Here is a 56856-nt window from a genome sequence, read left to right on the forward strand (position 1 = left end):
TTTGTTCCGGAGCTTGGCACGTTCCCCATCCCGGTACTGTCGGGGCGTGACGCCGATACGCTGCCTGAAGCAGCGGCTGAAATAGGCCGGATCGGTAAAGCCGAGACCCTCACCCACGTGTCGGACGCTGTAATCTGTAAAGACCAGCTGGCGGCAGGCCTCGTCCATGGAACGCTCCATGATGAGATCGTGCAGGCTGAGGCCCGTGACCTGCCTTGTGCTGCGATTGAGATGGGTGGCGGAGAGACCGAGCATGGCCGCATAGTGATCGACGCTCAGCTGCTCACGATGGTGGCGGGCAATCAGATCCCGCAGCCGATGCACCCGTCTCTCGTGGATGTCGGCTGGCGGCATCGCGGCCTCCGTCTCGCTCAGACGCGCCAGAGTGAGGCGCGCCAGAATGAGGATGGCGGTCACGACATGCGATTCGATCATATCCTCCCGCATCGGCATGTCCGTCTCGTATTCCTCTGCGATACGCAGCAGCGTTGCCGAAAGGAAATCGCCTTCCGCACCAAGCCCCGCAAGCGCGACGACGGCGGGATTGGCAAAGAAGGGCGGGGCAATGGTGAGCATGCGGCCCATCTTGAAGCGTGCTGGCACGAGTGTGATGACGAAGCCGTCGATATCCGGGGAAAACCGGAAGCCATGCACTGGTCCAGGCGGCACGACAATCACGCAAGGCGGCGTCAGCGCCAGCCGGCCCTGCGGCAGCAGCGCGTCGCCCGATCCGTGGCGAATGTACAAGAACTGCAGGAAGCTGTCGTGGCGATGGAGGCCGATCTCCCAACGATATTCGCTGCTGCGGGAGGCGATCGTCTCGCAATGCACCCAAAACTCGCGCTGATCCTCGATAGCCTCGCCATAGAGATGATAGGTCGGAGCCGCCAATGTGAAGTCCCTGTTTCGCCGTCCTTACGCTCAATGTCCGATTTGTCCTATTTCCTGCCGTAAATGTCCATTGTTGCGAGACGCTGCTTCCGCCAATTTTCTGAACAAAGCGCAACTTTCGGGAGGGACGCATGCGCACACAGGTTCTGATCATCGGCTCCGGACCCTCGGGCCTGCTGCTTGGCCAATTGCTGACAAAGGCCGGCATCGACAATATCGTTCTCGACCGGGTCTCCAAAGATTACATCCTCGGCCGCATTCGTGCCGGCGTTCTGGAATGGGGGACTGTCGGCCTCATGGACCAGGCCGGCGCCGGCGCCCGCATGCATGCCGAGGGCTTGCCGCATGACGGCTACTCCCTGGCCTTCGACGGGCGCGACCACCGCATCAATCTGTTTGAACTGACCGGCAAACGCGTCATGGTCTATGGGCAGACGGAACTGACCCAGGATCTCATGAATGTCCGCGCTGCCTCGGGCGCGCTCTCGATCTATGACGCGGCGAATGTTCAGCCACATGATTTTGATGGCGACAAGCCCTATGTGACCTATGACAAGGACGGCGTTACGCACCGGATCGATTGCGATTTCATAGCCGGCTGCGACGGCTTTCACGGCGCCAGCCGGAAATCGGTCCCGGAAGAGGCGATCTGCACCTTCGAGAAGGTCTATCCCTTCGGCTGGCTCGGCGTCCTGGCCGATATTCCGCCGGTGAGCCACGAGCTGATCTATGCCAACCACCCGCGTGGTTTTGCCCTCTGTTCGATGCGGTCGGAAAGCCGGAGCCGCTATTATGTCCAGTGCTCCCTGGAGGACAAAGTGGAGGACTGGTCGGACGATCGCTTCTTTGACGAGCTGCGCCGACGCCTGCCCAGCCATCATGCGGATGCCATGATCGTCGGTCCCTCGTTTGAGAAGTCCATCGCTCCGCTTCGCTCCTTCGTTGCGGAACCCATGCGGTTCGGCAGACTGTTCCTGGTCGGCGATGCGGCACATATCGTCCCCCCGACCGGGGCCAAGGGGCTCAATCTGGCTGCCAGTGATGTCCATTACCTGTTCGAGGGCCTGCGCGAGCATTACTCGGATCGCTCGCAGGCCGGGATCGACGCCTATTCCGACCGCGCTTTGAAGCGGGTCTGGAAATCGGTCCGGTTCTCCTGGTCGATGACGACGCTGATGCACCGCTTTCCCGATACGGGAGAATTCGGCCAGAAGATCCAGGAGGCGGAGCTGGACTATCTCACCCATTCCATCGCGGCCTCCACGGCCATGGCGGAAAACTATGTCGGGCTGCCCTACTGAACCGCCATCCCCTGTCCGGCCGGCCGTAGGATCGTGCAAGAAATGCGGCGGATCGAACAAACCGATCCGGCCTCACATGCGTTAAGTACGATGTTGCTCCCCTTCGCGGAGCGTCACCCTATTTTTCGAACAGAACGGAAGGTCATCAGCATGGCTATTGCACGAGGCTATGCGGCAACGGATGCGTCCAAGCCCCTCGAATTTTTCACCTTCGAGCGGCGCGAGCCGCGCGACGATGATGTCGTCATTGCCATTGAATATTGCGGCGTTTGCCATTCGGATATTCACCAGGCCCGCAACGAATGGGGCAATTCGCGCTTTCCCATGGTACCGGGTCACGAGATCGCTGGAACCGTCACCGCGGTTGGCGCGAAGGTCTCGAAATTCAAGGTCGGCGACCGTGTCGGCGTCGGTTGTTTCGTCGATTCCTGCGTCCATTGCCAGACGCGCGATGTCGACAACGAACAATATATGCCCGGCCTGGTGCAGACCTATAATGATGTCGAGGCCGATGGCGAGACACCCACCTATGGCGGCTATTCGGATTCGATCGTCGTGAAGGAAGGGTATGTCCTGCAGATTCCGGACAACCTGCCGCTCGACAAGGCAGCCCCGCTGCTCTGCGCCGGCATAACGCTCTATTCTCCCTTGGCGCATTGGAAGGCAGGCCCGGGCAAGAAGGTAGCCATTGTCGGCATGGGCGGACTTGGCCATATGGGCGTCAAGATCGGCGCTGCCATGGGAGCCGAGGTGACGGTGCTCAGCCAGACGCTGTCCAAGAAGGATGACGGTCTGAAGCTCGGCGCCAAGGCCTATTACGCCACCTCGGATGCCGAAACCTTCAAGACGCTTGCCGGCAGCTTCGACCTCATCATCTGCACCGTCGGGACCGAGATCGACTGGAATGCCTATCTCAACTTGCTGAAGGTGGACGGCACGATGGTGCTGGTCGGGGTTCCGGAAAATCCGGTGCCGGTGCATGCCTTCTCGCTCATTCCGGGCCGTCGCAGCCTGGCCGGCTCCATGATCGGCTCGATCAAGGAAACCCAGGACATGCTGGATTTTTGCGGCAAACACGGTATCACGGCGGAAATCGAGCTGATCGACATCAAGGATGTCAACGAGGCCTATGGGCGCGTCATCAAGAGCGATGTCCGCTACCGCTTCGTGATCGACATGAAAACCCTGCCGAAGGGCTGACCCGTCATGGATGATCATCGCCCCGCGGCGTCCGCGGCACGCACCGAAGGCCCGTCGACGGCGCTGATCACCACGATCGCTTTGGCGGCGGGTTCGCTCGTCGCCAATATCTACTATGCGCAGCCTCTGGTCGCCGAGATCGCTGCCGATCTCGGCATCGATGCCGATCTTGCCGGCGCTTTGACCAGCACGACCCAGATCGGCTACGGCATCGGCCTGTTTTTCCTGGTCTCGCTGGCAGATCGCGTGGAAAACAAGCGCCTTGTTCTGGTGACCCTGACAATAACGCTGCTTGGCCTCATTGCCATGGGCCTGTCGACCGCTGTCATACCCTTCTTCATCGCCTCCTTCGTCATCGGCGTCTGCTCCACCGGAGCACAGGTCCTCATTCCCTGGGTGGCGCATCTCGTGCCGCTGCACAGGCGCGGTCGTGTGGTGGGCAATGTGATGGGTGCGGTCCTTACCGGGATCATGCTGGCACGACCTGTTTCTCTTTTCGTTGCGGCGAGTTTCGGCTGGCGGGCGATCTTTTTCGTCTCGGCTGGGCTGATGGCGCTCATCGGATTGTCGCTGGCGGCCATGCTGCCGAGGCAGGCGCCACAGAGCACCATCAGCTACCGGCAGATCATCCTCTCGATGGGAGGCCTCATCCGCGAAACGCCGGTGCTACGCTGGCGCTCCGCCTATCAGGCCATTATTTTCTGCGCCTTCAACCTGTTCTGGACGGCCATCCCCTTCGCGCTATCGGATCGGTTCGATCTCAGCCAGAAACAGATCGGCCTCTTCGCATTGGCAGGGGCAGGCGGCGCCTTGGCAGCGCCTCTGGTGGGCAGGCTCGCCGATCGCGGGCTTGGAATGCTTTTATCGGCTATTGCCATGGCCGGCCTTGCGCTTTTCTTCGCCGTGAGCGGCTATGCCGCCGCATCCGGCGCGCTCTTCCTCCTGGCGGTCTGCGCCGTTCTGATCGACGCCGCCGTGCAGGCCAACCAGATCGTCAGCCAGAGGATCATTTTTGCCATTTCGCCGGAAAAGCGCGGCCGGCTGAACGCCATCTACATGACCTGCGCCTTTGTCGGCGGCGCGATCGGCTCCACCCTGGGCACGATCAGCTATCATTGGGCGGGCTTTGCCGGCACCGCCGGTTTCGGCTGCGGCCTCGGCGTTCTGGGACTGATCCTGTTTGCCATCGAACAGCGCGGCTACCGCAGAGCGGCGGCCTGAACGGATCTCGAAAGAAGGGGCCCGAACTGGCGCCGCGACAGAGGGGTCTGGCCGGCCGTCGCGCCGCGTCACCGGTCAACCGGTGGCCACGACTTCCGCGGCGGCCTGTCGAATGGTCTGCATCAGGATGGACAGGGGCAGAGAGGGCGGTGCATCGGTGCGCAGAGTCAGTCCAACCGGACCCTTGGTTTCGCTGGTATCGATCGGCAGGGTTGCCAGCAGGCCATCCCCGACATCGCCGGCCACGACCCCGCTGGAAATGATCCAGACCGCATCACTGGAACGGACAAAGGCCCGGCCGAAGGAATCGGAAACGGTTTCCAGCTGGATCGGCAGCGTGGCGACGCCATTGGCAATCAGAAACTGTTCGACAAAAGGACGGATGATCGACCCGCGGGTAGGCATCAGCACCGGGTAATCGCCCAGCCGTGAAAAGATCGATCCGCCCGCAATCAGCGGATGATGCGGCCGAACGACGAACATCACCTTTTCCGAATAGAGATGCTCGAAGGAAAATCCGGTCATCTTCTCCGGAGCCGCCAATCGTCCGACCACAAGATCCAGATCGCCCATGCGCAATTGTTCGAGCAAAACGGCATTGTCGCCCGTGACGATCTTGATGCGGCTGCGGGTCTCCTCCTCGAGAAAGAGCGACATGGCACGCGGCATGATCCGGGTGGATACGGTGGGCAGGGCGCCGATGCGAACGGGCGGCACATTGTTCAGGAGTTCCTGGGAAACCGAATCAATGCCCTGCCGCAGCGCCGTCAGAGAGGCCGCCGCGTGGCGCAGGAATACGTCACCCGGCCTGGTGATGCGAATGCCGCGGCCATCCCGCTCGAAAAGCGAGACGCCGAGCGCCTCTTCAAGCTCACGGATCGTCTTGGTGACGGCAGGCTGGCTGATATTGAGATGATCCGCAGCCTTCACCACGCTGCCCTGCCGCGCCACTTCCACGAAAGTCTGCAGATGGCGGTATTTTACCCGTGCGCCGATCAAGATCCATAACCCGCAAGTTAACATTAACTGCCACAAATGTCATTTTACCTAACCATTTTCGGGATGCAATAACAGGCTCAAGGAGAGCCCCATGAGATTTGTGCGTATCGGCGACCACGTCCTCAGCCATGACATCTACAATCACGGCACGGCCAAGCCCGCGATCGTCTTCGTCAATTCGCTGGGCACTGACCGCCGCATCTGGGACGAGGTCCTGGCAGGTCTGGGCAGCGACTATACGCTTCTGACCTTCGACAAGCGGGGCCATGGCCTGTCCGATCTCGGCACGCCACCCTATGCGATCGAGGATTTCTCGCGCGATCTCGCCGGCCTTCTGGACCATTACGACATCAAGAATGCCGTCATCTGCGGCCTCTCCGTCGGTGGGCTGATTGCTCTTGGCCTCTATGAGTTGCGGCCGGATCTGGTGCGCGCCGTGATCTTTGCCGATACGGCTGCGAAGATCGGCACGCCGGAGCTCTGGAACGCCCGCATCGAAGCGGTGCTGCAGGGCGGCACCGAGAGCATTCTGGACCCGATCATGCTGCGCTGGTTCACGCCCGCCTACCGGCGCGACGACAATGCCGATTATCGGGGCTATCGCAACATGGTGGCGCGACAGTCCAGCCAGGGCTATGCCGGCACCTGCGCGGCCATTCGCGATGCCGATTTCACCGAGACCGCGCGTCGTCTCGCCGTACCGGCGCTCTGCCTGGTCGGCGACGAGGACGGATCCACGCCGCCCGAGGTGGTCAAGGCCTTTGCGGATCTGCTGCCGCACGGCACATTCCATCTTATCGCAGGCGCCGGGCATATTCCTTGCGTCGAGACACCCGATGCGTTTGTCGCGCATCTTCGCCAATTCATCGATCATCTGCCGGGAGAATGACCATGGCCGACAAAGCCGCGCCGTCGGAGCGCTATCGCCAGGGCATGGCAACGCGCCGCATGGTACTGGGCGACGCCCATGTGAGCCGGGCCGCAGCCAATGAAACTGCTTTCGACCAACCCTTCCAGGAGCTGATCACCGAAGCGGCCTGGGGCAATGTCTGGTCGCGTCCGCATTTTTCCAAACGCGAGCGATCCATCGTCACCATTGCACTTCTGGCGGCACTGGGTCAGCATGAAGAGCTGGCGATGCATCTTCGCGCCACGGCCAATACCGGCGCGACGCGCGAGGACATCTGCGAGGCCCTGCTGCATGTGGCCATTTATGCCGGGGTTCCCGCCAGCAATCACGCATTCAAGATCGCCAAATCGGTCTATGCCGATATGGATCAGGCGATGAGCGTCGAGGAGGAAACGCGATGAAGAATACCCTGCCCGAAACAGGCGGCTTCTTTGCCCGGGACCGGGACATGCATCCCCCCGCCTTCACCCCCGGCTACAAGACCTCGGTCCTGCGCTCCCCGCAGCGGGCGCTGATTTCGCTGGAAGGCACCAAAAGCGAGATCACGGGTCCGGTCTTCGGCCACAACATCATCAACGAATTCGACAATGACCTGATCGTCAACTACGCCAAGCCGGGCGAAATGGCGATCGGCCAGCGCATTCTCGTCCATGGCCGCGTGCTGGACGAGCGGGGCCATCCCGTTGCAGGCGCACTGGTGGAATTCTGGCAGGCCAATGCCGGCGGCCGCTACCGCCACAAGAAGGAAAGCTATCTCGCGGCGCTCGACCCCAATTTCGGCGGCTTTGGCCGCACGATCACCGACGACAACGGCTATTACTGGTTTCGCACCATCAAGCCCGGCCCCTATCCCTGGCCGAACGGCGTCAATGACTGGCGTCCTGCCCATATCCATTTCTCCATCTTCGGTCATGGCTTTGCGCAGCGCCTGATCACGCAGATGTATTTTGAAGGGGACCCGCTCATCTGGATCTGTCCGATCGTCAAGACCATTCCCGATGAAGAGGCGATCAAGCGGCTGATCGCTCCGCTCGACATGAACAACACCATTCCGATGGACATGCGCGCCTACAAATTCGACATCGTCCTGCGCGGCCGCCGCTCGACCTTCTTCGAGAACCGCAAGGAAGGAAACTGATCATGGTGCAATCCCTGCAGTATCTGAAGGAATCGGCCTCGCAGACAGCTGGCCCTTACGTGCATATCGGCTGTACGCCAAACTTCACCGGGATAGAGGGCGTCTATGAGACGGATCTCGGCGCAGGACCCATGGCGACGGAGCAGACGCGCGGCGAGCGCATCACCATTCGCGGCCGGGTGATCGACGGCACCGGCACGCCGCTGAAGGATGCGATGGTCGAAATCTGGCAGGCCGACGCCGACGGCTTGTATAACAGCCCCTCCGAGACCCGCGGCAAAGCCGACCCGCATTTCTTCGGCTGGGGGCGCTGCCCGGCGGACATGACCACTGGCGAGTTCGTTTTCGAAACGATCAAGCCGGGTCGTGTTCCTTTCCGCGATGGCCGACTGATGGCACCGCATGTCACCTTGTGGATCGTCGCGCGCGGCATCAATATCGGCCTGCATACGCGCATGTATTTCTCCGACGAGGAGGAGGCCAATGCCGAAGATCCGGTGCTCGGCAGGATCGAGCATCGCGTGCGGGTCGCAACCTTGATCGGCAAACGCGAGGGCGATACGGTCACCTTCGACATCCACCTTCAGGGCGAAAACGAAACCATTTTCTTCGACATCTGATCGTCCGTCCCTTCCACCCGATGTGACGAGAAGCGCCATGAGCCTGTCCCCTTTCGAGCATCCCTTTCTGTCCGGCCTTCTCGGCGATGAGGAGACGGCCAGTCAGTTCCACGCATCCGCCGACCTGCGTTGTATGCTGCAATTCGAAGGCGCACTGGCCCGCGCGCAGGCGCAAGCAGGCATGATCCCCGCCGACGCGGCAGGGCGCATTGCCGCGGTTGCAGCCCAGTTTTCGCCGGACATGGCTGAACTGCGACAGGGCGTGGCGCAGGACGGAGTCGTCATTCCCGACTTGGTTCGACAATTGCGAAAGGCGGTCCAGCCGGAGGATGCCGCCCTTGTCCATCTCGGCGCCACCAGCCAGGATGTCATTGACAGCAGCCTGATGATGCGTCTGACGGCAGTGCTGCGGCTGCATGCGACCCGGCTCGATCGTCTGGTGACCGCGTTCGAAAGCCTCAGGACCCTTCATGGCCAGCGGCAATTGATGGGCCATACGCGCATGCAGGCCGCCATTCCCATCACGGCGGGCGATCGTATCGAGAGTTGGACCGCACCGCTTCTTCGCCATAGAGGGCGTCTCCGCGCCTGTCTTGAGCAGGGACTGCCGCTGCAATTCGGTGGCGCCGCCGGCACGCTGGACAAGCTCGGCGACAAGGCGGACGAGGTGAGGGCGGCGCTCGCCGGTCACCTCGGATTGGCCAATATGCACCAGTGGCAGAACCAGCGTGATCATCTGGTGGAGGTGGCGAACCTGTTTTGCCTGATCAGCGACAGCCTCGGCAAATTCGGCCAGGATATCGCCCTGATGGCGCAGATGCAGGATGAACTCGTCCTGTCCGGCGGCGGCGGCTCGTCCGCCATGCCGCACAAGCAAAATCCCGTCGGGGCCGAAATCCTCGTGACGCTGGCCCGCTATAATGCGACCCAGATCTCCGGAATGCATCATGCCATGGTGCATGAGCAGGAGAGATCAGGGGCGGCCTGGACGCTGGAATGGATGCTGCTGCCATCAATCGCCGTGACGGCCGGAACCGCGCTCATCACTGCGGAAGCCCTGGTGGGCAAGATCCGCTCCCTCGGGCGCGACTGATCATCCAGTCCCTAAAGGCGCCATCCGGTTTTTATCGCTGCCGCCCGCAATGGGGGGATGGGACACGCTGTGGCCGGGGGAGGGCTGCCGGCGATCCGGCTTACTTTAGATAATTCTGAATATTTGCGCCCGGTCGGGCCGCGGTAAAGTTTGCATTTAGAATTTTCCGGTAATGCTCTGTTAGCAATCCTGCGAGGCTGGCCCCTGTTTGCCTGCCTGCTCCCGCGTACAGAGTTGTGGTGTTCATGCGTATTCAAACTCTCTCCACCATCATCCTGGGATGCCTGGCGCTCGGCAGCTGCCGGTCGAGCGGCCCGGAGGAGGCCTTGGCGCTGGCGCCATCGCAGGAAATCACAAATGCCGTTGCCCCGGTGACACCGCCGGCGGCAATTTCCGGAGTGGCCGCAAGACAGGCCTCCGCCGCCCCATCCGACGCGGCTATGCCCGGTGCTGCCGGCGCTGCCGATCCGTCACCGCACGAACTGGCATGGGCCGGGACGGCACCGCAGACCCAGGCTTTTGAAACCAGCGGCGCGCGGCTTGGCATGCCACTTCCCAGCGCAAGGCCGGTGGCAATGATGATGCCGGACCCGCGCGAAAGCTTTAATCCCAACATCAAGCGCAGCCGCGTCTATGGCCAGCGCTTCCGCGATGCCAAGCCGATCAATTTCGGTCGCATCACTCCGCAGCACCATCCCGTTCATGGGGTGGATGTCTCGCGCTGGCAGGGCAATATCGACTGGGCGACGCTGCGCAGCCAGGGCGCCAATTTCGCCTATATCAAATCGACCGATGGCGGCGACCATATCGACCCGATGTTCGCAACGAACTGGCGCAGGGCGAAGGAGGCCGGGGTCAAGCGCGGCGCCTATCACTTCTTCTATTGGTGCCGCGTCGCGAGCGAGCAGGCATCCTGGTTCATCCGCAATGTGCCGAAGGATCCAGATGCGCTGCCGCCGGTGATCGACGTGGAATATAACCATCTGTCGGATTGCAAGCGCCGCCTCTCGCCCGAAAAGATCCGCGAGAAGATGCAGGTCTTCATGGATCGCCTGGAGCAGCATTACGGTCAGCGCCCGGTGATCTACACCGCGCCGGACTTCTACAAGGACAATTTGCAGGGCCATTTCCGCGACTACCCCTTCTGGCTGCGCTCGGTGGCGGCACATCCGTCCAAGATCTATCCGGATCGCAAATGGCTGTTCTGGCAGTATTCCGGTTCCGGCCTGTCGCAGGGCGTCTCGGAAAAGATCGATCTGAATGTCTTCAACGGGTCGGAGGAGCAGTGGCACCGCTTCACAAGCTCCGCCGCCCGTGTGGCCAGCCGCTAAGCAGATTCCGGAACAGTGTTCCACGGTTTTCCGACCGGAACCTGCGTCAAAACGATAAACTAAGCGGATGAAGCGTTGGCAGGCCAATGCAAGTCCGCTTAGATCCCGAGGATCTGCGGTGCATGGCAGGGGAGTTGCAGGCGCCTGCCGCGGCCCTTTACATCTCAGCCCTCTGCAGCATGCCGTAGAGATCGCGCGGATCATCCGGATCCGCAATGATGTCGAGCCAGTCGAAGAGATCGGTATCGGTGATCCGCCCGTGGATGTAGCGCAGCGCGGAAAAATCCTCGATGGCGAAGCCGACACTGTCGAACAGCGTGATCTGCCGAAGATCGCTGCGGCCCTTAGCGGCGCCGCAGAGGACCTGCCAAAATTCCGTGATCGGATAGTCCTTCGGCATCTGCTGGATTTCGCCCTCGATCCAGGTCTGCGGCGCATATTCGACAAACGTCGCGGCGCGCTTCAGAATGTCCGGATGCAGCTCTGTCTTTCCGGGGCAGTCTCCGCCAATGGCATTGATGTGAATGCCCTCGCCGATCATATTGTCCGTCAGAATGGTCGAGTACTGCTTGTCGGCGGTGCAGGTGGTAATGATCTCCGCCCCTTCGATCGCCGCCTCGGCCGATCGGCAAGCGGTGACAGAGAGGCCTGAACGGGCCAGATTGCGCACCGCCTTTTCCGTCGCCCGCGGATCGATATCATACAGCCGCACCGCCTCGATCCCGATCACGGCCTTCATCGCCAGCGCCTGAAACTCCGATTGCGCACCATTGCCGATAATGGCCATGGTCCTGGCCTGCGCCGGTGCCAGATGGCGCGCAGCCATGGCCGAGGTCGCTGCCGTGCGCAAAGCGGTCAGCAGCGTCATCTCCGTCAGCAGGATTGGATAGCCCGTCGCGACCTCGGCCAAGAGACCAAAGGCCGTGACCGTCTGCAAGCCCTTGCCGAGATTGGCCGGGTGTCCATTGACATATTTGAAACTGTAGATCTCGCCATCCGAAGTCGGCATGAGCTCGATGACGCCATCGCGGGAATGCGATCCCACGCGGGGTGTCTTGTCGAAGCAGTCCCAGCGCCTGAAATCATCCTCGATGACCCCGGCCAGTTCCAGGAGCATCCGCTCCAGGCCGACACGGTGCACGAGGCGCATCATGTTTTCGACGCTGACAAAGGGAACAAGGGCCTTTTGCGAGGGTGGCTGGAGCACGCTTTCCTCCTCTGTGTGCATGACGACCCCAGCCTACCTCTCGATGACCTGTTGATGATATGGCCAGACTGTGTTGTTTCCGTCAGGCAATTGCGCAAAATGCGCAGTCGAAACGGGCGGAACGGACAGATGACACAAGACAAGCCTCTCTATATTCCCGACGAGCTCGACCGCCGGATCATCGCCCAACTGCGCATCGACGGCCGCGCCTCGCTTTCCAAGCTCTCGGAACTGATCGGTGTTGCACGGGGAACAGTGCAGACCCGGCTCGATCGCCTGATGACGACGGGCACGCTACTCGGTTTCACCGTCCGGGTGCGTGAGGCTTTCGACGCCGAGACGGTGCAGGCCATCATGATGATCGAAGTGGTCGGCAAGGCGACCGACAAGGTCATTCGCAAATTGCGGGGCATGCCGGAAATACACACGCTCCATACGACCAATGGCAATTGGGATCTGGTGGCGCATGTGCGCGCCAACAGTCTCGGTGATTTCGATCGCGTGCTGCGCGAGGTGCGGATGATCGAGGGCGTGTCGAACAGCGAGACCAGCCTGCTGCTCTCGAAGGTCTGACCGCGCGAAGAGGGCGGGCCTCTGGTTCTCCTGCGCGTTAGACTATGCCCCAGGCGCGGTACCGCCCTCGGCCGGTGAGTTCCCTGAGGCCAAGATCTTCGAGAATGCGCAAGGCGGCTCGCGGCGTCACATCCAGAACCTCGGCCACCATTTTCGCCGAGACGAGCGGCCGGGTCATGACAAGATCCACGAGCTCGGGCATGCGCGACGTACTGCGCCTCCCGGTCAGCCGCCGCTCCATCGTCTGGCGGGCAAGCAGCAGACGATCATGATCCTTCAGCCCCAATTGCGCGGCCGTCTGCACCGCCTCAAGCATGGCGGTCAAACGCACGGAACGGCTGCGATGTCGGCGTTGATCCAGGCGGATGGCCCGCAGTCCGAGGTTGAGCGCCGTCAGATGCGACAGCGCGGTCACGTGGCGGCGGCGCAGGAGGGCAGCGACCAACAAACGGCCAAGCCAGGCTCCGTGCTGGAAAACGCCGATCTCGCTCCAGGCATCCAGCAGCAGGACGGCCTGCAAAACAGCGGGCAGATGCTGGGTGTCCTGCAGCAGCGACAGCCATTCCGCCATCCGCTCCTCTTCATCCCATTGCGGATCATAAACAAGCGGCTCTCGCTCCAGGCCGCGCCGCAATGGCTCCTCCTTGACCCTGGCGATCATGGCGGTGCTGCGATCGAGAAGAGCATCAAATGCTGCCAGCTCCCTGGCGAAAGCGTCTTCAACCGGGTTCTCCGCCTCAGCGGATGATGCTGGCTGGCGGGCCAGGCTGCCGGCGGATGCCGCATCGCTCCAGCCTTTCGTCTCCAGTTCCGGCTCACCACTCCCTCCTCTTCGCAAAGTCCTTAGGCCTTCGAGGGTGAAAGGCCATTCGACCGGATGAGTGAGGATGCGCTTGCGGCTCCGCAGCACGTCACGGGCAATTGTCAATTCATGGCTTGGCGCTCGAATATCATGACCTGCCTCGTGCAGAACGAGGTCCTCGAGATGGACGAGTTCCCCGTCCAGCCATAGGGACGCGCAAGCATCGGAGAAGTGCTGCCGCTCCAGCACTCCGTGTCCGAGCGGCGATGATGCCAGTCGCTCGTCCAGGCGGACCAGCGCCTCGGTGGCTTGCGCAATGGGCGAAAGCAGCAGGGGGAGAAGACGTTGATCCAGATCGTAAGCCATTGGCAAGATGATAGAACAACGGCCTTGCGGACGCTAGCAGGCGATTACGGTCCGTCACAGGGAATATTGCTGAGGAGCTTTTCGTCAGCGCCTCGAAACTTGCGACGGAGCTACTGATTTGCCTCCTCATTTCATAGCATGTCGAACAACGGTCGTCACCTTCGAACGCATCTTCATGGACTTTACCCGTCACCGTTACAGTTGTAACGGGCACCGATCAGCGGTGGAGAGGTTACAACTGTAACACCGCCTATCCCTCGCTGATGATGCGCCTGCCCGTGTTCCCATGTCTCATTCTTGAGCCTGTGCCTTGATCAGGCCATGCAGGGTTCGATCCAGGCGCAAATGCCCCTCTCGGGCACGGTCGACCATGGCTAGGAAATAAGCCTCCGGCTTCAGGATGTCATCCGGATCGCGTGAGGACTTTTCCACGAGCGTCGCCAGAACAGCGGCGGTGGCGAATGGCCCGATGCGACCCGTGCTGGCATGATAGGCTTTCTCGGAAATCCCAACCAGGCGGCACAGGGATGGTCCCAGCCGACGCAAGTCATGCCAGTTGCTGATGGATTGGCCAAGAAGCAGCGGCGTGTCCCGGCAGGCCTGACGGATCAAATTCATGGGGATATGTGCAAGCACGGCTGTCTCTACGGATTGCGGATCAGGAACAGCGCCTGTCCCGCATGCAGTCTTGGCCTTGTTCTTGCTCAGGGTCTCAGTTTCTAGCTTGCACAGTGGCGCATTGGCTGTCTCAGCAAATTCTGCTTCCGCCTTTGCCTCGGCGGTGACCACACTCTTTCGAAAGCCGAGTTCCTTGCGCAGAAGCGGATCGTTGCCTGTCTCGCTCTGTGCTTCACCTGACGCGCCACTACCTCTTTCAAGATTCATAAAACTTGTATCAGTATTAGGCATGACATCCATGTCACCCTTGGCTGCCATCGGGCCTTCAAAATCCGGACCGACCAGCTTCAGAGCCAGATCGTAAAGATCACGAAGCTGGTCCGCCCGATCCATGATGCTGGCCTGCGCATCGTGATCCGCAAGCGAAAAGCAGCCTGCTTGCGCGGGGAAGGCAAGGGCCAGATCCTCCAGCGCCCGCGATAGCCGCGACACATCCCGACGGGCCTCAAGCTCAAGCGCCAGCCTTTGCTGGTAATCCTGCACTTTCTGTTTCAGCTCATTCAGCCGCACACGGGCCGGGGTAAAATCGATACCGAACCCCGTCGTAATTGCACCAGCCTGATCACGCTGTACGAAGCGGCGCCCGGACGAGCTGTCGCGATAGGCTGCAATGCCAACCTCGACGAGTTTTCGAATGCAGCGAATGATCGTGCGCTCCGAGCGCATCGTATATTCCGCAAGCTTCGCATTGGAGATGGCCACGACGGGACGATTATCACCTTTCCAGTCCTCCGCCCGGGTCAGACCCAGCAGAATATCCATGACGTGATAGGCGGTTCCGTTGATCCCAAGCGTCGGCGCCGCCTTCTTCAGAAGGAGAGCGATTTCCGCTTTTGTCGTTTCAGGAACCACATCGGAGATGGCAAGCCTTGCGCTCGCAACGATAGCCGGCGTGAGACGTCTGAACGACGACACCGCAGTTTGACAGGACATAGGTTCACGTTCGCAGCTGTGTCAGCCGCGTCCCCCAATCAGGTGGTAACGTTGAGCCAGCAGAAGGGCGCATAAAATCGCACTCTGAATCCATCAGAGACTTGATTGTGGGGCCCGACCGTCCTAGAATCAGATTGCTACAAATGACGTTGACGGTTCATCCGCTGACGAATGGATAAGGGTCTGTCGATTGCCGTCGGCGGACCCTTTTTCATGCTGACCTTTATGACATCGTCTCGTCCTCATCTTTTTGGCGACGAAATTCGGCTGCGAGCTCCGGCAGGCGCGCGGCAAGCCAAGCAGAGAGGCCTGGCACCAGCGCTTCCGGTATGGTGAAACGAACGGCGCGGGATGTCGCCTGAACCGTGGCAACTATGCCATCGTCCAGAGCAATGTCCTGAAGGGAAAGGCCCTGCTCGCCCTCTGGCTCCGTGGCCTGAGAGCCTGGGCTCTGTCGCGTCTCCAGCGCCTTCACGACCAGGCCAAATCGCTGGTCGCTGCCGGAGGCCAGCCAATCGGGGCGCGCAAGAAGAGCGTCCAGCTGTTCCTCCTGATGCTCCGTCAGCCGCCTTTGATGGATCAGGCTGCCAAGCCTTTCCCATTTCGGCCGGCCGATGGATGGGGCAGGGCCGATCATCCGCGCCAATTGTTCGGGGATCATGGCTGCAATCCCGGTCAGATGCGAAATATAGGCAATGCCCTTCTTGTCGCGGCGGCCGAGGGCCTGGGAAATCGTGTCGCGCGTATAGCCGCGGTCCTTCAGCGCCAGAGCAAATAGCGCCTGCTCGATGAAGCTGAGGTTCAGGCGTTCGGTATTCTCGATCCCTTGCGAGATGACGAGTTCCTCGTCGCTCAGCTCGCGGATAATGGCGCGCACGGGCCGCTTCAGCAGCTGGCAGGCCCGCAGGCGTCTATGCCCGTAAGCCGCCTGAAAATAGCCGGGCCGCTGGGCCAAGGGCCGGACGAGAATAGGCAGGCGCTGGCCATTTTCCCGAATTCCGTCGACAAAGGAGGCAAACTCGGCATTGTCGTCGAATTGCAGGCGGTCGCGGACAAAGGACGGCTCAATCACGTCGGGATCGAGCTCGACAATGGTCTCGGCCGAAAGCAGCTGTTCGTGAAGGCGCTTGTTCTCTTCCTCGATCGACACAAACGCCCGGTCCATCGAGCGAACGGCAGAGGAACCAACGCGGCGTTTTTCCCAATCAGCAGGTGGGGGCGGCGCCTGATGTGCCAGTTCGTCAGGATTGACGTTGGCAAACAGGCTCTTCATCCGCTGGTTCCGGTCGCGGGCATTCGTCATTTGCGCCCCCAGCATTGCTTGATGAGGTGCAGGATGTCGTGATTGACGGAATCGACCGATTCCAAGGCCCGGTTCAAAGTGTCTCTACCGACACTGCCGCGGCTCATCTCGTAGAGGCTCTTCTTCTCGAGACCAGCACTGGCGATAGCCGTGGTCTCGACGACGGCCGGTGCAAGCACATCGTCGCGGAAGAGGGAGCGCAGGAGGGTCACGACATTGACCTGCGGCCCGTCATTGGGGTTGTGGCGCGTGATGACATAACGGATGAAATCATGCTGCAGCAGCCCGCCGCGTTCCTCGATCACCCCCATCAGGTCGCTCATCATAGCCAGAAACTGGTTCATGCTCGCAACGTCGATCATGGCGGGGTGGATGGTGATCAACAGGCCTGTCGCGGCGCAAAGCGCACCAAGCGTCAGATAGCCAAGTTGCGGCGGAGCATCGATGAGAACGACATCGTAATCGGCTTCGACCTCGTTGATCACCGCATTCAGGCGCCGGAAGAAGATCTCGTCGCCACGGCCATGACCTTCGGCAATGGCCTGCGGCGTTTCATGCTCATATTCCATGAGCTCAAGATTGGCGGGGATGAGATCGATGCCGTCGAAATAGGTCTTGCGGATGACGTCGCGAATAGGCCGGCGGCGCTCGTCGTAGCGGATGGCCGCGTAGATGGTTTCATTCTCGGCCACGTCGAATTCCGGCTGATAGCCGAACATCGCCGACAGCGAGGCCTGGGGATCGAGATCCACCGCCAGAACCCGCAGCCCGGAAATCGCCAGATAATGCGCGAGATGCACGGTGGTTGTCGTCTTGGCGGATCCGCCTTTGAAATTCGCGACGGTGATGACCTGCAGCCTGTCACCCTCGCGCCGACGTGGCAGGAAATCCAGCGCTTCTGCAGGACGTTTCTTGGCCAGATGCTCGCGGATCTGGTTGATCTGGTCGAGCGTATAGATCCTGCGGCCATTGTCTTGCCGCTCGGGAATGGCACCTTCACCATCCAGCGACATCTGGCGCAAGGTGGATTCCGCAATGCCGAGAAGGCCGGCCGTCTCGCGCGAGGTAAAAGTCTTCAGCGTCTTGCGCGCATGCGGCTCGTACAGGCGCTCGCGAAGTGACTGCAGCTGGGCAGACAGCAGCTGCGACTGCCTGGCGATCTTGGCAGCAGAGGATTCGGTCATCTTGGCGGGCCGCATATTCATCGGTTTCTCTTGCGACGGTTTTTTGCGCATGATTGCCGAATTACCGTCGCAGGGAAAATTACCCGATTCCCGTTTTCCGTCAAACGCTTGTTGGTTAACGCGTGGTTAACAAACTCGAGCCGGTATGAAGCGGTTCTTCCAGTTTCCTGAACCATGTCAATCATTTGTCATGATTCGCCGGGAGCGGCTCAGGCGCAAGTCATGTTCAGATTCCCACTTTGTCACGCAAGGCCGAGCGGCAGGATGCCCTCCTTTTGCGACAAAAAGCCCTGCGTAGCGCGAATCGTGAATATTCCGGAGAGATTCGCAAGCCATCATCATCATCAATCGACGAAGGCTCAATCCTATCCGCGGACGAGCCATCTCCGCCAGCGGGACGCCAGCGTCGGCAGGCGTGCCGAACCTATCGGAACTCGGACATCCATTCATCATCGAGCGGTGACGTGGCCGCCACCGTCAGCGTGGTTCGGCTATCGGTAATGTCGTAGCCAGGCCGGCCGGTCCAGGCTGCGCCGCCGGTCTCGCTGATGACCAGAACGCCTGCTGCGTGGTCCCACGGTTTCGGCTCCGGGGCAAGGATCAGATCGGCATGGCCGAAGGCCATGGTGCGATATTCATGACAGGAGCATCGAAGATTGGTCACCCGACCCCATTGCGGAAAGGCGGCGGCGATCCTCCCTCTGTCTTCCGGCGGGTAAAGGAAGAGCGGCACGAAGGCATGCGCTTGCGCCTTGGGCCTGCGGGTCTTCGTGTGAAGGCGCCGTTCGGCGCGGCCTTGACCACCATAAAAGGCGCCGCGACCCCGGTCGGCCAGGATCCAGTCGTCAAACACGGGGTCATACAGAAGGCCGAAGATCGTCTCCCCGTCCTCCACCACCGCCAGCATGACCCCGAACGTGGCAAGCCCCGCCACGAAATTCCAGGTTCCGTCGATCGGATCGATCACCACGGCCCGTCCGGATTGCTTCAGGAGATCAAGACGCGTCGGATCTTCCGCAACCGCCTCCTCGCCGACAATGGCCGCATCGGGCATCAGGCGGCGAACGGCAGCAGAGATCGCCCGTTCCGAGGCCTGATCGGCGACGGTCACCAGGTCACTGGCGGAGGTTTTGGTGGCGACATCCGCGGATGATAGGCGGCGGAAGCGCGGCATGATTTCGGTCTTCGCCGTTTCACGCACGGTGCGGATCAGACCCTGTCGCTCTGTTTCGGTAAGGGGCATTGTCACACCAGAAGCTTGAGGGGTTCGAAATGATGCATGGTGTCGAACTCGCAGAACTCGACGGGCCCGAGCGTGATATCGCCGAGGCGGGCGGCAAGCTCGGCCGTAAGCTCCGCGCTGAAGGCTGCAATATCGCGGGCAAGCGGTTCGGAGACCCAGTCGATGAGATAGGCAAGCGAGATATGGAAGACGTAATCGTCGAAATCCGCTTGCGCGATCCGCGTGGCATCGCGCAGCGTCCGGCGGGCGGCTCGCAAATCCTCTTCGTCTTGCGCGGTCGCGCCGGTAACGGTGAGGCTATGGGCGGCGAACACGTCGACGAGGCGGATCGTGCTTCGGTTCGGCAAGGCGACAGTGTCGATCCGCTGCAGGATCTCCGCCGAGGCGACATCCCGCGCCAGCGGCCAGTCCAGGCCGTCCGGCCAGCCGCGGCCCGGAGCAGAGGCGGGCGATACGCCCTGGAAGACGGTCATATGGAAGCTCGAGGGCGGAAGGAAGGTGAAGAAGCGATTGAATGGGCTGCGCTTGATCTCCTCCTGCAGCGCGCGAATGGCTTCGAAGGCGGATGATCTGCGATCGATGTGGCAGATAAAGGTATTGCCCGGCCAGTGCTGCACACTGCCATCGGAATGAAACTTGCCGCCTGCCCCCGGCAGGGAGATGCCGCCGGGGCGGGGATCGGAGGACAGTCTGCCGGTGAGGTAGTCGATGGCATCGGGACGCATCGGTATCATCATTTTCCTTTCAATTCTCCAGCCGCAGGCCGGTCCTGTGATCGAAGAGATGGATCTGATCGACGGGGAAGTGGAAACGGATCTCCGCCGATCCGGAAAACTGCGTGCCGAAGGGCGACGCGATCTGGAGCGTCTGCCCTTCGGCAAGCTGGACCAGCAGAGACGAGTGCGAACCCAGATCCTCGTGATAGAGCAGCTTGGCCGCCAGCGCGCCTTGACCGGTGACAATGGTTTCAGGCCGGATGCCGAGAATGGCCTCCCCCTGATAATCGTGCTGCAAGAGCAGGGTCCCATCCTTCAGTCGAAGCGCCCGCCCATCCCCCGTCACCGGCATGAGGTTCATCGGCGGCGCGCCGATGAAGCCGGCGACGAATGTGGTGGCTGGACGGTGATAGAGATCATGCGGGCTGGCGAATTGTTCGATCCGGCCGCCATTCAGCAGCATCACCCGGTCTGCCAGCGTCATGGCCTCGATCTGGTCATGGGTGACGAAAACGCTGGTTGCACCGATCCGGCGATGCAATTGGCTCAACTCCATCCGCATTCCGTGGCGCAGCTTGGCATCGAGGTTGGACAATGGCTCGTCGAACAGCAGGACTTTGGGCTCGCGCACGATGGCCCGGGCAATGGCGACACGCTGGCGCTGACCACCGGAGAGTGCCGAGGGACGGCGCTCCAGATAGTCGCCCAATTCCACCACGCGGGCCGCCTCGGCAATGCGCCGTTCACGTTCCGCCTTCGGCACGCCGGCCACTTTCAGCGCATAGCCGATATTGTCTCTCACCGACATATGCGGATAGAGGGCGTAGTTCTGGAAGACCATGGCACAGCCGCGATCCTTCGGCGCCTTGTCCTGCACCTCGACGCCGCCGATCAAGATCTGGCCGGCGCTGACGCGCTCAAGTCCGGCGATCATGTTGAGCATTGTTGATTTCCCGCAGCCGGACGGACCGAGGATTGCGACGAATTCGCCGTCCTCGAATTCGGCCGACAAGTCCGGAATGACGGTCTTGCCGTCGAAGGCCTTGCTGACCTGGTGGAGTTCGATCGTGTTGCCCATGGGGTCATTTCTCCGAGAGGTTGAGGCCCTTGACGATGCGCCCCTGCATGACGGCGATCAGGAGGACGGGCAGAAGGGAGACGAACAAGGCGCCCGCCATCAGCATCGGCACTTCCGGAATGCGATCGGGTTCGCTGGTGGCAAGGCGGGAAAGCCCGACAATGGCCGGCTGCATAGTGCTCGATGTCGCGGCCACGAGCGGCCATAGATAGTTCGTCCAGCCGCCGACGAACCAGAAGATGAACGTGGCGATCAGCGGCGTCTTCGACAGCGGCAGAAGGATATCGATGAGGAAGCGAAGCGGGCCGGCACCGTCCATGGCGGCAGCGCGCGGCAGATCCCGCGGCAGGCTGAGGAAGAACTGCCGGTAGATAAAGACCGAGGTGGAGGAGGTGGCGATCGGCGCGGCAATGCCGGCAAAGCTGTCGAGAAGGTTCCACTCCAGATGCGGAGCGGGGCTTTGCGCTGCACTGGCATACCAGCCGAGATCGATCAGCCAGTTCAGCGGCATGGCCACATTCGCCACCACCTGATAGGTGGTCACCACGATCAGCTCGAGCGGCAGCATGACCGTCGCGATGGTCAGGGCGAAGATCAGCCGGTTCCAGCGCGAGTCGAAAAAGACGAGCGCAAAGGTTGCGGCGAAGGCTAAGCTGCATTTGATGGTCGCCACGCATGTGGCGATGATGATCGAGTTGAGCACCTGCCGCGGCAGGTTGGTCTCCGTGACGATATGGATGATGTTGTCGAGGAGATAGCGCCCCGGCAAGAGACTGATGCCGCCGGCCGCCACGAAGTCCTCGTAAGACTGCGTCGCGACGATCAAGGCGATCAGCAGCGGTGACAGAATGAAGATGATCCCGCAGATCAGGATCGCATTGGCCGTAAGGTTGATGCCGCGTGTCGGTTCGATCATCGAAGGTTCACCGCTCGTATTTGACTTTGTTTTCCAGGCGAAATTGCACGAGGACCATGCCGATGACGAAGAGCATCAGGAGCACCGTCTGCGTTGCCGCTCCCGACAGGTCATAGGCCTGAAAGCCATCGGTATAGATCTTGTAGATCAGCAGGCTCGTGGAATCGCCCGGCCCGCCGCCGGTCATCGTGTCGATGAGGCCGAAGGGATCGACCGCCGTGCCGACGAATTCCAGCACGAAGGTCAGGAACAGCTGGGGTGTCAGGAGCGGCATCTGGATGTCGCGCATCCGCCGCCAGGGTCCGGCGCCATCCATGGCCGCCGCCTTGACCAGCGTGTCCGGGATCGTCTGCAGCCCGGACAGGAGAATGATGAAGTTGAAGGGGACGCCTGTCCACACCTGGGCGATCACCACTGTGGTGAAGGCGTCCACGCCGTCGATGCGCGGGTTCCAGAGGCCGGGAAACAGCGTGTTCAATGGGGCCAGCAAGCCGAGGAAGGGGTCGAACAGGAAGGCGAAGACGATGCCGATCGACGCGCCGGCAATTGCCTTCGGCCAGATCAGCACATTGCGGGCGATGCGGCTGGTGCGAAGCCCGCGATCGGCGGCCAGTGCCAAAGCGAGCGCCAGAAGAATGCCGAACCCTGCCGCGAGCACCATGAACAGGAAGGTGCGCGCCAGCGACGACCAGAAAGCGGGATCCGAGAGAACGCGCGCAAAATTGGCAAAGCCCACAAATTGCGAGCCCCCGCCGAACGGCCTTTCCAGGAAAAAGGACCAATAAAAGGCCAGACCAACCGGCAGATAGAAGAAGGTGACGATGAGGAGGAGAATGGGCAGAACCAGCGCCGCATAAAGCCATCCTCCGGAGTAAAAGGTCTGTCGCATGCAAGCTCCCACAACAGGATGGAGAGCCGGCGGTGCCGGCTCCCTCTCAAGGGACTGTCCGGCAGCATTTACTGCATGGCAACGCCGCTATAGGTCTTCTCGAAGCGCCGCAGCAGCTCATTGCCTTGCTGGGCGGCATCGTCCAGCGCCTGTTGCATCGGCTTCTCGCCATTGAAGGCCTTTTGCGTTTCCTTCATGAAGATGTCGCGAAACTGTACGTAGAAGCCGAGCCTTACTCCGCGGCTATCCTCGGTCGCTGGCTGGTCAAGCGATGCGACGCCGATCTCCGCTGTGGCATAGTGCGGATCCGAGGCCTTGCCTGACGCTTTCAGCGCCGCGAGCGCGGTGCCGGTCATCGGCAGATAGCCCGTCTTGCCGGCAAATTCGATCTGCTGGTCATCGCGCCGCAGAAAGTCCAGAAATGCCTTTGCCGCATCGATCTCCGCCGCGGAATGGCCCTTCATGATCCAGATCGAGGCGCCGCCGATCAATGTATTATGGCGGCTCTTGCCCTCGTATATGGGCGCGAGCGCGATCATCACCTTGTCACCGAGAGCCTTGTAGGCGGCGCCGTAGCCTCCGGTCGATCCTTCCATCATCGCGCATTCGCCGGTATTGTAGGCAGCATCGTATTTGCCGGCCTTGCTATCCTGGCCAAGGCGAATGAGGCCCTCGTCGCGCCATGTCTTGAGGTTCTGCAGATGCGTGGCGACCGGTCCCTTGTTGAAGGTATAGACGGCATCGAGGCCGTCATAGCCATTGTGCCGGCTGGCAATCGCCACGCCATGGCGAGCCGCAAATTGCTCCAGCACCCGCCAGGGATGTCCGTCGGTAACGAAGGGGCACGCAATGCCCGCCGCCTTCAGTTTCCGGGCGTCTTCGATCAACGCCTCATACGTGGTCGGCAGGCGATCTATGCCGGCTTTCGACAGCATGTCGCGATTTCCATACAGGATGAGGGTGGATCCATTGTAAGGCTGCGAGAGAAGCTCGCCCTTCGCCGTCTCATAGAACGAGCGGGCACCCCCCAGATAGTCCTTCCAATTGACAGCCGGCAGAACGGTGCTGACCGGCTCCACCGCTCCCGACATCATCAGATCCACGGTGCCGGCATCGAAGAACTGCATCAGCACCGGCGATTTCTTGGCGCGGTAGGCGGCAATCGCCTTCTGCATCGCCACCTCGTAATTTCCCTGTCCGATGCAGTTGACCTTGTCTCTGGTCTGGCCGGCATTGAAGGCGGCGCAGGACTCCAGAATGGCCTGTTCCACAACGCCGGTATTGCCATACCAGAACTCGATCTCCGCAGCCCGGGCAAGGCCGGCTGCGCCTGTCATGCTTGCAAAGGCCAAGGCCGATGCGAAGAGGCGTGTGAGCTTCATTGATTTGACCCCCAAAAAGACTGAAATTCCGTCTTCCTCATTATTACACTTTGTGTGTGACATATTTTTGAAGGCTGGTCAAAACGTTCTGTCGAAGCGGTAACCTCTTGATCTTGTGAATGAACAACGACAATGTGCAGTCCGACCGCGACGTCTAAGGCTGCCTCATTGATGAATCTTCCCCATGCTGCCCTATGACCCCCACCGGCTGATCGGAGATCGCTTTCGCCGCGAAGGCCCGGGGACACCGCTCGTCTCGCACAATGAGCGCACCATCCTGTCGATGCTGTGGGACCGTCGGGAACTGACGCGGTCGGCCCTCGCGCCGCAGCTCGAACTGACGCAGCAATCCATCCACCGCATCATCAGCCAGCTCGAGGAGCGCGGGTTGATCGCGCTGGGCCCGCTGGAGCCGCCCAGCTACAAGGGCAAGCCCAGCCCGCGGCTGCTCTTGAACCCGGATTTTGCCTGTACGATCGGCATTTCGATCAATACCGACAGCGCCGGAATCTGCGTGATGGATTTCGCCGGCTCATTCCGCACGGCAACCATCGTCATCGACAAGATGTCCGTCGAGACGACATTGGCCGCGATCGAAGCCGCGATACCGCCTTTGCTGGCGCAGATGCGGGTGAGCTGGAGCGATGTCTTCGCGATCGGCTTTGCCATTGCCGGTTTTCTGGTGGACGGGACCCGTTACAATCCGCCGGAGCCGCTTGTCGAATGGTCGGAGCTGCAGCTTGGGCCCTCTCTGTCGAACCGTTTCGATAAGCCGGTTTTCACGGAAAACAGTGCCAATATGAGCACCTTGTGCGAGCGCATGCTGGGTGTCGGACGCGAGGTGGGCAATTTTGCCTATCTCTCCTTCAATTACGGCTTTGGCGGCGGCATTGTCTTGAGCGGTAATCTGGTGCGCGGCGGTTTCGGGAATGCGGGCGAGTTCAGCAGCATCTTTCCCGAGGCGGAGTGGGATAGGAGACCAGCCCTGGCAGGCCTTCTGAAGCGCGTTGCGGGATACGGGATTGAGGTCTCCACGATCGCCGATCTTTCGCGCCGCTTCGATCCTGCCTGGCCGGGGGTCGAGGAATGGGTCGAACTCGTGACGCCCTATCACGACCGGGTCATCAACATGCTGTCGGCCGTGATCGATCCGGAAGTCATCGTGCTGGGCGGACAAATCCCGATCCCGCTCGCAGACATGCTGATTGCCAGATGTACATTCTACAGCAAGCCGCGCCACGGCATTTTGCGCCGTATGCCGCGCTTGGCCGCATCGCAGATCAAGGGTGAAACCGCCGCGATCGGCGCCGCCAGCCTGCCGCTGAAGGAAGCCTTCTTCTGAGCGCGCATCGCTGACGGCCCGGAGCGGTCCGGCGAAAAAAAGCGGGCGAACGCGCAAGAGCGGATATCGCGATGGCCGACAGCTGGGGAGAAAGGCGGAGGCAAAGATAACTTGACGAAGAGCGGCAGGAACCGAGTGACCGAGAGCATTTCCGCTAAAAACGGGATCACCTGAAATGCTCTATGTCTTTGTTTTTACGCAGTCCGGACGCAAAACCGCTGACGCACTTCTGCTTTACCTGCTCTGGCCGCGAGCCGTTAGCCCGTCACGGGCGATCCTCTGCCGGTGCCGTCGAAAGATCATGAAGGAAGACCAGCAATTGCCGGGCAGCCTCGTCGATGTCGCCGCTATTGTCGATTGTGATCGACTGGTAGCCTTCGGGTATGGCGAAGGCATCGCTCCGCCGCATCCGGGCGGCAATATCCTCGCCATCCTCACGGCCGCGATTGCGCAGCCGCGCCGCAAGCACGTCCGGCTTTGCCGTGACGTGGATGATTGTCAGGCGGGGAAAAGCCGCGGCGAAGCGTGGCAGGGCCGATCTCGAACCGTTGGCGATGGCTATGCCGCCCTCGGCAAGCCGCGTGCGGACCTCGCGGGGGATACCGTAATGCAGGCCGTGCGCCTGCCAATCGACGCAGAACCGGCCGGCACGGCGCAAGGCCTCGAATTCAGCCTGCGAGACGGCGGCATGATCCTCGCCACCGGCCTCGGCCGCCCGGGTGATGGCGCGCTTGACGAAATGCACGTCGGGCCGGCCGGACATCGGCAGGCGGATCGCGTCGATCAAGGTATCCTTGCCGGCACCGCTTGGCCCGACCACCACCACCATGATCCCCTTTGGCGGATGGAGATCCTGCGACTGGTGATCATCCATCAGGCCACCCTCTGCCCCTGGCGCCAGACCGAGCGCACCACCGGCACGCCTTCGGTGCGACGGACGCGCACGAGATCGGCACGCAAACCCTGTGCAATGCGGCCCCGGTCGTCCAGCCCTACCGTGCGGGCGGGCGTGGCCGTCACCATGGCGAGAGCCTGGGGAAGGGACACCTCATCCAGCTCTTCCGCAAGAACGAAAGGCGCATGCAGCAGGCTGAGCGGTACGTAATCCGATGAAAGAACATCCAGGACCCCGCGCTTGGCCAGATCGCGGGCGGCAATATTGCCGGAATGGGACTTGCCGCGCACGACATTCGGCGCGCCCATCAGCACGCTCATCCCGGCCCGATGCGATGCATCGGCGGCATCGATGCTAGTCGGAAATTCCGCAAGCCGGACGCCATAGGTGATTGCCTCATCCACATGGTCGAGTGTTGCGTCGTCGTGGCTGGCAATGGTGATGCCGCGCTCGTGACAGATCCTTGCCAGCGCCTGGCGGTGCGGCGCCGCATATTGTGCCGATAACTGCTGCCGGCGCGCGACGAAATCAGCGAAGGCCGCATCGGAAAGGCCACGTTTCGTCTTGTAGTAGAGCGTATACTGATCCATCGTCTGGAACTGCCGCTGGCCCGGAGCATGATCCATCAGCGAGACCAGGCGAACATGCGGATCGGTTTCGAAATCAGAAAAATGCTCCATGACATCGGAGGATGAGACCTCGCATCGAAGATGCAGGAGATGTTCCGCCCGCAGCCTGTCCTCCCTCTGCGCGGTTTCGATGGCGTCTGCCATTTCGCGCATCTCGCCTTTCAGGAAGCCGCCATCCTCGTCGGCGCCCATGCGCAGGCAATCGAAAACCGTGGTGATGCCGGATGTCACAACCTGCGCATCATGGGCCTGGATGGCGGAGATCGTATGCCAGCGGACGCCCGGCCGCGGCGAATAATGGGTTTCCAGATGATCCGTATGGAGCTCCACAAGGCCCGCAATCAGATAATCGCCGCCGAAATCCTCTCCGATTTCGCTCTTGCCCTCGCTGATATCGGCGATGCGGCCGTTTTCGATCTTCACGCTGCCGGAGATGATCGAATCTTCGAGAACGATGCGTGCATTGGAGAGAACGAGGTCTGACATGTCGAGAGTAACCACTGTACGAGGGCTTGCGAAGCAGAGCCGATGAGGATGACCCAATGACGGGTATCCCGCCACGGGCAGATGTCAATGCTGGCGCTTGCCGATGAGGCGAGAGCGCAGCGCATTCGAGATTGCGTCGAACAGGAAGACGACGATGAGGATCAGTATCACCATATAGGCGACATTTTCCCAGTCGGAATTGGTTCGCATGGCCTCCCAAAGCTTGAGACCGATGCCGCCGGCACCGACAGCGCCGATGATCGTGGCCGACCGAGTATTGGATTCCCAGAAATACAGCGCCTGCGAGGCGAAAACCGGCAGGACCTGCGGCAGTACGCCGAAGCGTTGGACGGCCAGCGGTGCCGCCCCCACGGATGTGATGCCTTCCCGCTGCTTGTCGTCGATATTTTCCAGCGCCTCGGAATAGAGCTTTCCCAATGTCCCGATGTCGGTGAAGAAGATGGCGGAAATGCCGGCCAGAGGTCCGGGACCGAAAGCGCGCGTGAAAAACAAAGCCCAGATGAACATGTCGACCGAACGCTGAAAATCGAAGACGCGTTTGGTGATCTGATTGAGGGGTCGGCTGCGGGTGATGTTGCGCGCGGCAATGAAGGCGAGCGGAAAGGCGACCAGGCTGGCGAAGAGCGTTCCGACGAAGGCCATGACAATGGTCTGCAGCAGCTTCGTCCACACATCCAGGTGCTGCCAGGAGGGGTTGTAGAGAATATTGTTGATGGCGAGAGAGAGATTGCTCTGGCCCGGATCCAGCCGATCGCCGGACCAGATCAGTCCGACGATCTCAGCGAAGGATCGCCCGAAGAAGGGGGAATCGATATCGAAGAAGAAGCCGGCCCATCCCAGATACCGCTTGTGGACGAGCACCGCATCGCTGCGGATTTCCGCCCAACCCGGCAGGCCGAAAGAGACGATGACCTTTTCCCCGGCGGCGCGCTGGGTTGCCCATTCCGGCAGCGGACCTTCCGCGCTCACGCGGTCGGCGCCGAGCACGAGCGACAGACGCTCCTCGCCGCGGCTTATGATGACCTGCGGCGGCCCGATCTCGATGGAGCTGGACCCGCTCATCTCGACCACGGCATGCGTGACGACCTCTTGCCGAGCGCTTTCCGTTTGCGGCTGGCCAGTCGCGCTGCCACTGCCGGTCGTCGACGGCGCCATGAAGGAGAAGGAGGATTGCGGCTGGGCGGGCGCCGGCTGCGGGCTTGACGGCGCGTCGATGGTGCGGGTCACCATTTCCCGTCTGGCGCGGATCCAGTCCGGATTGGGATTGGGACCGATCGGGTCGAAGCGCGAGAATTCGATCTGCATCGTCCCATCTGCATGGATCGAGATATCCGGTCTCTCTTCGTAGGATACCCAGTCTGCCAGATAATTGCCGGCAATCCCCCAGCTGGCACTGCCGATGACCTGGCCGATGGAGAAGAACCACCAGCAGAAGATCATATAGAGCAGCGTCACCCCGGCGATGACCGGAATGCGGAACCGGCTCCAGAAGGAGGGCGTCAGCAGATGGGGATGGCGAAGCGCAATGGCATCAAGGTCGGACATGGCAAGCGTCTGCATGGCGTGGCTCCTCAATGGACCGCCTGGAAGGCGCTCTCGCCCACCAGTCTGCGCCGCAGCCAGGCGGACAGCTGATCGACTGCGATAATGGTGATGAAGAGCAGCAGCACGATAGCCAGCGTCTTGGCCTCATGGCCGCGGCTGATCGACAGGCGCAGCTGTTCGCCAATGCCGCCGCCGCCCACGGCACCGATGATGGTCGAGGCCCGCACGTTGATTTCCAGGCGCAGCAGGAAGTAGCTGATGAAGTTCGGCATGACCTGCGGTACCATGGCAAACCAGACGCGCTCCACCCAGTTCGCGCCCACTGCCCGCAGGCCTTCTTCAGGACGCATATCGGCATTTTCGACGACTTCGAAGAAGAGCTTGCCCAAGGCTCCGATCGTGTGGATCGACACCGCGATCATGGCCGGTATGGGTCCGAGCGAGAGAATGGCGAGGAAGAAGCCGGCCAGAACGATTTCCGGAAAGGCGCGCAGGATTTCCATGAAGCGGCGAACCGAACCGCGCAGCCAGACATTGCGCACCATATTGCGCGCCGCAAAGAAGGACAGGATGGAGCCGAAGAAGAAGCCGATGACCGTCGACATCAAGGCGATGTTCAGCGTTTCCGCCATCTTGTAGAAGAATTCGGGAATGTAGAAGCCATCGGTCAGATAGTAGCGGCCCTCCGGATAGTCGTATTTCAAACTACCGTCGAAATAGGGGGAGGGCAGGTCGAAGAGGGCGCGCCAGATCTCGATCGGGTCGCGCGGCAGGAGGTCCTGAACGAAATCGAAGACATGCGGAAGCCGGTCGAAGAACTTGCCGGAATTGCTGTCATTGGCAAACCAGAGCGATCCGGACAGGGCCAAAGCGAGGATGGCAAGGCTCAACAGGGTATAGACGCGGCGATTGCGGGCAAGAAGCTGCCAATGCGCCTCGATCTGCAGACCGCGCTCGCCGAGCTTTGAAGGAGATAGGGAAGAGCGGATCGCTGTCATTCTGATGTCCGGCACGGCGTTTCAAGGCGTTTTCATGAGGCTCGCCAGTTCATGAGGCTGGCCATTCTATGAGGTTGGCCAGTTCATGGGGTTGGCTGGGACTCGCAAGCATGCACCCGAGCCCGTCGCGAGGCTTAAGGTGACAGGATGCGCTAACCGGTCCGCCGGTCTCACCCTGACGGGCAAGATGTGCTCCTGCGGACCGGATCATTACGCAGCCTTCCGGCTTGGCGTCGTCCTGCGGCGTCAGCCGCCGATCGTGGCCTTGCGGGCGTCGATGATCGGCTTGTAGAAGTCGACATTGACTTCGGCAAAGCCCTTGAAGTCGCCACCTTCGATCGCCGAGAAGCAGGCCGGATCTTCCTTCGGCAGGTTCATCATGAAGGTCTTGAACTTTGTCTTGAGGTCCTCGTTGAGCGAGGTCCGCACGACAATCGGACCGTTCGGGATCAGCGGCGACTTCCAGAGTTCGACGAGGTCATCCATGTTGAGGATACCCTTGTCGACCATCTTGCGCAGATTGCCCGAGGTATAGCCGTCCTTGAACACGCCGACGCCCGATCCGAAAGTGGTGCCGGCGTCGAATGTGCCTTTCAGGACTTCGAGGACCAGGTTCTCATGTCCGCCGCCGAAGCCGGTGGAGCCGAAATAGCCCTTGACCGGCGCGCCGATGGCTTCGGGCAGGGTGACGGTGGGGATGAGGTAGCCGGAGGTCGAGTCGGGATCGGCAAAGCCGAGCTTCTTGCCCTTCATGTCGGCCAGCGACTTGATGCCGGAATCCTTGCGCGCCACCATGATCGAGTGATAGCCCATGGAGCCGTCCGTCTGCACCGTGGTCAGGATCGGCTCGACAGCCTTCGGATCGGCGAGATAGGCTTTGGCATAGCCGGAGGCGCCGAGCTCGGCATAATCCAGTGTGCCGCCCAGCAGGCCCTGGATCACGCCGTCATAATCGGCGGCCGGAAACATCGACACTTTTTCAAAGCCGAGTTCCTTCTTCAGGTGATCCTGAAGGCAGGCGAAGTTGCGCAGGCGGTCGGCTTCATTCTCCCCGCCCAGGATTCCGATGCGGAATTCCTTCGCGTCCTGTGCAGCGGCAATACCGGCGAGCGAAACAAGCGCAACGGCGGCAAGAAGGGTCTTCTTCAGCATGAGTTTCTCCTGTCAGAGCAATGGAGTGGCATTAATTCAACCCTTGACGCCGGGCTGGCGATCAGTGCGGCTCACGCCTCGGCTGTATTGAGGGGACGCGATTTCGCAGATAGTGGAAGCACCGCTTGGGGTACGTTGGACATGGTAATGCTGGTGGAAGTCATCGTCTCGTCTATGCCGGCACCGTCACGGTCGGAACCATAGATCTCCTGCACCGCGCCGGGCGTCAGCGCACCGGGCGGGCCATCGAAAACCACACGCCCCTGCGCCATGCCGATGATCCGCTCGCAGTAGTTGCGAGCCGTATCCAGAGTATGGAGGTTGGTGATGACCGTGATCCCCTCCTGTTCGTTGATATTGCGCAGCGCATCCATCACGATCTTCGCGTTCAGCGGGTCCAAGGAGGCGATAGGCTCATCGGCCAGCACCATTTTGGGTGACTGCATCAAGGCCCGTGCAATCGCCACGCGCTGCTGCTGTCCACCGGAGAGCGTACCGGCCGCCTGCAGCGCGGTTTGCTCTATGCCGAGCCGCTCCAGCGCGGCGATCGCCATCAGGCGCTCCTCGCGGCTGAAGATGTTGAGGATGCTGAGCAGGGTGGACCGATGGTTCAGCCGGCCCAGAAGCACATTGGTCAAGACGTCGAGCCGCGGCACGAGGTTGAATTGCTGGAAGATCATGGCGCAGTCGCGCTGCCAGTCGCGCAGGGCCTGGCCTCGCAGGGAGGAGATCTCCTGCGTGCCGAAGTGAATACTGCCTGCACTGCAATCGACCAGGCGGTTCAGCATGCGAAGGAGGGTGGATTTGCCGGCGCCGGAGCGGCCGATAATGCCGACCATCTGCCCGGCGGGAATGTCCAGCGTCACGCAGTCCACCGCAGCATTCGTGCCGAACCTGCGGGTCAGACTGTTCAGTTTCAGGTGCATTGCCATTCCTTCGTCATGATCATCGACGCCGGAGCAATGCCTAGAGGCCTAGTGTAAAGCCTGCATGTCGCTTTTATGTAGAAAATATAAAATCGTTAAATATCTGAAAACACGTTATTTTCGCATATTCATGACGTTTGCGTGGCAGGCGACGACGAGGCTTCCCGCCGGTGCAGGCGGGCAAGGGCGCATGCCGATCCCTTAAAAACTGCGTCCTCGGACTTCGCGTCCCGCAGTCTAGACCCCTTAATGCGGCTCCGCCGGCACGCGGACGAGATCTTCGGCAAAGCGCGCGGCTGCAGCCAGTTCGTCGAGTTTCAGCCCTGTTGGATAGCCCAGTCTCTCCACAAGCCCGGCAACCAGTTCGCTATCCACATTGCCTTTCGCGCCCGGCGCATAGGGGCATCCGCCGAGACCGGCAACAGCGCTGTCGAAAATGCGCAGGCCTTTTTCCAGGCTGACTTCGATACTTTGCGGCGCGCATCCATTGGTATCGTGATAGTGGCCTGCCAGCCGTGCAGCCGGGGCGATATCGAGAACCGCATCCAGCATGGCGGCAATGGTGTCCGGCCGGCCCTGGCCCACGGTGTCGCCGAGACTGACTTCATGGCAGCCCAGCGCGAAGAGCGCTTGTGTGACCCTTGCAACGGCACCGGGAGAGATCGCACCTTCATAAGGACATTCGACAATGCAGGATACATAGCCGCGCACGGGAAGGCCGGCGAGATTTGCCGCCTGCGCCAGCGGCCGGAAGCGCCCCAGGCTTTCGGCAATGCTGCAATTGATGTTCTTCTGACTGAAGCTTTCTGATGCGGAGGCGAAGATCGCCACCTCGTCGGCGCGGGCCCTGACGGCAGCGTCGAAACCTTTGAGATTGGGCGTCAGCACCGAATAGGTAACGCCCGGATTGCGCTTGATGCGGGAAAGAACGTCCGCTGCATCCGCCATTTGCGGCACCCAGCGCGGCGACACGAAGCTGGTGGCCTCGATCCGGCGAAAGCCGCATGCGCTCAGCCGGTCGATCAGGGCGATCTTGGCCTCGGTCGGCACGAACCGCGCTTCGTTCTGCAGTCCGTCGCGCGGGCCAACTTCGACGATCGTCACGCTTTGCTTCTGCATCCGGTTCACCGCATCAGGCTCGGAAGCCAGGTCACCAGATCGGGAAAGGCAACGCAGATCAGCAGCCCGGTCACCTGCAGGAAGAAGAAGGGCAGGATGCCGCGATAGACCGTGGCCATGCTGATATTCTTCGGGAGGGTCCCTTTGATGTAGAACAGCGTATAGCCGAAAGGCGGGCTGATATAGCCCATCTGGATCGTCAGGGCGAAGAGCACGCCGAACCAGATGTGGTCGAAGCCGTAGAACTGGATGACCGGCAGGAAGACCGGCACGGTCAGCAGGATGATGCCGATCTCATCCAGCACGGTGCCGAGGAAGATCAGGATCAGCATCATCAAAGCAAGGACGACGTAGCGGTTGGCGTCCAGTCCTTCGAGAAGCTGGAAGAGCGTGTCGGCACCGCCAAGCCCCGTGAAAATAGCGACATAGGCCTTGGCACCAAGCGTGATCCACAGGATCATGCCGGTGGTCTTCAGGGTGCCGATCGCGCAATCCTGCACCATGTCGAGATTGAGATTGCCGCGCAGGAAGGCCGCGAGCGCGGCGCCGAGCACGCCGACGGCGGCCGCTTCGGTCGGGGTCGCAACGCCGAAGAAGATGGAGCCGAGGACCATGACGATGATCATGGTGGGCAGGATCAGCGTCTTCAAGGCGCTGAACTTCTGGCTCCAGCTGGCTTTCGGTGTATCCCGGCGATCCGGCACCATATGCGGCCGGAAGATCCCGATCAGCACGATATAGCCGATGTAGAGCAGGCCGAGAATAATCCCGGGCACGATCCCGGCGATCAGCATCTTGCCGATCGAGACCTGCGCCGTCACGGAATAGACGATGGTCAGCACCGAAGGCGGGATCAGAATGCCGAGCGTGCCCGCCGCGCAGATGGTGCCGGAGGCCAGACGGGCATCATAGCCGCGTTTCAGCATTTCCGGCAGAGCCAGGATGCCCATGGCGGTCACGGCGGCACCAACAACGCCCGTCATGGCGGCCATGACCAGGCAGATGACCACGGTGCCGATGGCCAGGCCGCCGCGCACGCGCCCGAACCACAATTCCATCGCAGTATAGAGGTCGCGGATGACATCGGACCTCTGCAGGAGCAGTGCCATGAAGATATAGAGCGGGATGCCGAGAAGAGCTTCCGAATGCATGGTGTCGAACATCTGCAGAACCAGCACCACGAGCGCGCTGGAATCCCAGAAGAGGACGGTGAACAGGACGGAAAGTCCGCCGAGTACGAAAGCGACGGGAAGGCCGAACAGAAGAAACAGCGTTAGCCCGCCGAACATGGCGATGAGAATTTCGGTCGGTGACATCAGTGGGCAGCCTCGCTATCGGCCTCGTGGTGCGCAAGCGCAAAGGGATCTAGGAGAATACGAAGCCATTCGACGGCGGCCTGCAGGCCAAGCAGAACGAGAGCGAGCGGGATGAAGAGCTTTACCGGCCAGATCGGCGGGTTCCACGAGGAATAGGAGGTCTCCCCATATTCCCAGGCCTGCCACGCAAAAGGCACGGCGTAGAACAGGAGGATCACGCAGAAGGCGATGATGATCGGATAGTTGATGATTTCGAGCATCCGGCGCGTGCCGGGGCCGACCGAATTCTGGATGAGGTCGAGGCTGACATGGCCGCGCTCGTGCAGGATATAGGGTCCGGCCAGGAGGAAATAGGGGCCGAAGATCAGTGTCGCCAGTTCCATGGCCCAGGATGAGGGAGAATTGAACAGATAGCGCGAAACGACCGCAAACAGCATGACCGGCACGATGATGAACATCATCAGGCTGGCACCTCGAAAAATGAAGCGGTTGATCGCAGTGATCGTGTTGTAAAGGAGCTCGATGGATCTGGGCATGGGCGCTCGACAAGAAGTTCGCTGTCGCGGGAAGGGCAAGCCGGCTCTGGCTCGTGATTGGCGGGTCAGAAGGACGGTGCGTGACGGATCCCGGTCTGGCCTTTGCGCCTGTTCGGGATCGTCACCGTTGTCGCCGTCCTTGCATCCCGTCCTGGCATGGGTGGCGCGGCCAATCCAGGCCCTGGAGCGGTCCAGGGCCCGGTTTTTTCGGCCAGGCCAAGGCTTCTTTATTCAAGAAGGCCAAGTTCCTTCATCTGCGCCATCTGGCTGTCCAGGATCTTGTTGGCGAGCGGATCGCTCTTGGCAGCCCTGCGCCATGCTTCCGCAGCCTTGGGCCGGTTGGCCTTCACATCATCCTCGGCGAGTTCAATAATGGTGACGCCCTGCGCCTTGAAGGCCTCCAGAGCGCTGGCATCCGTTTTCGTCTTGTTCACCTGATAGGCGTCCGAGACTTCCCTGGCGGCATCGGCCAGCGCCTGCTGGAATTCCTTTGGCAGACCGTCGAAGGCAGCCTTGTTCGCGACATAGGACGTGGCCGTCGTCGGCTGGTGAATACCCGGCAGGATGATGAACTTCGCCACTTCGCCAAGGCCTGCATCGAGATTGGCCTGCAGATCGCCGCGATCCGCAATGTCGATCAGCCCCTTGTCGAGAGCGGAATACACTTCCGCTGTTGGAAGCGGCGCGACTGCGACGCCGAAATGCCCCATGACGGTGGATCCGAGGCCAGTGAAGCGGCCCTTCTTGTCCTTGAAGTCGGCAACAGTGCGGATCTCGACCTTGGAATGGATCGGCTCCTGGTCGTAAATCGACGGCGCAATATAGTGCAGGCCGGCTGGCGCATAGGATTCGCGCGCCATCTCTATGCCGCCCCGTTCGTAGAACCAGGCAGCGTAATCCTCGGATTTTCTGTAACCGAGAGGAATGGTGCTGGTGAAGGCATGGGCCGGAATCTTGCCGGCGGTGTAGCCGTCGAATGTCTTCATCAGCTGGAAGGCGCCGCCGCGTACGGCGTCGAAGGACTGCGCCGGCGGCACGATCTGACCTGCAGAGAAGAGTTTCAGTTCGAAATCACCGCCGGTCTTCTCGGCAACCGCCTTGACGAACATATCCTCATAAGTCTGAGGCGTCGTTCCGCCATCCCAGAGCGATTGCATGCGCCAGGACACTTTCTTGTTCTGCGACAGTGCCGGTGTCGCAAGCCCGGTGGTTGCCACGATGGCAGCGCCTCCGGCCGTCAGCTGCAGCAGCGAACGCCGCGAAATATCAAATCTTGTCATAGTAACCTCCCTTTTCATGGTTGTGGTGCCTGCAAAGCCGATCCGCAGACCGGTGCCGCAGGCCTGTCATCTCCGGCAGTCCGCCCTCCCGAGGCGATCTGCATTCCCGTGGCCCGATGCCGGCCGTCATTTGCGCGTGCTGCGTGCCCGGCAAACAATTGGCGACATCGTGAGCGACCACCGGCAGTTCATTGATGTCTCTCGATCTTCCTCATCGAGCCGCCGGCGCCTTGTCCTTGACCGGACTTTCGCTGTCAAATCCCCGCTTCTAGCTTCGCCGCATGGCGGCCAGAAGATCCCGGGCCCTTTCGGTCCGGACGTCATGCGTGGCGGCAAGCTCCCTGGCAACAGCATCAATCTCGGCGCCGACGGCACCGGCGACAATGGCGATATTGCGGGCGTGCAGGGCCATGTGGCCGCGCTGAATGCCCTCGGTTGCCAGTGCACGGATGGCCGCCATGTTCTGCGCCAGACCAAGAGCGACACAGAGCTGGGCGAGCTCCGCGGCGGACCGGATATTGAGGATCTTCAGAGCAAGCTTCGAAAGCGGATGCGTCTTGGTGGCGCCGCCGACGATGCCGACCGCCATCGGCAGTTCCAGCGTGCCGACCAGATGGCCCTGGCTGTTCTTCTCCCAGGTGGTGAGGGACGTGTAATGGCCCTTGCGAACCGCCCAGACATGGGCACCCGCCTCGATGGCGCGCCAATCATTGCCCGTCGCCACGATCAGGGGGTCGATGCCGTTCATAATGCCCTTATTGTGAGTCGCTGCCCGATAGGGATCGATGGCCGCGAACTGATAGGCCTGCACCATGCGATCGATCATCTCCGCTCCGGAGACTTCCTTGGTCGTCAGTGCTTCCGGCGTGATCTCCACGCGAGCGCGGGCAAGGCGAAGATCGGCGAGGTTGGAGAGAATGCGCAGGCGAACGGTCCCGCCAGTCAGTTCCTCGACCAGCGGGGCAACGCGTTCGGCCATGGTGTTGACCGTATTCGCGCCCATGGCATCCCGCACGTCGACGATCAGATGCATCACCGCCATGGCGCCCGATGGCGTATCCGGGAAGACGTGGACTTCGATATCGCGGCAACCGCCGCCCAGTTCGACGAGCACCTTGTCGCAGGCATTGGCGGCTGCGATGATGCGTTCGCGGGCCGAAAGGATTTTCAGCCGTGCGCCATAAGGATCGGACAGCCCGACGAGCTGAACTTGCGCGCGCATCAGCGGATCGGTCACCGAGGTCTCGAAGCCGCCGCATGAGCGGACGATCCGCGCCATGAAGGAAGCCGCAGCAACGATGGAGGGCTCTTCGACAGCCATCGGGATAATGTAATCGCGGCCGTTGATGGTGAAATTGGCGGCAACGCCCATCGGCAGTTCGAACGTGCCGATGACGTTCTCGATCATGCCGTCCGCCGTCTCGATCGGCAGGGCACCTGGCTTTGCCAGAAGCGCCGCTTCCTCCGCGCTCAGATTGGCGGCCTCCACCACCTTCTGCCACCGCTGCTGCGGCGTCAGGCTGCGGAAACCTTCAAGACGCGAGTTTTCAACGCCGGACTGCACTGTCACTTCATCCTCCCATGCAATGCTTGGCGATCTGGCCGATTGGAAAACGACCAGACGCCTTCCGTGCAGGCTCGCAATATTGTACCAGGGATGCAAGGTACAGTTCAGCGCATTGCGGAATAAGTGTACCTGTGAACTTCCGGGGACAGTGAGGCTGGCATGGCGGATGAGGACAGCAAGACAGAACAGATCGCATCCCGTATCGCTTTGTCCATCGACGAGGGTATCCTGCCGAAGGGGACCCGGCTGCGCTCTCTTCGCGCGGCGGCGGAGGCCTATTCCGTTTCCAAGAACACGGTGGTAGAGGCCTATGATCGGCTGGTGGCCCGCGGTTATGTGGAAGCACGGCACGGTGCCGGATATTACGTGACCGGCATCAGGCCGCGCACCGAAGATCCGATCACGGCGCGGATGGTGGAGGCGGTCGACATCGCCACATTGCTGCGCGAGCAGTTGGAACACAGTTTCACCGTCAGGCTGGGGGAGGGGCGGCCGCCGGCGGAATGGGTGGAGGGTTCGGTCCTCAAGAGCCATTTGCGCAATATCGCCAGCGGACAGCGGGGCCTCTTCGAACATGCCTATGGCAGCCCGATCGGTTTTGAACCGCTGCGGGAGACGCTGTCGCGCATGCTGTCGGAGCGATCGATCGGCGTCCGGCCCGAACATATCCTTCTGACACTGGGCGCCAACCACGCCTTCGATCTGATCATTCGGCAATATCTGCGGCCCGGCGACGTCGTTCTGGCGGACAGTCCGGGCTATTACCCGCTGTTTGCAAAGCTCAAGCTTGCAGGGGTGCGCATGCTCGGCGTCCATCGCAATGCAGACGGTCCGGATCCGGATGATCTGGCGCGCAAAGCGCAGGCGAGCGGCGCACGATTCTTCTTCACCCAGTCGCTGGCTCACAACCCGACCGGCGGATCGCTGACGCTCGGGCGGGCGCATGATATCCTGCGGATCGCCGAGCGCCTCGATTTCATGGTGGTGGAGGATGATGCGTTTGGCGATCTGATGTCGCGCAGTGCCGCGCGACTGGCCGCGCTCGATCAACTCCGCCGGGTCATCTATGTCGGCACCTTCGCCAAAATTCTCTCGGCCAGTCTGCGGGTGGGCTATGTTGCCGCCTCGCCGGAGACGATCGGCCATCTCGCGAATATGAAGATGCTCACCATCGTCAACTCATCCGGCTATGTGGAGCGAATTGTTCACACGGTGTTGAACGACGGTCATTACCGCCATCATCTGCGGCGGCTCGGCGCGCGGGTCAAGGATGCGCAGCTTGCCGCGGTCCGGATCCTGCGGAAGTTGGGGCTGAGGCCGCAGATCGAGGATACGGACGGCTATTATATGTGGGTGGAGCTGCCGCCGCATGTCGACGATCTGGAGATTACGCGCCGTGCTGCGCGTGAAAGCATTTTCTTTGCACCCGGTTGCGTTTTCGAAATCGATGGAAGCCGGACGGACAGACGCTACCTGAGGCTCAATGTCGCCTATGTCGGCGATCCGCGCTTCCATGATTTCGTGCGCAGGGAAATCGGCTCGAAATCGGCCTGAGGGGCAGGGCAGTGGCCCTGCCGCATCAGGACGGGCTTCTGCCCACCTGCCGCTCGCGCTCCCAGTACCAGGCGACATAGCGCAGCTTTTTATCGTGGCCTTTGGCATTCAAGGCCTGGCGCAGCCTGCGCACATCGTCCTTCTCGCAGGCGATCCAGACGAAACGATCCGGCGAAGAGCCGGAGATGGCCGCGAGCGCCGCCTCCATGAATGGCGTCTTCTCCGCGGGCCGGGCGCCTGCATGCGGCGCTGGCCTGCCACCCGCTGCGGTGCCGGCGTTGCGATGGATCCAGGCAATCGAAAATTCGCCCGCAGAGCGCACCTGCTGCTCCTCGTCCTTGTCGCTGATCTCGACGATCGCCTCCAGCCTCGTCGTCGGTGCGGCTTCCTCGATGATGCGCAGGATGGCTGGAAGCGCACTTTCATCCCCGATCAACAGCTGCGACGCGGCCTCGGGCCGGTCACCGCCGCCCGGGCCAAGCAGAGCCAGACGATCGCCCGGCTGCGCGTCGCGCGCGAAATCGGCACCGGGCGTTGCAACATCGTGTTCGGGATGCTGGAAGAAATCGAGCCAGATCTCGCCGCGTTCGGCGTCCAAGCCGCGAATGGTGTAGACGCGCACCAGGAGCTCGTCCTCGCCTTTCGGCCAGGCGATGCGGCCATCCTCCCGGGTGCCCGGCCAGACCGGTGCCCGCCCTTTCGGGGGAACGAGGATGCGCACATGCATGTCTGCGCCGACGAAGGGGCGGACATCGGGACAGGCAACCGTGACCCGGCGCATGCGCGGTGTCACGGTCTCGACCGCCGTGACCGTGACGTGATGAAGGTTCGGCAAGGGACCGAGCGGTGCCGGCGCAGACCAGGTCAGCGAAAGAGGCTCTTCGCCGCTGAAATAGAAGAGATGCTCCGCAAGCATGGTGCGCGCCAACTGCAGGCCATCCTGCGACTGGGATTGCAGCTCGATCAGCAACTGGTCCTCCTGCCGGCGAATGGCGGTCGTGCCGCTCTCGCTGGTCATCATCACCATGTCGCCGGTTCGAACCACATCGGCATGTTCGGTGAAATGCTCCGCAATCTGTTCCAGCATCCAGATGGCCTCGCGCGGAGTTGCGATGCCGGACAGGTGGAAGGGCGCAGCCTGGGTCATGATTGTTCTCGCACTGTGTCGGGGCCGGATGCTGCCGGCAAGGGTTGCTCTTTGAACGTCTCGGTCATCCGATGCCGGCCGATCGGCAGCATCATGGGTTTTCCGGATGTCGGGTCGGTGATGATGCGGCTTTCCAGCCCGAAGACCGTCCGCACCATTGCCTCGGTCAGCACCTCGTCCGGTCCGCCGGATTGGTGGATCTTGCCGTCCACCATCGCCACCAGATGATCGGCGTAACGCGCGGCAAGATTGAGGTCGTGGAGGACCATCACGATCGTGGTGGCGCGGTTGCGGTTGAGATCGACGAGAAGATCGAGCACCTCGATCTGATGGCTGATGTCGAGGAAAGTCGTCGGTTCGTCTAGGAGAACGATCTCCGTCTGCTGCGCCAGTGCCATGGCGATCCAGACGCGCTGACGCTGGCCGCCGGACAGTTCGTCGACCGGCCGATCGGCAAGGTCGACGATCTGCGTCATGGCCAGGGCCTCGGCCACAGCCGCCTCGTCCTCTCGGGTCCAGCGGGAGAACAGGCCTTGATGGGGATGCCTTCCGCGACTGACCAGATCTGCCACGGTGATGCCCTCCGGCGCCACGGGCGATTGAGGCAGGAGGCCGAGCCGGCGGGCCAGCTCCCTCGGATTGGTGCGGTGAATGGATTTGCCGTCCAACAGCACTTGCCCCGCCTGAGGGGTAATGAGGCGCGACAGGCTGCGTAGCAGGGTCGACTTGCCGCAGGCATTGGCCCCGACAATGACGGTGATCTGTCCGGCGGCGAGTTGCAGATCGAGGTCCTGCAGGATCAGGCGATCGCCATAGCCGGCACTGATCCTTTCGGCCTTGAGGTGAGGCGACATCACGTGAGCCCTCCACCGCGATGGGTGCGGATGATGAGATAGATGAGATAGGGAGCGCCGAGCGCGCCGGTCACCACGCCCACGGGATAGCGGGCCGGCAGCAGGAACTGGCCGGCATAATCGCCGCCGAGAACCAGAAGACCGCCGGTCAGGGCCGCCGGGATGATCAGCGAGCCGCTATTGGCGATCAGCCGGGAGGCGATCGGCCCCGACAGAAAGGCGACAAAGGCAATCGGTCCGGTGACGGCGGTAGCGAAAGCGATGAGACCGACAGCCGCGATCACGACGCCGGCGCGGGTCAGGCTGACATGGGTGCCGAGCGCCGATGCAGTCTCGTCGCCCAGCCGCAGGGCCTCCAGGTCCCGCCGCAGAAGGAGGAGCAGAGAGCCGAAGACAAGCAAGGCGAGGCCCAGCGGCAGGCACTGTTCGAGAGTTGCGCCGTTGACGCTTCCTGTCAGCCAGCGCATCGCCTCCTGCAGGTTCCAGGATGCGGCGGAGGAAAGCATATAGGCAATGAGGCTTTCCATCATTGCCGAGACGCCGATCCCGATCAGAATCAACCGGGCTCCGGTGACGCCGCTGCGAAAGGAAAGTCCATAGACGAGGAGCGCAATGGCCAGCGCTGCCCCCACGGCGACAATCGAGACGGCGGATCCGTTGATCGACAGGACGACGATCATGAAGACCGCTGCGGCACTGGCGGCGGAACTGATGCCGATAATATCGGGACTGGCGAGCGGATTGCGCAGCATGATCTGGAAGGCAACGCCGCCCATGCCGAAACTCACGCCCGCCAGCACGGAGAGGAGTGCGCGCGGCAGCCGCAACGCGCCGAGCGTGAAGGAAAGGCCGGGAAGCTCCTCCCCAAGGGCCCATTGCAGAAGCTCGATTGGCCGGACGACAGATTGTCCCACCATCAGCGTCAGCAGGAAGAGGCCAAGCAGCATTGCCAGGAGCAGCGCCGTGATGCGCCGATGATGCGCACTGCGTTTGCGTCGGCCCTCGGCCACCACGTGCAAGCCGCAAGAGGTGCCGGAGGAGAGGTCAGGGGACGTGCCTGGGGACGGGGCAGACAATAGGCCGGACGAAAGGCGGGTCATAATTCGCGCACCTTCTGCCGCCGGACGATCCAGATAAACACTGGAGCCCCGATCAGGGCGGTGATGATGCCCACATCGATTTCGCCGGGCCGTGCGAGAATTCGCCCGGCTATGTCCGCCACCAGCAGCAGGCATGCGCCGGCAAGTGCTGAAAATGGCAGGAGCCACCGATGGTCGATGCCGACCAGCAGGCGACAGGCGTGCGGAACGACGAGGCCCACGAAGCCGATCGGCCCGCAGACCGCCGTCGTTGCTCCGCAGAGGAGGACGGCGGCAAGGGCCGAGACGAAGCGCGCCATTGCCACGCGTTCACCAAGGCCCGCCGCCAGTTCATCCCCCAGCGCCAGCGAATTCAGTTTACGGGCCGCGAGCAGGCTGAAGATCAGTCCGAGTGCGATGAATGGCAGCACGGGCACGAGGCGCTCTATGGTTGCGCCGCCCACGCCGCCGATCTGCCAGGACCGGATGCCGCCGGCAATATCGTTGCGCGGCAGCACGATGGCGAGGACCAGGGACGAGAAGGCGATAGAGGTTGCGGCACCGGCAAGCGAGAGTTTGAGCGGGCTCATGCCCCCACGGCCGAGCGAACCGATGCAGAAGACGAAGACCGAGGTTGCCGCGGCGCCCAAGATCGCCGCCCAGATATAGGCCGCGGCAGAGGCGATGTTGAACCAGGCGACGGCGATGACCACGGCAAGTGCCGCACCGGTATTGACGCCGAGCAGGCCCGGATCGGCAAGCGGATTGCGCGTGACACCCTGCATGATGGCGCCTGCCGTGCCGAGAGCCGCCCCGGCGAGTATTGCCAGCAGGGTGCGCGGGATACGGACGGCGACAGCCGCCTCGCCGATCGTCTCGGAGGACCCTGCAAGCGCCGACAGGATTTCGCTCCATGCCACGCTGCGCGTGCCGATGCAGACGGACAGGACGGCCAGGGCCAGCATCACGAGCAGGACGGCCAGGAGAAGCGGCCAGCGGTGGTGGCGGGCAGCGCCCGAGACTGCAAGGGAAGGCGAAGCGAGCATGCGGCCGGTCATTGTGCTTTCTGGGCTGCCGCGCTCAGGCGCGATACATAGTCTTCGAGAACCCAGGAAATCGACAGCGGCGTGGGATTGGCAGCCGTGCCGACCGGATTGCGGCCGAGCATCACGACGGATCCATGTTGAACCGCGGGCATGTGCGAAAAGAGCGGATTGGCCTTCATGGCGTTGATCAGCTGCTCATCGCCATAGGTGACGAGGATATCGACATCGTCGAAGGCATCGATGCGTTCGGCACTGATGGAGCCGGAGAAGCGGCCTGTCGTGGAGGCGGCCGTGACACTGTCCGGCATGCGCAAGCCAAGATCCTTGAAGAAGGTCACGCGGCTGTCATTGGCGGTATAGAAATTGACGATGCTGAGATCACTCGCGTCCAGATGCGTCACGAACATGGCGGACTTGCCCTGCAGGGCCGGAAATTTGGCAGCCGTCGCGCGGATTTCCGCCTCGATCTTCTGGATGAGCTCCTCGCCTTTTCCGGCTTCGCCGAGACCAAGACTGTTGTAGCGGATCATCGTTCGCCAGTCCGTGGCCCAGGGCGATTTCGGATAGGCGACGACCGGTGCAATGCGGCTCAGCATGTCGTAATCATTCTGGCTGAGCCCGGAATAGGCCGCGAGAATGACATCCGGCTGCGACGCGGCGACAGCTTCGAAATCAATGCCGTCACCTTCGTCGAACAAGGTCGGTGCCGAAGCACCGAGCTCCTTCAGTCTCTGGGCCACCCAAGGCAGCAGCCCGTCTGCGTCGTCATCACCGAAATTGGCCGCTGCAAATCCCACCGGGACAATGCCCAGCGCCAGCGGAACCTCGTGATTGGCCCAGGCGACCGTCGCCACCCGCTTCGGTTTCTCCTTGATGACCGTCGTGCCGAACGCGTGCTCGATCGAGATCGGGTAGCTTGCCTCGTCGCCGGCCGCAGCATAAGGGCCAGCCAGCATTGCCAGACACACTGCCACAATCGGCAGCAGGATGCGTTTGATGCGCTGCATGGCGTTTTCCTCAACTTCTCTAAGTTGACGCTGAGTTTCAGGTTAAAAACCGGACGTCAATCATTAACCGCCGGAAGATCCGCTTCGGCATTGAAGTTTCCGGGGTTTATTACAAAACCGAGAAAAGCTACAATACTAGACAAGATTGATCAAGTTAACGGGTCATTCGGGGGATCGACGGGGCACAGTCGGCACCGCCTGTCGGCAATCAACACGGTTGCCGGACGGTGGACGACGGTCATGAACAAGCTACCGGCGATCATTGTCATTGCATGTCAGGCCGCGCGCTTCGCGGCTCAATCGTTGGATTAAAGATGATGAACATGAAACGCTTCGCCAAGTCGGGATCCTGGATGTCCGGCCGCTCCGCCAGGCTGTTGGGATGCACGGCTCTCGTCGTGCTCCAGCCCTTTGCGGTCCTGGCCCAGGACAGCGCGGCAAGCACCGACGGCGGCACTGTTCTCGATCGCATCACCATCCGCGGCTCCGGCGGCGGCGACGATGATTCCCGCTCGATCGTGGCCGGCCAGACGACGGGCGCCGGCAAGATGCCGACCGCCATCCTCGATACGCCCGCCTCGGTTTCGGTGATCACCGCCAAGGAAATCCAGCAGCGCAATGCCTCCACGATCGAAGAAGTGCTGCGCTACACGGCCGGCGTCTCGACCGATTTTTACGGTTCCGACGATCGATTCGACTATTTCAAGATCCGCGGTTTCGATGCCTATACCTATCGCGACGGACTCGTGATCGGCCGGCCATTCGGCGGTATCCGCGAAGAAGCCTATGCTTATGAGCGCGTGGAAGTTCTCAAAGGTGCAAGCTCGACCGCCTTCGGCGTCTCCGACCCCGGCGGCTCGGTCAATTACGTCTCCAAGAAGCCCAAGAGCGAGCGCTTCGGCGAAGCTTATGTGACCGGCGGATCGCACAGCCGGGCCGAAACCGGCATCGACTTCGGCGACAATATCACCGAAGACGACACGCTGTCCTACCGCCTGACGGGCAAGCTTCGGAAGTCGGACGCGGAATATGACTATTCGCGCGATGACGAGCGGTTCTTCATGGGAGGCCTCACCTGGCGCCCGAGCGATGCCACCAGCCTGACCTTCATCTACGACCATCTGCACAAGGACGGCGTTCCAGGGGGCGGCGGCCATCCGATCGGCACCGATTTCGACCGCAGCCGGTTCTTCGGCGAACCCGATTACAACTATCGCGGAACCAACCGCAATTCGTTCAGCGTCATGCTGGATCACGACTTCGGCACGGGTCTGACCCTGGGTTCCACCGCCCGCTACAGCAAGACGAACAGCGATTTCGGCTATGCCTATATCGCGTCGACGCCAACCAACGGCTCGACGATTGCCAACCGATCCTTCTTCGGCAATGACAGCGCGGTCGAATCCTTCGTCATGGACGCGCATTTGCAATATGATGCAAGCTTCGACACCATCGACAGCCGGACGCTTGTCGGGATCGAGTATAATCGCACGCGGATCGACAACCGGGCCTTTTTCGGTGCCGCGCCGGGGATCAATTGGCTGAACCCGGTCTATACGGGCCGGCCGGCCTCGGTGCCGCTGTACCAGAGCCAGAAGACCGATCAGGACACGAAGGCGATCTATGCGCAGCAGGATTTGACCTTTTCGGACAAGCTGATCGCCTCCGTCAGCCTGCGCAATGACTGGCTGGACACGGAGCAGACCAACAGACTGTCCGGCGTGCGGGCGCAAGGCGATGTCAGCGAGCTGACCAGCCGCTTTGGCGTGACCTACCGGTGGACGGAAGAATTCGCTACCTATGCGAGCTATGCCCAGTCCGTCGTCCCGTCCTCGCTGACGGTGGAGCCCGAGCGCGGCGAACAGTATGAAGTCGGCGTCAAATACCAGCCGCTTGCATTCCCGGCCCTGTTCACGGCCGCCGTCTACGACCTGACAAAGAACAACATCACCCGCACCGATCCCGTCACCAATCTGCAATCCGCCATCGGCGAGGTTCGGGTGCGCGGCGTGGATCTGGAAGCCAAGGCGGAGATCGACGAGAATTGGAGCCTGACGGCTGCCTATTCCTATCTCTCGTCGGAAATCGTGGAAAACGGTACGCAGGGCAATGAGGGCAACGAACTGGCCTTCGTTCCGCATCACACCGCGTCCTTGTGGGCGACCTATGCCCTGCCCGGCGACGGGCGCCGGGGCGACATGACCTTCAGCGTCGGCGGCCGCTATTCCAGCTCCTATTACTTCAACGACGCCAACACGCTCTCGACCGACGGCCATATCGTCTTCGATGCAGCGGTCACCTACGACCTGGCTGAGAATACGTCGCTGGAAGTCAATGTCAGCAACGTGTTCGACGAGAAGCATCTCGATTACGGCGGCTTCGGTGCGGATTTCTACAATCCCGGCCGGACGATCATGGCGACCCTGCGCCAGACCTGGTAAAGGTCTGGCCGGTTTGCTGCTCCAGCCGCCGCCAGGCTGCGGGCGTATGGCCCACGGCCTGACGGAAGGCCTTGGTAAAATGCGCCTGGTCGGAAAATCCCATTTGCGCGGCGATCTGGGCAATGCTCAGCTCGCCCGCCTCCAGCAGGTGTTGCGACAGCTCGATGCGGCGCGCCATCTGCCATTGATGCGGCGGCATTCCGGTGGTCTGCTTGAAGACGCTGGCGAACCAGCTTTCCGATAGACCAACGGCGGCTGCCATATCCGCAATGCTGACGCGGCAATCGGCGCGAGACGTTACCAGTGCCGTCAGCTTGTTCATCTGGGCCTGCGTCAGCCGTCCAGCCGGCTTGTCCGCCTCGGCCGAGAGATCGAGCAGGCCGGTGACGATGCTGGCGACCAGGTTCTCCGCATGGATCGACGGCCGCCCCGGATTGGCCAGCTCATCCACCAGCAGGCTGCCAAGCAGGGCCACGGAACGCGGTTCCTCTGCTTCGACCGGCCGTTTGAGGGCCGCAAGCGATGTGGAGCGGCCCATCGAGGGCGACAACATTCGCAGCAACCGGTCATGGTGGAGATGCAGGTCGAGATGGGAGAAGCGGTGCGCCGTCGTGAAGGTCGTCCACATCGGAACGCCGGCCGGAACATAGACCGCGCGCGTCATCGGCCGATAATCATGATCCCGCGCCGTTTCCCGGTTGGTCAGCCTGATCTGCTTGGAGACATCGTTGAAGAACAGAACGATGCGCGGGTCCGGCGAAAGATAATAGCCGCGCGCCCCCGCTTGTCCCGTGGCTTCCCAGAAGACGCCGACTGAGCCTTCCATGCCGCGCCATCGCGGCGGCTGCGCCTGAATGCCCTCGGTGCGGCAGATCATGGAGTGAGCATAGGTCAAGACGGATAGGTCCCGGCTGGCCCGAGAGGTCCGTAGACGGGCCATTCTCGCTGGCAAAATCTTCTTGTCTGGTCATTCCATACTTGATCTCTCAGGTTTGCGACAGCCTTTAATGAGGCAATTGGTGCGCAGATCCGGCTGCAGCCCTTCCTGGGAGGCCTTGTTGACGATCATCGGATAGACGAATTAGCCGTGCTGGAAGACACGGCGCGCTGGTACTGGACGAAACGCGTCCGGACGACTGACGGGTCTTTGGTTCACGGCAGGTTGCCGCGGCTAGATCCGCGCCCGATGCGGAGCGCTTATCACATTGTTTGTTGTGCTGTCGGCTTTTGAGTGGCAGTGAGTGCTTTGCACGCAGCATTCGTTTCTGGAGGAGACCTGAAGATGACAGTGACATTGAACCGCCGGCAGACCCTTGGCGCCCTCGGGGCGCTCGGCGCAACCGCCGCATTCGGAATCCCGGCCCGCGGCGCTGAAAAGCGGAACCTCGCCGTCCTGACGCTCGCAAGCCATGCGCCGAGCTTCATTGCCTTTGAGCGCGGCTACTTCAAGGATGCCGGCATCGATGTGGAGCTGAAATTCTTCGAGGCAGCCCAGCCCATGGCCGTGGCAATCGCCTCCGGCGACGCCGAATTCGGCGTGACCGCCATGAGCGGTGGCCTGATCAGCCTGGCGCAGAAGGGTGTGGTCAAGGTGGTCGGCGGCGCCCTGATGGAGGAGAAGGGCATTGCCGGCCAGGTGATCCTCGCCTCCAACAAGGCCTATGAAGCCGGGCTGACCGAGCCGTCGAAGCTGGCGGGCAAGACCTTCGGCATCACCACGGCAGGCTCCTCATTCCACTTCATGGCGCACAAGATCGCGCAGGCCAACAATATCAAGCTGGCCGATATCCAGCTGCGGCCGCTGCAGAAGCTCGGCGCCATTGTCGGCGCACTGTCGACAGGGCAGATCGACGCGTGGGCGATCCAGGCGAATGTGGCGAACAAGATGCTGCGGGAAAAGGCGGCTCAGCAGATCGGTCTCGTCTCGGACTATGCTCCGAACTACCAGGTCACGACCGCATTCACCTCGGCCAAGAATGCCAGCGAGAACCGCGATTTGACGCAGGCCTTCATCACGGCCTATACGCGCGCCATCGCCGACTACAATGCGGCTTTCGTGGACAAGACGGCGCCAGACGAGGAGCGCGATGCGCTGGCCAAGCTCGTTCACGGCTATGTCGAGAAGGACAGCCCCTTTGAGGTCGCCAAGCAGAACCTGATCGATGGCGCCATGCGCATCAATCCGGGCCTTGCGCTGTCGCTCGACAGCTGCGTGGAACAGATGGAATGGTTCAAGTCCGAAGGCATGGTCAAGGACGCCGTCACGCAGGAACAGCTGTTCGACACCTCCTATGTCAAGGTGATCTGACGCGGCGGCTGCGCCGACACCAACGGAGGCCCGGACCGGGCCTCCGCCGAAGAGGATTGCATGGATCTGAAGCTGAAGAACATCACCCATCACTACGGCAGCATGCCGGTTCTGCAGGATATCAATCTCGATATTCCGCAGGGGCAGATCGCCTGTCTGATCGGTCCCTCCGGCTGCGGGAAATCGACGCTGTTGCGCTTTCTCGGCGGGCTGGAACGGCCGGCGGAAGGCGAAGTGCTGCAGATCGGGTCACCGCCGGCAGACTGTCTCAACCCGCTGACCTATGTCTTCCAGCATTTTGCGCTTCTGCCCTGGCGAAGCGTCGAGCGCAATATCCGGCTGGTGCTCGAAGACCACCGCCTGAGCCGCCGCGAAATGGACGATATCGTCACCGATGTTCTAGAGCGTACCCGGCTAACGGATTTCCGCCAGGCTCTGCCCAAGCAATTGTCGGGTGGCATGCGCCAGCGCGTCGCGATCAGCCGGGCCCTGGCGGTGCGGCCGGCCGTCATGCTGATGGATGAACCTCTCTCGGCCCTCGACAGCCAGACGCGCGAACTGCTGATGGACGATCTCGTCTCGCTATGGACGCGCCAGCCCTTCACATCGGTCTATGTGACGCACAATCTCGCCGAGGCCGTCCGGCTCGGGCATCGGGTTGTCGTCCTGTCGCGCCGGCCGGGCCGGGTGCGCGAGATTGTGGATATCGACATCCCGCTCGCCGAGCGGCATCTGGGCCACCCGGTCCTTGAGGAAAAGCAGAAGCAGCTCTGGCAGCTGATGCGGGAAGAAGCCATGGCTGCGGACAAGGAGCTGGCCGATGTCTGACGCAACATTTCACGCATCGTCTTCCGGCCCTGTGGCGAAGCCGGCGGGCGCGGTGGTCAAGCCCGTTGCCTTCCGCGGCGGCGGCTTCTCGCCCATTCCGGTCCGAGGCGTGGCGCTCGGCCTGTTTGCAGCTCTGTTGATCCTTGCCGAGATCGGCACGCGGACGGGGATCATCTCCAACCTGACCCTGCCGCGTCCATCGGCCGTTCTGGAAACCCTGGTCGATCTGTGGCAGAGCGGCGGGCTGTGGCGGCATCTCCTGCCGTCGCTGCAGCGCCTGGCGGTCGGCGGAGCCCTCGGCATCCTGGCCGGTGTGTCGCTCGGTGTGCTGATCGGCCTGTTCAGCTATGTCCGCGCCGGCCTCGTGCCGCTCGTGGCGGCCCTGTTCCCCATTCCCAAGATCGCTCTCCTGCCGCTGTTCGTCATCTGGTTCGGGATCGACGAGATGTCGAAATACGCGTTGATCGCCTTCGGCACCTTTACCCCGACCGTGGTCGCGACCTATGGCGCGGTCGACAATGTCGACCGCTCCCTCATCCGCATGGGCCAGAGCTTCGACCTCAGCTGGTGGTCCATCGTGCGCAAGATCGTGCTGCCGGGCGCCTTCCCAGCCATTCTATCGGGCCTGCGCGTGTCGATTTCCATCGCCATCATCCTGCTTGTCGCAGCCGAGATGCTGGGCGCGCAATATGGCATCGGCTCCTATATCCTGGAGGCCGGCTCGCTGTATGACCTGGAAAAGCTCTTCGCCGGCGTTACCATCCTGTCGGCCATGGGACTGATCGTGAATTTCGTCATCGGCCAGATCGAGCGGCGTTTTCTCAGCTGGCGCTAGGTTAGCCGGCAAAATTTATCGTTCGCAAAAGCAAATCGGCGAAATCTCCAAAATTCGCACATGAACAGCTGTGCATTGGTTCGTTTTCTGCAATACTGATGCAAAGCGAGCCGTTGATCCGCAGCTTTCGAACGGAAAACGCAACTTCAGGCCAGGCCTTGTGGTTTGGCGGCGGCATATTTCCCTCCCGCACTTTGTCCCTGCTGGAGCGTGCAGACCTACAAAGGAGACCTAGCCCCAGATGAACTCGACCACCGTCATGATCAATCTGTTCGGCGCCGTGGCCCTGCTGCTGTTCGGTCTGTCGCAGGTCAAGGACGGCGTGTCGCGTGCTTTCGGCCAGCGTCTGCGCTCGGGGCTCTCGACCGGAACCCGAACGGGCCTGCGCTCTTTCGCCTCCGGCTTTCTGGCGACGCTTGCGCTGCAGAGCTCGACCGCCACGGCGCTGATGACGGCGTCCTTCGTGGACCGTGAATTCATCAAGCCCCGCATGGCTCAGATCGTTCTTCTGGGCGCCAATGTCGGCACCGCGGTAACCGCCTGGATCGTCGGGCTCGGCATTGGCTGGCTGTCGCCGGGGCTGATCCTTCTCGGCGTCATGCTTTGCAAAAGCCGGTCTGCGACGCGCCAGGGGCTGGGAACCGCTCTTGTCGGGATCGGCATCATGCTGCTGTCGCTGCATCTGATGAGCGCTGCGACCGAGCCGCTTCGCCATTCGCCCGCACTGCTGGCCTTTATCGGTTTGCTGCGGGATGCCTGGCCGGTTGCCCTGGCATTGACCGCGGGCATTGCCTTTCTGTCCTCATCCAGCCTTGCCGCCGTAGTCCTGATCCTGTCGGTCGCATCGACAGGTACGCTGCCGGCCGATCTCATTCTGGTGCTGGTTCTGGGCGCCAATCTCGGCGGCGCCGTTCCGCCCTTCATTGCCTCCTACCGGAGCGGCGCATCGGCGCGGCGGGTAACGCTTGGCAATCTCGTCACCCGCGCCTTCGGTTGCCTTCTCGTCTTGCCGGTGGCCGGCTATGTCGGAGACTATCTTCTCCTCTTGCCGACACCGTTGCAAATGCTGCCTGTCGATGCGCACCTGGCCTTCAATATCGGCCTGGCGCTCGTGGCATGGCCGTTTTCCTCCCTCCTGTCCCGCATCATGCTGCAATGGATCCCGGATGAGGCAAAGCCCGATACGGCACCGAAATATCTCGACCGCGAAGACCTTTCGACGCCGGTCATCGCGCTGACCAATGCGACGCGCGAGGTGCTGGGCGTCGGTGACCTGATCGAGCGGATGCTGGTCAAGACGTCGGAGGCCTTTACCGGCAATGATCCGTCTGCACTTCACGATATCGGCCCGCTCGAACGGCGGGTGGACAGTCTTCAGCAGGACGTGAAGGTCTACCTGTCGATGCTGGGACGGGCAGGCCTCTCGGAGGAGGAAAGCCGTCGCTCCATCCACGTCATCGACTATGCGATCAATCTGGAGCATATCGGCGATATTATCGAGAAAGGGCTCGTGCCGCAGGTCAACAAGAAGATCTCGCTCGGCCTGAAGTTCTCCGAGGAGGGCTATGGCGAGCTTATGCGGCTGATGAACCTCACCATCGACAATCTGCGTATCGCCCAGACGATCTTCGTCACCCGCGACGCGGCCCTTGCCCGGCAGATGATGGAAATCAAGGTTGACGTGCGTCGAATGGAAAAGCAGTCGGCCGAACGCCATCTCAGGCGCTTGCAGAACGGCCTGGCGGAGAGCTTGCAGACAAGTTCCCTGCACTTGGACCTGCTGCGCGACCTCAAGCGGATCAACGCGCATATCGTTTCGGTCGCCCATCCGATCCTGGATGAAAGCGGTCTTCTGGTGGAAAGCCGGCTGCGCTCCTCCGCCTGACGAACCGCCGAATGAAAGGTCCGTCAGGGACAGATCTGCGGCCTGTCCGGCCTACGAGGCGTATTTTTCCACGAAATGCTCTGCGTCGAGGCTGCGAAAATCCTCGAGAGCCGCAAAGAGACGATCATGCGGCCAGTTCCACCATTGCAGGCGCTCCATGCCTTGCGCCGTCGCCTGAGGAAAGCGGTCCCGGATCAGCCGGGCGGGGACGCCGCCGACAATCGTATAGGCGGCCACATCCTTTGATACGACGGCACCGGCGCCGATCACCGCTCCGTTGCCGACCGTGACACCCGGCAGGATGGTCGCACCGTGACCGATCCAGACGTCGTGACCGATCGTCACCCGATGCTCGCGGCGCCAGGCGAAGAAGGCCTCGTCATTGTCTGCGCCCTCGAAATAATCCGCAGCGCGATAGGTGAAATGGTGCAGTGTCGCACGCCAGGTCGGATGGTTGGGCGCGTTGATCCGGACTGCAGCGGCAATATTGGCGAATTTGCCGATGCTTGCGCACCAGATAGCGCCGTCCTGCATGATGTAGGAATAGTCATCCATCTCCACCTCGTCGAGGCGGCAGCGCTCGGAGACCTCCGTATAGGCGCCAAGTCTGCTGTTGCTCACCCTTGCGCTTTCATGGATGAAGGGATCAAGACCGAGTTTGCGGGTCATGCGGCAGCCTTTCGCGGCGAAAATTGCGTGACGTCGAGCACACGGTCCGCGACCGCGGCACGCACTTCCTCGTCATGGAAAATGCCGAGCATGGCGATGCCGGCGCGCTTCTTGCTCGCGATCATCTCCACGACCACTGCCCGGTTCGCGGCATCGAGCGAGGCTGTCGGCTCGTCGAGCAGGAGCACCGAATGGTCGGTGATGAAGCCGCGCGCGATATTCACCCGCTGCTGTTCGCCGCCGGAGAAGGTGGCCGGCGGCAATTGCCACAGATCTTCGGTAAGGTTCAGGCGCGAGAGAAGCTCGGCGGCGCGCCGGCGCGCCTCCTCCGCCGCCATGCCGCGTGCCACCAGAGGCTCCGCCACCACATCGAGAGCCGAGACCCGTGGCACGGTGCGCAGGAACTGGCTGACATAGCCAAGGCTGGTGCGCCGAACCTCCAGCACGCTGCGCGGATCGGCCGTGGCGATATCGATGATCCGTCCAGCATGCTGGATCAGGATCTGGCCGCTATCCACCGCGTAATTGCCGTACAGCATTTTCAGAATGGAGCTCTTGCCGATGCCCGACGGGCCGCCGAGGACGACGCATTCGCCGGCACTGACGGAGAAGGAGACATTGGCGACCACCGGCAGCACGAGCCCGCCGCGCAGGTGCATGGTGAAGCTTTTGACGACGTCGGATACGACGAGAGGCGTGGCCATGCTTGGTCCTCACACTTGCAAAATGGACGAGACGAGAAGCTGGGTATAGGGCTGGCGCGGATCGTCCAGGACCCGGTCGGTCAGGCCATGCTCGATGACATGGCCGTCCTTCATCACCATCATCCGATGCGACAGAAGCCGGGCGACAGCCAGGTCATGCGTGACGACCACCGCCGCCAGGCCAAGATCGTTGACCAATCCGCGCACGAGATCGAGAAGTCGCGCCTGGACGGAGACGTCGAGCCCGCCGGTGGGTTCGTCCATGAAGACAAGCCGGGGCGAGGTGACCAGGTTGCGGGCGATCTGCAGGCGCTGGCGCATGCCGCCGGAAAAGGCGCGGGGCTGATCATCGATGCGATCGGCAGCAATCTCGACACGTTCGAGCCACTCGGACGCGGTCTGCCGGATATTGCCGTAATGCCGGTCGCCAACCGCCATCAGCCGCTCCCCGACATTGGCGCCGGCCGAAACCGCCATACGCAGCCCATCCGCCGGGTTCTGATGGACAAAACCCCAGTCGGTTCGCATCAGGAACCGGCGCTCGGCCTCGCTCATCGTGAAAAGATTGCGAAACTCGCCGTCGCGCATCCGATAGTCGACGCTGCCGGTGGTCGGCATCAGCCGCGTCGAGAGGCAATTCAGCAAAGTGGTCTTGCCGGATCCGCTCTCGCCGACGATCGCCAGGACCTCGCCCGGCCAGAGATCGAAGGAGACATCCTTGCAGCCGATGCGGCTGCCATAGAAGCGCGACAGGCTGCGAACCTTGAGGAGAGGGTTGTCACTCATTCCGCAGCATCCTTCTGTGCCTCATTCGCATGGCCAACACCCTGGCCTTCCGTGATGCCGTCCATATCGCCCGAAAGACCCTCGGCCCGGCGCGTTTCGCAGTGATCGGTATCGGAACAGACGAACATCCGTCCACCGCGATCGTCGAGGATGACTTCATCCAGATAGACATGGCGCGCACCGCACAGCGCGCAGGGCTTGTCGAAGCTCTGGATCTCGAAGGGATGATCCTCAAAATCAAGGCTCACCACATCCGTATGCGGCGGCACCGCATAGATGCGCTTTTCGCGTCCGGCGCCGAATAGCTGCAGCGCCTCCGAGCGATGCATTTTCGGATTGTCGAATTTCGGCGTGGGTGAGGGATCCATGACATAGCGGCCGGCGACTTTCACCGGGTAAGCATAGGTCGTGGCGATGCGGCCATGGCGCGCTATGTCCTCGTAGAGCTTGACATGCATCAGCCCGTATTCCTCCAGGGCATGCATCTGCCGTGTTTCGGTTTCGCGCGGCTCGAGAAAGCGCAGAGGCTCCGGGATCGGCACCTGATAGACCAGAACCTGTCCCTCCTGCAGCCTGGCCTCGGGAATGCGGTGCCGGGTCTGGATGATCGTTGCATCGCCGGTATGGGTGGTCACGGCGATCCGGGCAACTTTCTGGAAGAAGGCGCGGATGGAGACGGCGTTCGTGGTGTCGTCCGCTCCCTGGTCGATGACCTTCAGGATGTCGTCGGGTCCGATAATGGCGGCCGTCACCTGGACGCCACCGGTTCCCCATCCATACGGCATCGGCATTTCGCGCGAGGCGAAGGGCACCTGGTAGCCTGGAATGGCGATGGCCTTAAGAATGGCGCGCCGGATCATCCGCTTGGTCTGTTCGTCAAGATAGGCAAAATTATAGGTCGCGAGTTCCGCTGATGGCGCGTTCATTCCGCCGCCTCCTGTGATGGGTTCTCTGCCGGGTCGGAATGCTTGGCGCGCAGACGGCGCACGAGATCGAGCTCCGCCTGGAAATCCACGTAATGCGGAAGCTTCAGATGTTCGACGAAGCCGGTGGCCTGAACATTGTCGCAATGGGAAATGACGAATTCCTCGTCCTGCGCCGGGGCAGCCACGTCTTCGCCGAATTCCTGGCTGCGCAGCGCGCGGTCCACCAGCGACATCGACATGGCCTTGCGCTCGCTCTGGCCGAACACCAGCCCATAGCCGCGGGTAAACTGCGGTGGTGCCTTCGCCGAGCCCTTGAACTGGTTCACCATCTGGCACTCAGTGATGCGGATTTCGCCGAGCGAAACGGAAAACCCCAATTCCGGCACATCGAATTCGACCTCGACCAATCCCATACGGATCTCGCCGACGAAGGGATGGGTTCGCCCGTAACCGCGCTGGGTGGAATAGCCAAGCGCCAGAAGAAAGCCCTCGTCTCCGCGCGCCAGCGCCTGGAGCCGGAGGTCCCGCGTCATCGGGAATTCCAGCGGCTCACGCGTCAGGTCGCCGGCAACATGATCATCCGGCATCCGGCCGTCCGACTCGATCAGCCCTTCGCCGTCGAGAATGTCGGAGACGCGCAGCACCGCATCCAGGCCATCCTCGCGGCGAGCCGGTTCCGCCGTCTCCACGTCATCCGACAGAAGCTCGGGGTCGAGAAGGCGATGCGTATAGTCGAAGGTCGGGCCGAGCAATTGTCCGCCCGGCAGATCCTTGTAGGTGGCCGAAACGCGCCGCTCCACCTGCATCTGCGCCGTGTCGATCGGCACCGAGGCGCCGAAGCGCGGCAGAGTGGTGCGATAGGCCCGCAGGAGGAAGATGGCTTCGATCATGTCGCCGCGGGCCTGCTTGACGGCGAGCGCGGCCAGCGCCGGATCATATAATGAGGCTTCCGCCATGACGCGATCGACCGCCAGGCCGAGCTGCTGGATCAATTGCGGGAT

The 56856-nt window shown here is 61.7% G+C and carries 52 protein-coding genes (2 of these 52 cut by a window edge); 17 read left to right on the forward strand and 35 right to left on the reverse strand.

Going from position 1 to position 56856, the window contains the following annotated elements; genetic code table 11:
• Window positions 1-891: the 5' portion of a helix-turn-helix domain-containing protein gene (locus QTJ18_RS07775; protein ID WP_252754021.1), read on the reverse strand. Its footprint begins 90 nt before the window's first position; the window shows 891 of its 981 coding nt (coding positions 1-891); it begins with the start codon at window positions 889-891; the stop codon falls past the left edge of the window.
• A 131-nt stretch (window positions 892-1022) separates the two neighbouring features.
• Here QTJ18_RS07775 and pobA point away from each other — a divergent pair, with 131 nt between their 5' ends.
• The 3 genes from pobA to QTJ18_RS07790 all read left to right on the forward strand — a co-directional run bounded on the left by pobA (window position 1023) and on the right by QTJ18_RS07790 (window position 4613).
• The gene (pobA, locus tag QTJ18_RS07780; RefSeq protein ID WP_252754020.1) at window positions 1023-2192 is read left to right on the forward strand and encodes a 4-hydroxybenzoate 3-monooxygenase; all 1170 of its coding nucleotides are present in this window, start codon (window positions 1023-1025) and stop codon (window positions 2190-2192) included.
• Window positions 2193-2342: 150 nt separating this feature from the next.
• A complete protein-coding gene (locus QTJ18_RS07785) occupies window positions 2343-3392 on the forward strand; it encodes an NAD(P)-dependent alcohol dehydrogenase (RefSeq protein ID WP_252754019.1) in 1050 nt (349 codons plus the stop codon).
• A 6-nt stretch (window positions 3393-3398) separates the two neighbouring features.
• Window positions 3399-4613 carry an MFS transporter gene (locus QTJ18_RS07790; protein WP_252754018.1) on the forward strand — a complete coding sequence of 405 codons (1215 nt, stop codon included), beginning with the start codon at window positions 3399-3401 and terminating at the stop codon, window positions 4611-4613.
• 75 nt (window positions 4614-4688) lie between these two features.
• Here QTJ18_RS07790 and pcaQ read toward each other — a convergent pair whose 3' ends face one another.
• Window positions 4689-5612 carry a pca operon transcription factor PcaQ gene (gene pcaQ, locus QTJ18_RS07795; protein ID WP_252754017.1) on the reverse strand — a complete coding sequence of 308 codons (924 nt, stop codon included), beginning with the start codon at window positions 5610-5612 and terminating at the stop codon, window positions 4689-4691.
• Between the two features lie 91 nt (window positions 5613-5703).
• Here pcaQ and pcaD point away from each other — a divergent pair, with 91 nt between their 5' ends.
• From pcaD to QTJ18_RS07825, 6 genes are all read left to right on the forward strand, one after another.
• Window positions 5704-6501 (forward strand): 3-oxoadipate enol-lactonase, encoded by a 798-nt coding sequence (gene pcaD, locus QTJ18_RS07800; protein ID WP_252754016.1) that lies wholly within the window; start codon window positions 5704-5706, stop codon window positions 6499-6501.
• Between the two features lie 2 nt (window positions 6502-6503).
• The gene (gene pcaC, locus QTJ18_RS07805; RefSeq protein WP_252754015.1) at window positions 6504-6923 is read left to right on the forward strand and encodes a 4-carboxymuconolactone decarboxylase; all 420 of its coding nucleotides are present in this window, start codon (window positions 6504-6506) and stop codon (window positions 6921-6923) included.
• Window positions 6920-7660, forward strand: coding sequence for a protocatechuate 3,4-dioxygenase subunit beta (gene pcaH / locus QTJ18_RS07810; RefSeq protein WP_301557750.1), 741 nt, complete (start codon window positions 6920-6922; stop codon window positions 7658-7660). The genes pcaC and pcaH overlap by 4 nt, the downstream gene beginning before the upstream one ends.
• A 2-nt stretch (window positions 7661-7662) precedes the next feature.
• The gene (gene pcaG, locus QTJ18_RS07815; RefSeq protein ID WP_252754014.1) at window positions 7663-8280 is read left to right on the forward strand and encodes a protocatechuate 3,4-dioxygenase subunit alpha; all 618 of its coding nucleotides are present in this window, start codon (window positions 7663-7665) and stop codon (window positions 8278-8280) included.
• Between the two features lie 37 nt (window positions 8281-8317).
• Window positions 8318-9373 (forward strand): 3-carboxy-cis,cis-muconate cycloisomerase, encoded by a 1056-nt coding sequence (locus QTJ18_RS07820; protein ID WP_252754013.1) that lies wholly within the window; start codon window positions 8318-8320, stop codon window positions 9371-9373.
• Window positions 9374-9618: 245 nt separating this feature from the next.
• Window positions 9619-10704: a glycoside hydrolase family 25 protein gene (locus tag QTJ18_RS07825; RefSeq protein ID WP_252754012.1), complete on the forward strand. Its 1086-nt coding sequence runs from the start codon at window positions 9619-9621 to the stop codon at window positions 10702-10704.
• Window positions 10705-10861: 157 nt separating this feature from the next.
• Here the strand turns inward: QTJ18_RS07825 and ocd are convergent, their stop codons facing one another.
• On the reverse strand, window positions 10862-11857 hold the full coding sequence (ocd, locus tag QTJ18_RS07830; RefSeq protein WP_489672078.1) for an ornithine cyclodeaminase: 996 nt from the start codon (window positions 11855-11857) through the stop codon (window positions 10862-10864).
• A 183-nt stretch (window positions 11858-12040) separates the two neighbouring features.
• On the opposite strand from ocd, the gene QTJ18_RS07835 reads away from it, so the two are divergent.
• A complete protein-coding gene (locus QTJ18_RS07835; protein ID WP_252754010.1) occupies window positions 12041-12484 on the forward strand; it encodes an Lrp/AsnC family transcriptional regulator in 444 nt (147 codons plus the stop codon).
• Between the two features lie 37 nt (window positions 12485-12521).
• On the opposite strand, the gene QTJ18_RS07840 is transcribed toward QTJ18_RS07835, so the two are convergent.
• The 10 genes from QTJ18_RS07840 to QTJ18_RS07885 form a co-directional block, all read right to left on the reverse strand.
• Window positions 12522-13652, reverse strand: a complete 1131-nt coding sequence (locus tag QTJ18_RS07840) for an RHE_PE00001 family protein (protein ID WP_252754009.1) — start codon at window positions 13650-13652, stop codon at window positions 12522-12524.
• Between the two features lie 291 nt (window positions 13653-13943).
• Complete coding sequence (repC, locus tag QTJ18_RS07845; protein ID WP_252754008.1) at window positions 13944-15263, reverse strand: plasmid replication protein RepC; 1320 nt, start codon at window positions 15261-15263, stop codon at window positions 13944-13946.
• Window positions 15264-15486: 223 nt separating this feature from the next.
• Window positions 15487-16566: a plasmid partitioning protein RepB gene (repB, locus tag QTJ18_RS07850; protein ID WP_252754007.1), complete on the reverse strand. Its 1080-nt coding sequence runs from the start codon at window positions 16564-16566 to the stop codon at window positions 15487-15489.
• The gene (gene repA / locus QTJ18_RS07855) at window positions 16563-17771 is read right to left on the reverse strand and encodes a plasmid partitioning protein RepA (RefSeq protein WP_252754006.1); all 1209 of its coding nucleotides are present in this window, start codon (window positions 17769-17771) and stop codon (window positions 16563-16565) included. The genes repB and repA overlap by 4 nt, the downstream gene beginning before the upstream one ends.
• Before the next feature lie 403 nt (window positions 17772-18174).
• Complete coding sequence (locus QTJ18_RS07860; RefSeq protein ID WP_252754005.1) at window positions 18175-18993, reverse strand: inositol monophosphatase family protein; 819 nt, start codon at window positions 18991-18993, stop codon at window positions 18175-18177.
• Between the two features lie 2 nt (window positions 18994-18995).
• A complete protein-coding gene (locus QTJ18_RS07865; protein ID WP_252754004.1) occupies window positions 18996-19730 on the reverse strand; it encodes a DUF1868 domain-containing protein in 735 nt (244 codons plus the stop codon).
• A 7-nt stretch (window positions 19731-19737) separates the two neighbouring features.
• The gene (locus QTJ18_RS07870; protein WP_252754003.1) at window positions 19738-20787 is read right to left on the reverse strand and encodes an ABC transporter ATP-binding protein; all 1050 of its coding nucleotides are present in this window, start codon (window positions 20785-20787) and stop codon (window positions 19738-19740) included.
• A gap of 4 nt (window positions 20788-20791) precedes the next feature.
• A complete protein-coding gene (locus QTJ18_RS07875; protein WP_252754002.1) occupies window positions 20792-21703 on the reverse strand; it encodes a carbohydrate ABC transporter permease in 912 nt (303 codons plus the stop codon).
• A 7-nt stretch (window positions 21704-21710) separates the two neighbouring features.
• On the reverse strand, window positions 21711-22592 hold the full coding sequence (locus QTJ18_RS07880) for a carbohydrate ABC transporter permease (protein ID WP_252754001.1): 882 nt from the start codon (window positions 22590-22592) through the stop codon (window positions 21711-21713).
• Window positions 22593-22660: 68 nt separating this feature from the next.
• Window positions 22661-23974: an extracellular solute-binding protein gene (locus QTJ18_RS07885; protein WP_252754000.1), complete on the reverse strand. Its 1314-nt coding sequence runs from the start codon at window positions 23972-23974 to the stop codon at window positions 22661-22663.
• 184 nt (window positions 23975-24158) lie between these two features.
• On the opposite strand from QTJ18_RS07885, the gene QTJ18_RS07890 reads away from it, so the two are divergent.
• A complete protein-coding gene (locus QTJ18_RS07890) occupies window positions 24159-25316 on the forward strand; it encodes an ROK family transcriptional regulator (protein WP_252753999.1) in 1158 nt (385 codons plus the stop codon).
• 265 nt (window positions 25317-25581) lie between these two features.
• Here QTJ18_RS07890 and phnN read toward each other — a convergent pair whose 3' ends face one another.
• The 11 genes from phnN to QTJ18_RS07945 all read right to left on the reverse strand — a co-directional run bounded on the left by phnN (window position 25582) and on the right by QTJ18_RS07945 (window position 37789).
• Entirely contained in the window at window positions 25582-26190 is a 609-nt protein-coding gene (gene phnN, locus QTJ18_RS07895; protein WP_252753998.1) for a phosphonate metabolism protein/1,5-bisphosphokinase (PRPP-forming) PhnN, read from the reverse strand.
• The gene (locus QTJ18_RS07900) at window positions 26190-27326 is read right to left on the reverse strand and encodes an alpha-D-ribose 1-methylphosphonate 5-triphosphate diphosphatase (protein WP_252753997.1); all 1137 of its coding nucleotides are present in this window, start codon (window positions 27324-27326) and stop codon (window positions 26190-26192) included. Before QTJ18_RS07900 ends, phnN begins: the two co-directional genes overlap by 1 nt.
• Window positions 27327-27410: 84 nt before the next feature.
• A complete protein-coding gene (phnE, locus tag QTJ18_RS07905; protein ID WP_252753996.1) occupies window positions 27411-28907 on the reverse strand; it encodes a phosphonate ABC transporter, permease protein PhnE in 1497 nt (498 codons plus the stop codon).
• Between the two features lie 11 nt (window positions 28908-28918).
• Entirely contained in the window at window positions 28919-29890 is a 972-nt protein-coding gene (phnE, locus tag QTJ18_RS07910; protein ID WP_289852144.1) for a phosphonate ABC transporter, permease protein PhnE, read from the reverse strand.
• 246 nt (window positions 29891-30136) lie between these two features.
• Window positions 30137-31042, reverse strand: a complete 906-nt coding sequence (gene phnD, locus QTJ18_RS07915; protein ID WP_252753995.1) for a phosphonate ABC transporter substrate-binding protein — start codon at window positions 31040-31042, stop codon at window positions 30137-30139.
• Window positions 31043-31113: 71 nt separating this feature from the next.
• Window positions 31114-31968, reverse strand: coding sequence for a phosphonate ABC transporter ATP-binding protein (gene phnC, locus QTJ18_RS07920; protein ID WP_252753994.1), 855 nt, complete (start codon window positions 31966-31968; stop codon window positions 31114-31116).
• A 246-nt stretch (window positions 31969-32214) separates the two neighbouring features.
• A complete protein-coding gene (locus QTJ18_RS07925; protein WP_252753993.1) occupies window positions 32215-33087 on the reverse strand; it encodes a hydroxymethylglutaryl-CoA lyase in 873 nt (290 codons plus the stop codon).
• 5 nt (window positions 33088-33092) lie between these two features.
• Complete coding sequence (locus tag QTJ18_RS07930) at window positions 33093-34403, reverse strand: TRAP transporter large permease (protein ID WP_252753992.1); 1311 nt, start codon at window positions 34401-34403, stop codon at window positions 33093-33095.
• On the reverse strand, window positions 34403-34939 hold the full coding sequence (locus QTJ18_RS07935) for a TRAP transporter small permease subunit (protein ID WP_252753991.1): 537 nt from the start codon (window positions 34937-34939) through the stop codon (window positions 34403-34405). Before QTJ18_RS07935 ends, QTJ18_RS07930 begins: the two co-directional genes overlap by 1 nt.
• A 227-nt stretch (window positions 34940-35166) precedes the next feature.
• On the reverse strand, window positions 35167-36219 hold the full coding sequence (gene dctP / locus QTJ18_RS07940) for a TRAP transporter substrate-binding protein DctP (protein ID WP_252753990.1): 1053 nt from the start codon (window positions 36217-36219) through the stop codon (window positions 35167-35169).
• A gap of 268 nt (window positions 36220-36487) precedes the next feature.
• A complete protein-coding gene (locus QTJ18_RS07945; protein ID WP_252753989.1) occupies window positions 36488-37789 on the reverse strand; it encodes a hydroxymethylglutaryl-CoA reductase, degradative in 1302 nt (433 codons plus the stop codon).
• Between the two features lie 156 nt (window positions 37790-37945).
• Here QTJ18_RS07945 and QTJ18_RS07950 point away from each other — a divergent pair, with 156 nt between their 5' ends.
• The gene (locus tag QTJ18_RS07950; protein WP_252753988.1) at window positions 37946-39340 is read left to right on the forward strand and encodes an aminotransferase-like domain-containing protein; all 1395 of its coding nucleotides are present in this window, start codon (window positions 37946-37948) and stop codon (window positions 39338-39340) included.
• 25 nt (window positions 39341-39365) lie between these two features.
• On the opposite strand, the gene QTJ18_RS07955 is transcribed toward QTJ18_RS07950, so the two are convergent.
• The 5 genes from QTJ18_RS07955 to QTJ18_RS07975 are packed head-to-tail and all read right to left on the reverse strand — an operon-like array spanning window position 39366 to window position 44473.
• Window positions 39366-40487: a siderophore-interacting protein gene (locus QTJ18_RS07955; protein WP_252753987.1), complete on the reverse strand. Its 1122-nt coding sequence runs from the start codon at window positions 40485-40487 to the stop codon at window positions 39366-39368.
• A complete protein-coding gene (locus tag QTJ18_RS07960) occupies window positions 40484-41341 on the reverse strand; it encodes an ABC transporter ATP-binding protein (RefSeq protein WP_252754215.1) in 858 nt (285 codons plus the stop codon). The genes QTJ18_RS07955 and QTJ18_RS07960 overlap by 4 nt, the downstream gene beginning before the upstream one ends.
• Entirely contained in the window at window positions 41341-42441 is a 1101-nt protein-coding gene (locus QTJ18_RS07965) for a FecCD family ABC transporter permease (RefSeq protein WP_252753986.1), read from the reverse strand. Before QTJ18_RS07965 ends, QTJ18_RS07960 begins: the two co-directional genes overlap by 1 nt.
• Window positions 42438-43466 (reverse strand): FecCD family ABC transporter permease, encoded by a 1029-nt coding sequence (locus QTJ18_RS07970; RefSeq protein WP_252754214.1) that lies wholly within the window; start codon window positions 43464-43466, stop codon window positions 42438-42440. Before QTJ18_RS07970 ends, QTJ18_RS07965 begins: the two co-directional genes overlap by 4 nt.
• An 8-nt stretch (window positions 43467-43474) precedes the next feature.
• Window positions 43475-44473, reverse strand: coding sequence for an iron-siderophore ABC transporter substrate-binding protein (locus QTJ18_RS07975; protein ID WP_252753985.1), 999 nt, complete (start codon window positions 44471-44473; stop codon window positions 43475-43477).
• Between the two features lie 314 nt (window positions 44474-44787).
• Between QTJ18_RS07975 and QTJ18_RS07980 the strand changes: the two genes are divergently transcribed.
• Window positions 44788-46914 (forward strand): TonB-dependent siderophore receptor, encoded by a 2127-nt coding sequence (locus QTJ18_RS07980; RefSeq protein ID WP_489667242.1) that lies wholly within the window; start codon window positions 44788-44790, stop codon window positions 46912-46914.
• Here QTJ18_RS07980 and QTJ18_RS07985 read toward each other — a convergent pair.
• Complete coding sequence (locus QTJ18_RS07985) at window positions 46886-47809, reverse strand: helix-turn-helix domain-containing protein (protein ID WP_252753984.1); 924 nt, start codon at window positions 47807-47809, stop codon at window positions 46886-46888. The two genes, QTJ18_RS07980 and QTJ18_RS07985, sit on opposite strands and share 29 nt — an antisense overlap.
• Window positions 47810-48196: 387 nt before the next feature.
• Here QTJ18_RS07985 and QTJ18_RS07990 point away from each other — a divergent pair, with 387 nt between their 5' ends.
• From QTJ18_RS07990 to QTJ18_RS08005, 4 genes are all read left to right on the forward strand, one after another.
• Entirely contained in the window at window positions 48197-49222 is a 1026-nt protein-coding gene (locus QTJ18_RS07990) for an ABC transporter substrate-binding protein (RefSeq protein WP_252753983.1), read from the forward strand.
• Window positions 49223-49282: 60 nt separating this feature from the next.
• Window positions 49283-50050 (forward strand): ABC transporter ATP-binding protein, encoded by a 768-nt coding sequence (locus QTJ18_RS07995; RefSeq protein ID WP_252753982.1) that lies wholly within the window; start codon window positions 49283-49285, stop codon window positions 50048-50050.
• Entirely contained in the window at window positions 50043-50885 is an 843-nt protein-coding gene (locus QTJ18_RS08000) for an ABC transporter permease (protein ID WP_252753981.1), read from the forward strand. Before QTJ18_RS07995 ends, QTJ18_RS08000 begins: the two co-directional genes overlap by 8 nt.
• Before the next feature lie 241 nt (window positions 50886-51126).
• Window positions 51127-52770, forward strand: coding sequence for a Na/Pi cotransporter family protein (locus tag QTJ18_RS08005; RefSeq protein WP_252753980.1), 1644 nt, complete (start codon window positions 51127-51129; stop codon window positions 52768-52770).
• Window positions 52771-52821: 51 nt separating this feature from the next.
• On the opposite strand, the gene QTJ18_RS08010 is transcribed toward QTJ18_RS08005, so the two are convergent.
• The 5 genes in view from QTJ18_RS08010 to QTJ18_RS08030 are tightly spaced (at most 9 nt apart) and all read right to left on the reverse strand, a layout consistent with a single transcriptional unit that may run on beyond the window.
• Entirely contained in the window at window positions 52822-53439 is a 618-nt protein-coding gene (locus QTJ18_RS08010) for a DapH/DapD/GlmU-related protein (protein WP_252753979.1), read from the reverse strand.
• Complete coding sequence (phnL, locus tag QTJ18_RS08015; RefSeq protein WP_252753978.1) at window positions 53436-54143, reverse strand: phosphonate C-P lyase system protein PhnL; 708 nt, start codon at window positions 54141-54143, stop codon at window positions 53436-53438. The genes QTJ18_RS08010 and phnL overlap by 4 nt, the downstream gene beginning before the upstream one ends.
• 9 nt (window positions 54144-54152) lie before the next feature.
• Window positions 54153-54929, reverse strand: coding sequence for a phosphonate C-P lyase system protein PhnK (gene phnK, locus QTJ18_RS08020; protein WP_252753977.1), 777 nt, complete (start codon window positions 54927-54929; stop codon window positions 54153-54155).
• Complete coding sequence (locus QTJ18_RS08025) at window positions 54926-55855, reverse strand: alpha-D-ribose 1-methylphosphonate 5-phosphate C-P-lyase PhnJ (RefSeq protein ID WP_252753976.1); 930 nt, start codon at window positions 55853-55855, stop codon at window positions 54926-54928. Before QTJ18_RS08025 ends, phnK begins: the two co-directional genes overlap by 4 nt.
• On the reverse strand, window positions 55852-56856 hold the 3' portion of the coding sequence (locus tag QTJ18_RS08030; RefSeq protein ID WP_252753975.1) for a carbon-phosphorus lyase complex subunit. The gene runs 99 nt beyond the window's last position; the window shows 1005 of its 1104 coding nt (coding positions 100-1104); its start codon lies beyond the right edge, outside the window; it ends in the stop codon at window positions 55852-55854. Before QTJ18_RS08030 ends, QTJ18_RS08025 begins: the two co-directional genes overlap by 4 nt.

The sequence above is a fragment of the Rhizobium sp. SSA_523 genome, from assembly GCF_030435705.1.
Taxonomy (GTDB): domain Bacteria; phylum Pseudomonadota; class Alphaproteobacteria; order Rhizobiales; family Rhizobiaceae; genus Neorhizobium.

Bases quoted from the DNA above. Each gene is read 5' to 3' on its own strand.
- pobA (WP_252754020.1), top strand. From the start codon at position 1,023: ATGCGCACACAGGTTCTGATCATCGGCTCCGGACCCTCGGGCCTGCTG.
- QTJ18_RS07785 (WP_252754019.1), top strand. From the start codon at position 2,343: ATGGCTATTGCACGAGGCTATGCGGCAACGGATGCGTCCAAGCCCCTC.
- QTJ18_RS07790 (WP_252754018.1), top strand. From the start codon at position 3,399: ATGGATGATCATCGCCCCGCGGCGTCCGCGGCACGCACCGAAGGCCCG.
- pcaD (WP_252754016.1), top strand. From the start codon at position 5,704: ATGAGATTTGTGCGTATCGGCGACCACGTCCTCAGCCATGACATCTAC.
- pcaC (WP_252754015.1), top strand. From the start codon at position 6,504: ATGGCCGACAAAGCCGCGCCGTCGGAGCGCTATCGCCAGGGCATGGCA.
- pcaH (WP_301557750.1), top strand. From the start codon at position 6,920: ATGAAGAATACCCTGCCCGAAACAGGCGGCTTCTTTGCCCGGGACCGG.
- pcaG (WP_252754014.1), top strand. From the start codon at position 7,663: ATGGTGCAATCCCTGCAGTATCTGAAGGAATCGGCCTCGCAGACAGCT.
- QTJ18_RS07820 (WP_252754013.1), top strand. From the start codon at position 8,318: ATGAGCCTGTCCCCTTTCGAGCATCCCTTTCTGTCCGGCCTTCTCGGC.
- QTJ18_RS07825 (WP_252754012.1), top strand. From the start codon at position 9,619: ATGCGTATTCAAACTCTCTCCACCATCATCCTGGGATGCCTGGCGCTC.
- ocd (WP_489672078.1), bottom strand. From the start codon at position 11,857: ATGATGCGCCTCGTGCACCGTGTCGGCCTGGAGCGGATGCTCCTGGAA.
- QTJ18_RS07835 (WP_252754010.1), top strand. From the start codon at position 12,041: ATGACACAAGACAAGCCTCTCTATATTCCCGACGAGCTCGACCGCCGG.
- QTJ18_RS07840 (WP_252754009.1), bottom strand. From the start codon at position 13,652: ATGGCTTACGATCTGGATCAACGTCTTCTCCCCCTGCTGCTTTCGCCC.
- repC (WP_252754008.1), bottom strand. From the start codon at position 15,263: ATGTCCTGTCAAACTGCGGTGTCGTCGTTCAGACGTCTCACGCCGGCT.
- repB (WP_252754007.1), bottom strand. From the start codon at position 16,566: ATGACGAATGCCCGCGACCGGAACCAGCGGATGAAGAGCCTGTTTGCC.
- repA (WP_252754006.1), bottom strand. From the start codon at position 17,771: ATGAATATGCGGCCCGCCAAGATGACCGAATCCTCTGCTGCCAAGATC.
- QTJ18_RS07860 (WP_252754005.1), bottom strand. From the start codon at position 18,993: ATGCCCCTTACCGAAACAGAGCGACAGGGTCTGATCCGCACCGTGCGT.
- QTJ18_RS07865 (WP_252754004.1), bottom strand. From the start codon at position 19,730: ATGATGATACCGATGCGTCCCGATGCCATCGACTACCTCACCGGCAGA.
- QTJ18_RS07870 (WP_252754003.1), bottom strand. From the start codon at position 20,787: ATGGGCAACACGATCGAACTCCACCAGGTCAGCAAGGCCTTCGACGGC.
- QTJ18_RS07875 (WP_252754002.1), bottom strand. From the start codon at position 21,703: ATGATCGAACCGACACGCGGCATCAACCTTACGGCCAATGCGATCCTG.
- QTJ18_RS07880 (WP_252754001.1), bottom strand. From the start codon at position 22,592: ATGCGACAGACCTTTTACTCCGGAGGATGGCTTTATGCGGCGCTGGTT.
- QTJ18_RS07885 (WP_252754000.1), bottom strand. From the start codon at position 23,974: ATGAAGCTCACACGCCTCTTCGCATCGGCCTTGGCCTTTGCAAGCATG.
- QTJ18_RS07890 (WP_252753999.1), top strand. From the start codon at position 24,159: ATGCTGCCCTATGACCCCCACCGGCTGATCGGAGATCGCTTTCGCCGC.
- phnN (WP_252753998.1), bottom strand. From the start codon at position 26,190: ATGGATGATCACCAGTCGCAGGATCTCCATCCGCCAAAGGGGATCATG.
- QTJ18_RS07900 (WP_252753997.1), bottom strand. From the start codon at position 27,326: ATGTCAGACCTCGTTCTCTCCAATGCACGCATCGTTCTCGAAGATTCG.
- phnE (WP_252753996.1), bottom strand. From the start codon at position 28,907: ATGCAGACGCTTGCCATGTCCGACCTTGATGCCATTGCGCTTCGCCAT.
- phnE (WP_289852144.1), bottom strand. From the start codon at position 29,890: ATGACAGCGATCCGCTCTTCCCTATCTCCTTCAAAGCTCGGCGAGCGC.
- phnD (WP_252753995.1), bottom strand. From the start codon at position 31,042: ATGCTGAAGAAGACCCTTCTTGCCGCCGTTGCGCTTGTTTCGCTCGCC.
- phnC (WP_252753994.1), bottom strand. From the start codon at position 31,968: ATGCACCTGAAACTGAACAGTCTGACCCGCAGGTTCGGCACGAATGCT.
- QTJ18_RS07925 (WP_252753993.1), bottom strand. From the start codon at position 33,087: ATGCAGAAGCAAAGCGTGACGATCGTCGAAGTTGGCCCGCGCGACGGA.
- QTJ18_RS07930 (WP_252753992.1), bottom strand. From the start codon at position 34,403: ATGTCACCGACCGAAATTCTCATCGCCATGTTCGGCGGGCTAACGCTG.
- QTJ18_RS07935 (WP_252753991.1), bottom strand. From the start codon at position 34,939: ATGCCCAGATCCATCGAGCTCCTTTACAACACGATCACTGCGATCAAC.
- dctP (WP_252753990.1), bottom strand. From the start codon at position 36,219: ATGACAAGATTTGATATTTCGCGGCGTTCGCTGCTGCAGCTGACGGCC.
- QTJ18_RS07950 (WP_252753988.1), top strand. From the start codon at position 37,946: ATGGCGGATGAGGACAGCAAGACAGAACAGATCGCATCCCGTATCGCT.
- QTJ18_RS07955 (WP_252753987.1), bottom strand. From the start codon at position 40,487: ATGACCCAGGCTGCGCCCTTCCACCTGTCCGGCATCGCAACTCCGCGC.
- QTJ18_RS07960 (WP_252754215.1), bottom strand. From the start codon at position 41,341: ATGTCGCCTCACCTCAAGGCCGAAAGGATCAGTGCCGGCTATGGCGAT.
- QTJ18_RS07965 (WP_252753986.1), bottom strand. From the start codon at position 42,441: ATGACCCGCCTTTCGTCCGGCCTATTGTCTGCCCCGTCCCCAGGCACG.
- QTJ18_RS07970 (WP_252754214.1), bottom strand. From the start codon at position 43,466: ATGCTCGCTTCGCCTTCCCTTGCAGTCTCGGGCGCTGCCCGCCACCAC.
- QTJ18_RS07975 (WP_252753985.1), bottom strand. From the start codon at position 44,473: ATGCAGCGCATCAAACGCATCCTGCTGCCGATTGTGGCAGTGTGTCTG.
- QTJ18_RS07980 (WP_489667242.1), top strand. From the start codon at position 44,788: ATGATGAACATGAAACGCTTCGCCAAGTCGGGATCCTGGATGTCCGGC.
- QTJ18_RS07990 (WP_252753983.1), top strand. From the start codon at position 48,197: ATGACAGTGACATTGAACCGCCGGCAGACCCTTGGCGCCCTCGGGGCG.
- QTJ18_RS07995 (WP_252753982.1), top strand. From the start codon at position 49,283: ATGGATCTGAAGCTGAAGAACATCACCCATCACTACGGCAGCATGCCG.
- QTJ18_RS08000 (WP_252753981.1), top strand. From the start codon at position 50,043: ATGTCTGACGCAACATTTCACGCATCGTCTTCCGGCCCTGTGGCGAAG.
- QTJ18_RS08005 (WP_252753980.1), top strand. From the start codon at position 51,127: ATGAACTCGACCACCGTCATGATCAATCTGTTCGGCGCCGTGGCCCTG.
- QTJ18_RS08010 (WP_252753979.1), bottom strand. From the start codon at position 53,439: ATGACCCGCAAACTCGGTCTTGATCCCTTCATCCATGAAAGCGCAAGG.
- phnL (WP_252753978.1), bottom strand. From the start codon at position 54,143: ATGGCCACGCCTCTCGTCGTATCCGACGTCGTCAAAAGCTTCACCATG.
- phnK (WP_252753977.1), bottom strand. From the start codon at position 54,929: ATGAGTGACAACCCTCTCCTCAAGGTTCGCAGCCTGTCGCGCTTCTAT.
- QTJ18_RS08025 (WP_252753976.1), bottom strand. From the start codon at position 55,855: ATGAACGCGCCATCAGCGGAACTCGCGACCTATAATTTTGCCTATCTT.